This window comes from Streptomyces sp. NPDC057486 (assembly GCF_042802415.1).
GTDB lineage: Bacteria > Actinomycetota > Actinomycetes > Streptomycetales > Streptomycetaceae > Streptomyces > Streptomyces yanii.
Genome location: NZ_JBHVEE010000065.1, coordinates 1 through 51,125, shown reverse-complemented (window position 1 = coordinate 51,125; position 51,125 = coordinate 1). Strand labels below are relative to the sequence as shown.

Genomic DNA, 51,125 nt, shown 5'->3' with positions numbered 1-51,125 from the left:
AACCCACGGGCTGGGCGCGGCCGCCGGTCCCCCAGCGGGCCGGCCGGCCGCGGGTCCGCCCCTCACACCTCCGAGGGCAGGAACTCGGCGATCAGTTCCGCGAACTCGTCCGGCGCCGCGATCCGCACGCCGAGGTCCTCCGCCTTGGTGCGCTTCGACCCGGCCTTCTCGCCGGCGACGAGCAGCGTGGTGCGCTTGGAGACGCTGGACGAGGACTTCCCGCCGGCCCGCTCGATCAGCTCGTTCATCTGGTTCCGGGAGAGCTTCTCCAGCGCCCCGGTCATGGCCCCGGTGACGACCACGGTCATTCCGTCCAGCGGCCGTTCGGCAGCCGTCTCGCCGTCCGCGACGGCGGCAGCCGCGTCCGCGCCCTCCTCGCCCGGCTCCGGCGGCGGCGTCGCGCCGGGCTCCACCATGGTGACCCGGGCGGCGACCAGCTTCTCGATCAGCGGGGCGAGCTCGACCAGCTCCGCGACCACCCCGGCGGCCTTCTCCTTGCCGATGCCGTCGACCTGCTGGAGGGTGTCGACGTCGGCGGCGCGGATCCGGTCCATGCTGGCGAAGTAGCGGGCTATCCGCCGCGACATGGAACGCCCCGTGCCCCGTACGCCCAGGGCGCAGAAGACCCGGGAGAGCGGACGGGTACGCGCCGTCTCGATGGCGGCCAGGAGGTTGTCGGTGCTCGTCTCGCCCATCCGCTCCAGGCCGAGCAGCTGCTCGCGTTCGAGCGTGAAGAGATCGGCGAAGTCGGTGACCAGCCCGGCTTCGACGAGCTGGACGACGCGGGTCGCGCCGAGACCCTCGATGTCGAGCTGGTCGCGGCCCGCCGCATACGAGATGGAGGCGACGAGGCGGCAGTCGCGGCCCCGGACACAGCGCCAGCGCTGCTCGCTCGTGTCGATCTCGGAACCGCACTGCGGACATGTCTCGGGGAAGACGATGGGCTGCTCTTCGCCGGTCCGCAGATGGGCGACCGGGGCCTCGATGCGGGGGATGATGTCGCCGGCCTTGTAGACCATCACCCGGTCGCCCAGGCGCAGGTCGCGGCGGGTGATGTCGGCGGGGTTGTGCAGCGTGGCGTAACTGACAGTCGATCCGTCGATCTCGACGGGTTCCAGCACGGCGCGCGGGGCGATGATGCCGGTCCTGCCGACGTTCCACTCGACGCCGAGGAGCCGGGTGACCTTCTCGACGGCCGGGAGCTTGTACGCGATGGCCCAGCGCGGCGCCCGGGTGCCCGAACCGGCCTCGCGCTGGTCGGCCGCGTGATCGGCCTTGATCACGATGCCGTCGATACCGAACGGCAACGAGGCGCGCAGCGCGGCGATCTCCTCGACCCGGGACTGCACCTGCTCCACCGCGGTGACGGTGCGCGGCGCGACGTCCGTCTCGGCCGCGGTGTGCACGCCGAGCCCGGCGACGTACCTGAGGACTTCGCTGTGCGGGAGTTCGGCCAGCGTGCCGGTGAGCTCGCCGGACTCGGGCAGCGGCAGGGCGCCGTATGCGAAGAACGTCATCTCGACCGTGTAGGGGCGATCCTTGGCGCGGAGGGTGCCCGCCGCGCCGTTCCTCGGGTTGGCGAAGGGGTCGCCGCCGTGCTCGGTGCGGACCGTGTTGGCCTGTTCGAACTGCTCGTTCGTCATCAGGATCTCGCCGCGGATCTCGATCGTCACCGGCTCGCCGAGCTGCTCCGGGAGTCCGACGACGGTGCCGACCGCATGCGACACGTCCTCGCCCGCCGTGCCGTCGCCCCGGGTGATCAGGCGCTCCAGGCGGCCCGACCGGTAGCGGGCGGCGACCGCGAGCCCGTCGAGCTTGGGCTCCACGCTCCACGCGGCGACCGGTCTGCCGATCCGGCGCTCCAGGGAGGCCGTCCAGGTGACGAACTGCTCGGCGGAGAAGACGTTGTCCAGGGAGAGCATCGGCACCGTGTGCGGTACGTCCCCGCCCGCGGCGCCGCCGGCCACCTTGCCGGTCGGCGAGGCGGCCAGCACGTCCTCCGGGTGCTCCTCCTCATATGCGGCGATCCCGCGCACCAGCCGGTCGTACGCGTCGTCGTCGAGCGTGCTCTCGCCCGCGGCGTAGTACGCGGCGGCGGCCGCCGACGCTTCTTCGACCGCGGCGGCGTAGGAGGCGGCATCGGCGAGCACAACAGCAGAGTTCGTCATGGCCACCATCCTGCCGTCCACCACTGACAATGCCCCTCAGCCGGCTGCGGCCGCCGCCCCGTCCGCCCCGCCGGACTCATCGGCGTCGTCCGAAGTCAGCGGTACCTGCGGTCCGGAACACTCCCGCAGCCAGCGCCGCAGCACCTCGTGCACCTGCTCGGCCCCCACCAGCTCACCGTCCGCACCCGGCCCCGCCGACATGCGGGAGGCCATCGGCTCCGACATGGTGCGCGGGTGGAGCAGGAACGGCCGGGACTGCTCACCTCCCAGCCCGCCGTGGGAGCCGATCTGTTCCTCGAAGGCGTGCACACAGCCCGTGGCGGGGTCGTACATCGAGTTGACCATGACATCGGCGACATGCGGGAAGGTGTCGGTGCGCCGCACCGCGTCCGCCGCGCCCGGGCCGAACGGTTCCAGCAGGCCTTCCCCGTCCGCCAGTTCCGACACGGGTGTCTGTGCGCCGCCACGCCCCAGCACCACCGACCCGTGCAGCTCGCTGCGGACCAGCAGGAAGCCGATGCCGGGGTGATTGGCGAGGGTGCTCAGCAGCGCGGGATGGCGACGGTCGAGCTGTTCGCGTGTCGCGCGCCCGTCGATGTCGGGGAAGGAGATCAGGCCGAGATTGCCGGAGGCGAGGACGACCGGGTCGGACGGGGCCGCGGCGGTGTGCGTCCCGCCTTCCTCGACGGGCCGGTGCAGGGCGGTCCGCACCGCGTCTCGTGCCTCCGAGCCGCTCTTCGTACGCTGGGCCCGTCGGGGCACCGGCAGCCCGCAGCCCGCCCGCACCAGGTCCTTGAGCGTCAGGCCGTACGCCCCGGCGAAGGTCTCCCCGGGGCTCTGTCCGTGGTCGGAGAGCAGCACGATCCGGTAGCGGCGCGGTGTGTGTGCGGCGACCTTGACGATCAGGGCGAGCGAACGGTCCAGGCGTGCGAGGACCTTCTCCGCGTCGCGGCTGTGCGGCCCGGAGTGGTGCGCGACTTCGTCGTACGCGACGAGGTCGGCGTAGACGGCGGTGCGTCCGGCGAACATGTCCCCGATGACCGCCGCGACCACCACGTCACGCTCGACGACGGTCGCGAAGGCACGGATGAAGGGGTAGAGCCCGCCGCGCTTGATCCGGGGCGTGTCCTTCCGGATCCGCGCCCGGGTCGACTGGCTGATCTCCCGGCCGACCTCGGCGACGAACGACAGTGCGGTACGGACGGCGTTGGCCGGGTCGGAGAAGTACGCGAAGTAACCGGCCCGGGAGCGGCGCCCCTTGCCACGCCGGGCAGCCATCGACAGGACGAGGGCGAGCTGGTCGGCGCCGCCGCTGAACAGGTTTCCACGGCTGGCGCCGTCAAGGGTGAGCAGCCCGCCGTCGTGGGTGCGGACGATGGCGCGGCGCTGCATTTCGAGGGCGCTCGCGGGTCTGCTGGAGACCACGACGTCGCCGGTCTCCTTCTCGAACCAGCGGAAGGCGGGGATGTCGAAGTTGCTGCCGTGCAGGATGCCCAGCTGGCTGGCGCCGGTCTGGCTGGACCAGTCGGTGCGCCACGGAGTGAGCCGGTGGCCCGACCCATCGGCGAGCCAGTGCGCGACGGTGGGCATCAGACCGCCCTCGGCGGCCCGCGCGAGGACGTCGTGGCCGACGCCGTCGAGCTGGATGAAGACCGTGCCGGGCGGTCCGCTGCGGCCGCCGTCCGCGCCGCTGCGGCGGCGGCGCCGGTCGGCGAGGCGGGAGAGCCTGCGGCGGTAGGCGTTGTCGTCGCGGACGGCGAGCGCGGTGGAGGTCGCGGAGGCGACGGCGGACATCACGGCGGCGACGACGACCGCGGTCTCCGGGTTGGCGGCGCCGCGCCCGTCCGGTATGAGCCGCAGGGCGACGAGCAGGAGCGAGCCGTTGAGGAAGAAGACCAGCATCCCGAGGACGAGGGCGGGCACGATGAGCAGCGCCCGCACGAGGACCGGCCAGACCAGGGCGGAGAGCAGACCGAACGCGCCGGCGCCCCAGGCAGCGGTGAACGCGATCTTGGTGAAGCTGTCACCGTTGTCCGACTGGAGCTGGAAGTCGGGCAGAATCCCGGCGAGCACCAGCATGGTGAGGGTCGAGACGGCCCACACCACGATCACCCGCATCAGGGCGCTGCCGGCCGTACGCCATCGCCCGTCACCCACGCCGTTCCCACCTCACACGTCCGGGCCCCGCCGTTCCGGACCCGGCCCCAGCCTTTCACAGCAGCGTCGCACGGCACGGAGCCCGGGGAGTGCGACGGTCAGCAGCCGTCGTATCCGGCGGTCGGCATGGAGAGCCTGCGGTGCACGCTCGCCTTCGTACGGGAGCTGTACGACGGCTCGTCGAGACCGGCGAACTCCAGGCGTACGCCTCGCCGCTCGCACTCCGCGGCGAACTCCGGCACCGAGGTGAGTGCCCGCGCGAGCACCCGGTCGTTGGGCGCGACGAAGAGTTGGACGTCGCCGTCGTCGACATCCGCCCACAAGGCGTGGTGGTCGGGGCGCAGCCCGTAGAACCGCAGCTGCCGCGTGACCACGTAGCCCTTGTCGGCGGCCCAGCGGGCGCACATGGCGTGCTGGCTGCGCGTGTCCACGAGGAACGGGTCGCTGTCGAGCTCCTCCAACGGCGTGAGACTGGCGATGGCCGCCACCCGTACGTCCTCCATGGGCGTTCCCCCCGTGCTCGGCGTACGGGCGACCCTACCTCTCCGACTCCCGTACAAAAAGGCGTATGTCAGGACGGAAGAACTACGTGTCGGCACACACATGCGCCCCCGGCGCCGGGACGGGACCCGGGGCGGGGGCGCATGGAGGGGCAGGTGTCAGAGCGAGGTCATGACGTGCTTGATGCGCGTGTAGTCCTCGAAGCCGTACGCGGAGAGGTCCTTGCCGTAGCCGGACTTCTTGTAGCCGCCGTGCGGCATCTCGGCGACGAGCGCCATGTGCGTGTTGATCCAGACGCAGCCGAAGTCGAGGTTCTTGGACATCCGCATCGCCCGTGCGTGGTCCTTGGTCCATACGGAGGAGGCGAGGGCGTAGTCGACGCCGTTCGCGTACTCCACGGCCTGGGCCTCGTCCGTGAACAACTGGACGGTCATGACGGGTCCGAAGACCTCGTTCTGGACGATCTCGTCGTCCTGCCGCAGACCGGAGACGACGGTCGGGGCGTAGAAATAGCCCTTGTCGCCGACCCGGTGGCCGCCCGCCTCGACCCTGGCGTGGGCGGGAAGGCGGTCGATGAAGCCGCTGACCTGGGCGAGCTGACCCGCGTTGTTGAGCGGGCCGTAGAGCACGTCCTCGTCGTCCGGCTGCCCGGTCTTCGTGTCGGCCGCGGCCTTGGCGAGGGCGGCGACGAACGCGTCGTGGACCGACTCCTGGACCAGAACGCGGGTCGCGGCGGTGCAGTCCTGGCCGGCGTTGAAGTAGCCGCCGACGATCAGGTCCTCGACCGCCTTCTCCAGGTCGGCGTCCTCGAAGACGACGGCCGGGGCCTTGCCACCGAGCTCCAGGTGGACGCGCTTGACGTCCTTGGCGGCGCTCTGCGCGACCTGGATGCCGGCCCGGACCGAACCGGTGATGGACGCCATCGCCGGGGTGGGGTGCTCGACCATCATCCGGCCGGTCTCACGGTCGCCGCAGATCACGTTGAAGATGCCGCGGGGCAGCTCGAGCTCCTCCAGGACGCCGCCGATGATCTCGGCGATGAGCACGGTGGAGGCCGGGGTGGTGTCCGAGGGCTTGAGGACCACGGCGTTGCCCGCGGCGAGCGCGGGCGCGAACTTCCAGACCGCCATGAGGAGCGGGTAGTTCCAGGGTGCTACCTGGGCGCAGACGCCGACCGGCTCGCGGCGGATGATCGAGGTCATCCCCTCCATGTACTCGCCGGCCGAGCGGCCTTCGAGCATCCGCGCCGCACCCGCGAAGAAGCGGACCTGGTCGACGGCGGGGGCCAGTTCCTCGCTGCGGGTGAGGTGGAGCGGCTTGCCGGTGTCCCGGCTCTCCGCGGCGACGAGTTCGTCGGCGCGCGCCTCCATCGCGTCGGCGATCTTCAGCAGGGCCAGCTGGCGCACGGACGGGGTGGTGTCACGCCAGACGGGGAACGCGGCAGCAGCGGCCGCCATCGCCGCGTCGACGTCCGCGGCGCCGGAGAGCGGGGAGGTGGCGTAGACCTCGCCGGTACAGGGGTCCACGACATCGAGCGTGCGGCCGTCCGAGGCGTCCGCGAAGGCGCCGTCGATGTAGTTGCGGAACGTGGTGCTCATGGAACCGGTCTTTCTCATGGTCGGGCGGCGGTACGGGTGGTGCTCGTGGTCACCCGGTGGTGCGGGCGAACAGTGGGGCGCGGTGGTGCCGTCAGCCGGTGGTGCGGGCGGACAGGTGCTCGTGGACGGCGGGCCAGCTGCCGTCCTCGGCGCGGGCGAAGATGATCGTCTCCCGCTCGTGGACGGTCTCCTCGCCGGCCCGGGTGGCGATCCTGGTCTCGACGTCGTGGCTGAAGACGGCGGTGGCGCCGAGGTGCTGGATCAGCTGTCCGGTGGAGGTGCACGCCAGGATCCGGAAGTCGTCCTCGGCCACCCACTGCTGCCACAGCGCTCGGTACTCGGCCGTGGAGGCGAGCCGCTGCGGGGTGGAGTGGAAGACGAAGGTGGCGTCCGGAGCGAAGGCACCGAAGTAGTCGTCGAGGCGTCCCTCGGCGAAGGCGGCGACCAGCGCGTCGGCGGCGGCCCGGATCTCCTGGACGGGGGTGTTCTCGGTCGTGCTCATGGGTGGCTCCTGGTGACGGACGGGGCGAGCGCTCAGTGAGCGGCGGCGGGCTCGGCGGCGAGGGGCTCCTCCGTACCGCCGGTGATCGGCGGGACCTCGGCGTCCGACGCCCGGACGATTCGGGGGCCGTCCGGCCCGTACACCCCGCGCGGCTCCGGGAACACGGTCAGCAGGGTGAGGTAGAGCACGGCCGCCAGGGTGAGGCCGACCGGCAGGGAGATGTCCGCGCCGTTCGCGAGGTTGCCGAGCGGGCCGACGAACTGGCCGGGCAGGTTGGTGAAGAGGAGCGCCACGACGGCCGAGATGACCCAGGTGGACATGCCGCGCCAGTTCCAGCCGTGGTTGAACCAGTAGCGTCCACCGGTCTGGCGGCGGTTGAAGACCTGGAGGGCGTCCGCGTCGTACCAGCCGCGCCGGGTGAAGTAGCCGAGGGCCATGACGATCATCCACGGGGCCGTGCACGTGATGATCAGAGTGGCGAAGGTGGAGATGGACTGCGCGAGGTTGAGTGCGAACCGGCCGACGAAGATGAAGGCGATCGACAGGGCCCCGATGAAGAACGTCGACTGGACCCGGCTGAAGCGCGTGAACACGCTGGAGACGTCGAGCCCGGTGCCGTACAGCGCAGTCGTGCCGGTGGAGAGGCCACCGATCAGGGCGATCAGGCAGAGCGGCAGGAAGTACCAGCCGGGCGAGATGGCGAGCAGCCCGCCGACGTAGTTGGGGGCGGCCGGGTCGACGTACTTCGCGGCCTTGGCGGCGATGATCGAGGCGGTGGCCAGGCCGAAGAGGAACGGCAGCAGGGTGGCGACCTGGGCGAGGAACGCGGCGCCCATGACCCGGCGGCGCGGCGTCGCGGTCGGGATGTAGCGGGACCAGTCGCCGAGGAAGGCGCCGAACGAGACCGGGTTGGACAGGACGATCAGCGCGGAGCCGATGAAGGCCGGCCAGAAGAGCGGATCGGCGGTCGAGGCGAAGGCTCCCGCGTACCCCGGGTCGAAGTCTCCGGCGAAGGCGAAGGCGCCGAGGACGAAGAGCGCCGAGGCCGCGACGACCGCGACCTTGTTGACCAGCAGCATGAACCGGAAGCCATAGATACAGACGACGAGCACCAGTCCGGCGAAGATCGCGTAGGCGACGCCGTAGCTCACGTCGGACTCGGGGAGACCGGCGAGCCGGTGGGCTCCGCCGACGAGTGCGTCACCCGAGGACCACACGGAGATCGAGAAGAACGCGACCGCGGTGAGCAGCGAGAGGAACGAGCCGACGATCCTGCCGTGCACGCCCAGGTGGGCGGAGGAGGAGACGGCGTTGTTGGTGCCGTTGGTCGGGCCGAACAGCGCCATCGGGGCGAGCAGCAGAGCGCCGACGAGCAGCCCCAGCACGGTCGCCGCCAGTCCCTGCCAGAAGGAGAGCCCGAACAGGATCGGGAACGCACCGAGCACACAGGTGGCGAAGGTGTTGGCACCGCCGAAGGCGAGCCGGAAGAGGTCGAGGGGACGGGCGGTGCGGTCCGCTTCGGGTATCCGCTCGACCCCGTTGGTCTCGACTTCGGTGATCGAGGAAGTCACGGGCGCTCCACCTACTGTTCATGCGCGGGGACTGGCCCCTCAGTCTGTGGTCCCGAACCGTGCGCGGCAATTGTGAAAGTCACAAAGGGATACGCTGTTGTCTGTGGCCAGCGACAAACTCACCGTTGAGGATCTTCTCTCCTACCCCGCCCTCCAGCTCACGGTGAAGGCGGGCAGCAGCGGTCTGGGCCGCTCGGTCTCCTGGGCGCACGCGAGCGAACTCGCCGATCCGACACCCTGGTTGCTCGGCGCCGAGGTCATCATGACGACGGGCCTGGCGGTCCCCAGGACCGCCGCCGGGCAGCGCGCGTATCTGGAGCGGCTGGACGACGCCGGGGTCTCCGCGCTGGCCCTCTCGGCGCAGCTGCACATGCCCCCGCTGCACGACACGTTCTTCCGGGCGGCCGAGGAGCGGGGCTTCCCGGTCCTCGAGGTCCCGCTCGCCGTCCCCTTCATCGCGGTGGCCCAGGAGGTCGCCGCATCGGTCCAGGAGGATGCCCGGCACCGGCTCGGCGCCCAGCTGCAGGTCTTCGGTTCGCTGCGCTGGCTGGTCGCCGAGGACCTCGACACGCCCACACTGCTGCGCCGCCTCGAACGCCTCTCCGGATACGACGTGTACCTCTGCACGCCGCAGGGGCGCCCCCTCCTGCCGGGCGTACCGGCGCCTGATCCGGGCGTCCTGCCCGACTCGGTCGACGCCCCGCCGACCGTCCCCGGTGGATTCGTGCTGCCCGTTCCGGCGCCCGGCGGTCCGGCCGGGTTCCTTGTTGCGTACGAGCGGGAGGGTGCCCAGCCCGCCGGACTCGCCGTCGTCCAGCACATCGCCACGGTGGCGGCGCTGCGGGTCGCGATGGTGCGCAACGAGCGCGAGACGCTGCGCCGCGAGGGCGCGGAGACCCTCGCCGAGCTCCTGCAGGAGGTCCTCGACCCGGAAGCGGCACGGCGCAGGCTCGCCCGGCATGCGATCGAGGGCGACACCGTGCTGCTCGTGGTCCGGCAGACCACGGACGAGGCACTGCTGCGCTGCCTCCAGGACCATCCGCATCTGCTGCTCACCCGGGGCGAGGACCGCTATGTCCTCGGGGCGCCGCAGCTGGCCGCGGAGATCGGCGGGCTGCCGGGCGTGGCGGCCGGGATGAGTCGCCCGTTCCTGCCGGGCGCTGCGCTGCGGGTCGCGCAGCGCGAGGCGCTCTGGGCGGTCTCGAAGGCCGTCGAGTCGGGCCGTCCGGTGATCCGTTACGGGGACGATTCCATGGGCCGCTGGCTGCCCGACGACCCAGCGGTCCTGACCGCGCTGGTCGAGCACGTCCTCGGTGAGGTGCTGCGCTACGACGAGGCGCACGATTCGCAGCTGCTGGTCTCCGCCCGCACCTGGATGGAGCGCGACCGCCGCACGGATGCGGCGGCGGCCGCGCTCCACATCCATCCGAACACCCTCACGTACCGGTTGCGGCGATTCGGTGCGCTGGCCGACCGCGATCTGGCGTCGACGGGGGCGCTGGCGGAGGTCTGGCTGGCGATCCAGGCAGCGGGGGCGCTGGGACTGACGGACTGAGGCCTCCGCTTCGGGTCAGCGGCCGGACGCATCCGTCCGCACCCGCTGCGGCACTACGCTCAAGGGACCGGAACAGAGAGCCACGGCGGACGGGAGGCAGACGGTGCCGGTGGAAGTCACCTGGTGGGGTCATGCCACCTGCACCATCGAGGACTCCGGAGTCCGCGTCCTGACCGACCCGCTCTTCGTACGGCGCTTCGCGCATCTGCGTCGTCGCCGGGGTGCGCTTCCGGGCCCCGAGGCCACCGTCGCGGACGTCGTCCTTGTCTCCCATCTGCACTCCGACCACCTGCATCTGCCGTCGCTGGCCCGTCTCGCCCCCGGTACCCGGCTGATCGTGCCGGTGGGCGCCGTCCGTTCCGTACCTGGACTGCGGATGCTGCGCGGCGTGCGCGGGCTGCGGATCACCGAGGTGGCGCCGGGGGACGAGGTGCGCGTGGGTGAGGTTCTGGTACGGGCCGTCCCCGCGGAGCACGACGGCCGGAGGCTCCCGGTGGGCCCGCACCGTTCCCCCGCGCTGGGCTATGTCGTCGACGGCGAGGCCCGTACGTACTTCGCCGGGGACACCGGGCTGTTCGACGACATGGCGGAGGCGGTCGGCCCGGTGGATGTGGCGCTGCTGCCGGTCGGCGGCTGGGGCCCCTATCTCGGCCACAGTCATCTGGACGCGGGCAGGGCCGCGCAGGCGCTGGCCCGGCTGGCGCCGCGCTCGGCCGTGCCGGTGCACTACGGCACGTACTGGCCGATCGGGATGGACGGGGTCCGGCCGCACGAGTTCCACTCACCGGGTGACGAGTTCGTCCGGCAGGCGGCGCTGCTGGCGCCGGACGTGGCGGTGCACCGGCTGACCCACGGCGAGCATGTGCGGCCGGAGGCCGCCAGGTGATCCTGCAGGTCGTGGGGCAGCTGCCCCCTGAGTCGACGCAGCAGGCCGTCGGCTATCCATCCCTGTTCCTGCTGGTGGCGTTGGGTGCACTGGTGCCGGTGGTGCCGACGGGGGCGCTGGTGAGTTCGGCGGCCGTGGTGGCGTTCCACCAGACTGACCCGTTCGCGCTGCTCGTGGTGTTCGGGGTGGCGGCGTCGGCGGCGTTCCTCGGGGACATCTGTCTGTACTGGCTGGGGCAGCGCGGGGTGCGCTCGAAGAACGGCTCGAAGTGGCTGCGGGCGATCAGCGACCGGGCGGCGCCGGAGCGGCTTGCGCAGGCGCAGCAGAAGCTGGACGAGCACGGCGCGGTGGTGCTGGTGCTGTCGCGGCTGGTGCCGGCCGGGCGGATTCCCGTGATGCTGGCGTGTCTGCTGGGACGCATGCCGATGCGGAGGTTCGCGCGCGGTGACATACCGGCCTGCCTGGCGTGGGCGGCGACGTATCAGCTGATCGGCATTCTGGGGGGTTCGCTGTTCCCGGAGCCGTGGCAGGGTGTGGTCGCGGCGGTCGGTCTGACGCTGCTGATCAGCGGTGCTCCCGCGGTGTGGCGCAGGGTACGGGCCCGGTTCAGCCACTGATACCCCGGGGCGCCCGGGAAGTGTGCGGGGTGTCGAGTGCCTGTTGGGCATGAGTCCCGTCCAGCAGCCGGGAGCCGCCGATCGGCAGGTCCCACAGGCGTTCGCGCGGATGCCCGGCGCGCTGCCAGGCGGTACGGAGCCGGGTGAGCGGTTCGAGAACGGGCTCCGCGGAGAGCAGGAACGTCGCCCAGTGCATCGGCGCCATCGCGCGGGCGCCGAGATCCTCGTACGCCTGCACGGCCTCTTCCGGGTCGAGGTGCACGTCGCCGAGCCACCAGCGCGGTTCGTACGCCCCGATCGGCAGCAGCGCCAGATCGATCCCGGGGTGGCGGCGGCCGATCTGCGTGAACCAGTGCCCGTAGCCGCTGTCCCCTGCGAAGTAGACCCGCGGTCCGTCGCCGCCGCCGACGGCCTTGACGACCCATCCGCCCCACAGGGAGCGGCAGGTGTCGGTGAGGGTCCGCTTGGACCAGTGGTGGGAGGGAACGAAGTCGAAACGGACGCCGCGCAGTACTGCCGACTCCCACCAGTCGAGCTCGGTGACGCAGGAGAAGCCGCGGCGACGGCACCACTGGCCGAGCCCGGCGGGGACGAACAGCGGCGTGTCGCGCGGCAGCCTGCGCAGGGTGGGTGCGTCGAGATGGTCGTAGTGGTTGTGGCTGATGACGACCGCGTCGACGGGCGGCAGGTCCTCCCAGCGGACACCGACGGGCGTGATCCTGGCGGGTGTGCCGAGGATGCGGCGGGACCAGACGGGGTCGGTGAGGATGGTCAGCCCGCCGGTGCGGATGATCCAGCTGGCATGCCCGGCCCAGGTGACGGAGGTCGTGCCCGCGTCGGCGGCGGGCAGCGGTTCGGGGGCGAACGGCAGTCGGTGGATGCCGCGCAGCCCCTCCGCGTCGGGCCTCATGGCGCGCTCACGGGCCAGCCTGGACATGCCCCTGACACCCGGGAGCGGGGCGGTGAGCCGGTCGGCGAAGCCTCCGGGCCAGACCCGCACCTCACCGAGGGGGCGCGGCGGGACTATCTCGCCGAGGGGGGCCGAATGCGCGGCCCCCGCACCGGAGCGCTCGGTCTGTTCCGTCATCGAAGGACTCCCGTCCCGGAAAGCGTCGTCGGTACGTCAGTGCTCACGTATGCCGGCGCGTGGTCGGCACGTCGGCGCGTACGTCGTCGGAGTTCGGTTCCTCATCGGAGTTCGTCGAGGGCTGTTCCGAAAATGCTCAGCGCTCGGGCGACATGCGGCAATTTCAGGGGCTCCACCGCAGTGAGGGACTCCATCTGCTGCTCGGGGGTCGATCCGAGCAGCGGCCCGGTGCCCAGCCGCACCCGCAGCGCGCCCAGTTCGTCCCCGAAGCGGTGGCCGCCGGGAGTGGGCGCGCCGAGGCGTTCGGTGAGGTACTCCTCCAGTTCCAGGGAATCCGTGACGCCGCGGGTGGCCAGCCGGGCGCGGAGCGGCCCCAGGTCGGCGTAGAGATGGCGGCCGGCCTGCGGGGGCCGGGCCAGCGCGCCCGAGGCGAGCACCGCCCGGTGGGCCGCGGCGGCGACCTGCGCCTGCAGGGCGGCGGCCCGGCGGACCCGGGCCGTGACGGCCTCCGGTTCGGTCAGCGCGTGGGCGGCCGCCGCGGCGACCGGGCCCGCGACGAGGGCGCCCAGAGCGGTGAGGATGTCGAGGGTCCGGGCGTGCCGCACCGCCGCCCGTTCGGTGTCCGGGAATCTGGCGACCGCGACCGGCCAGGCGGACGGGGTCAGCGCCCCGGCCAGATCGCAGACGACCGTGACGTCGTCGGGGCACATCTCGGCGGGGCTGAGCAGGACCGTGTCGTGGGGGCGGTGAAGGGTGTCGCGCCAGGTCTCGTCGCTCACGACGTGCATCCCCTCGGCGACGGCTGCCTCGCACGCCTCGCGGACGAGTTCCGGTGGGGCGACGGTGGCGGTCGGGTCGTCGACCACGGAGATCAGCAGCAGCCGGGGCCGGCCGCCTTCGGCACGCACCCTTCGTACGGTCTCCAGCAATGCGTACGGGTCGGGCACGCCGCCGCACTCGGCCGGGGTCGGCACATGGTAGGCGGGCCTGCCGAGCAGTCGCGCCTGCGGGATCCAGGTGGCGGGACAGGGACGCGGCGTGAGGACATCACCTCCGTGCGCGGCGATCAGGGCGAGCAGCAGCGGCGAGGCGCCGGGGGCGGCTGCGATGTACTCAGGTCCGCCGCGCAGCCCGCGCCGGGTCCAGTAGGCGGCGGCCGCCTCGCGCAGGGGTCCGCCGCCACCGGTCGGTTCGGGCTCGCTGCGCCCGGCTGCCGCGGCGAGCACACCGGCCAGCTCGGGCAGCACGGGCAGGCCCGGATCGGGGGCGGGCGGCCCGTAGCGTACGGGCCCCCGATCCTCCCGAGGAGTCCATGGGGCACGCCCGGCATCCCCGCCCGGTCCGGCCCGCTCGGTCCGCTCCCGCGCCATCCCGGGTCTCCTTCGCTACCGCTCCGTCACCTGTACGGCTCCGGCTCGCCCTGCCTCGTACCGTCTCGCTCCCAGGGCCCTTTATACGGAGGTTTGAGCGAGACCGCCCGCCCGGCAGAGGCGGCCCGTACGTCGCCCCGGGGTCGCGGCCGGACCGTCCGAGCAGGAGTTCGGCTCCGGTGGGGAGCCGAACCCGGACCCTGCGGCCCCATTGACACTCGCCCCGCAGCGTCATTACGGTCACGCCAGGATTTCGAACGCATGACGAAATATCGAACAAGTCGAGGGGCAACTCCCGTGCGCATCACCGGAATCAGCACACATGTCGTCGGTACGCCCTGGCGCAATCTCACCTACGTCCAGGTCCATACCGACGAGGGTCTCACCGGCGTCGGCGAGACCAGGATGCTCGGCCGTACCGATGCTCTCGTCGGCTATCTGCGCGAGGCGGAGGCCAACCACATCGCCGGCTCCGACCCCTTCGCCGTGGAGGACCTCGTACGCCGGATGAAGTACGGCGACTACGGGCGGGCCGGGGAGATCGTGATGTCCGGCATCGCGGTCGTCGAGATGGCCTGCTGGGACATCAAGGGAAAGGCGCTCGGCGTCCCGGTCTGGCAGTTGCTCGGCGGAAAGGTCACCGACCGGGTCAAGGCGTACGCGAACGGCTGGTACACCACCGAGCGCACCCCGGAGGCGTACCACAAGGCGGCTCGGGCGGTCGTCGAGCGCGGCTACCGCGCCCTGAAGATCGACCCGTTCGGGACCGGTCATTTCGAACTGGGGCAGCAGGAGACCCGGTACGCGGTGTCGCTGATCGAGGCCGTACGGGATGCCATCGGCCCGGACGCCGAACTGATGCTGGAGATGCACGGGCGGTTCAGCCCGTCCACCGCCGTGCGGATCGCACACGAGATGGCGCCCTTCCGGCCGGCCTGGCTGGAGGAGCCGGTGCCGCCCGAGAACCTCAAGGCGCTCAGCAAGGTGGCCGACAAGGTCGACCTGCCGATCGCGACCGGTGAACGCATCCACGACCGGATCGAGTTCCGCGAGCTGTTCGAGTCGCAGGCGGCCGACATCATCCAGCCGGACCTCGGCCACATCGGCGGCATCCTGGAGACGCGCAAGCTCGCCGCGACCGCCGAGACCCACTACACGCTCATCGCACCGCACAATGTGGGTGGCTCGGTACTGACCGCGGCCAGCCTCCAACTGGCCGGCTGCACACCCAACTTCAAGATCCTCGAACACTTCAACGACTTCGCGGACGCCGACATCAAGAAGGTCGTGAAGGGCGCCCCGCAGGTCGACCCCGAAACCGGCTGCTTCGAGCTCTCCCACGCTCCAGGTCTCGGAGTCGAGCTCGATGTGGACGCCGCAGCCGAATTCCCCCAGCAGCAGGCCCGGTTCGACCTGTGGGCGGACGGCTGGGAGAAGAGGCAGCCCAAGTGAGCTCCACCCACTCGCGGGCGATCACGGTCGAGCGGCCCGGCGAGCACACCCTGACCACCGGTCCCCTTCCGGAGCCCGGCCCCGGCGAGGTCCGGGTACAGGTCGCCGCGGCCGGGATCTGCATGAGCGACCGCGAGGTGTACGACGGCCATCGCGCCCCGGGCTATGTCCGCTACCCGGTGGTGCCCGGCCATGAATGGTCGGGCGTGGTCGACGCCCTGGGCGCGGACGTCGATCCGGCGCTGCTCGGACGGCGGACGGTCGCCGAGGGCTTCCGGTCCTGCGGCAGTTGCGAGCGGTGCCGGAGCGGCGAGACCTCGCTCTGCACATCGGGGTACGACGAGACGGGCTTCACCCGACCCGGGGCGTTCGCCGACCATGTCGTCGTCCCCGCACGGCTGTTGCACCCCCTGTCCGACGACGCGGATCTGCGCGCCGCCGCCCTGCTGGAACCGGCCGCGGTGGTGGCGGCGGCGGTGCGGGCCGGGGCCCCCGAACCGGGCGAGCGGGTCGCCGTGGTGGGCGCCGGAACGCTCGGGCTGCTCGCCGTGCAGCTGCTGTCCGCACTGTCCCCCGGCGAGCTGACAGTGATCGACCCACGGAGCGAACGGGCAGGTCAGGCACTGTCGTTCGGGGCAAGCGAGGCCCGCACCCCCGAGGAGGCCACGGAGGCGAACGGCCGCTACGACCTGGTCGTGGAGACAGCCGGCGCGCCGCCCACCGCCGCCGACGCCTGCCTGCTGGCGCGGCGCGGCGGCCGGGTGGTGCTCACCGGCATGTTCGCGCCGGGAGCCGTCGGTATCGATCCGGTACATCTGTCGCTGAGTCAACTCACCGTGCGCAGCGTGTTCGGCGCGCCGTCGGCGGCCTGGTCGTACGCGGTACGGGCGTTCACCGCCGGACTGCTGGATCCGGCGGCGCTGATCACGCACGAGTTCCCCCTGGACCGGTTCGCGGAAGCCGTGGCTCTGGTCGGGGGCGGCGATCCCGGGACGGGCAAGGTGCTCCTTCGCCCGTAATTCCCCATTCACCGGCCGGCGGTTGGCGCGCACCCCGCCACTCGAACCGCGTCCGACATACCGAACATGAAGGGTCACTCATGACCTCGTCCGACTCGTCCGTCCGTCGCCCCGGCGAACCCGCGCTCACCGCGCTCGGGATGGATGCGCCCGCCGCCGACCCGGCCGACACCTCTTCGTACGCCTTCCCCGACGGGGGCACCTGGCGGACCGAGATCCCGTCCGTCGAGGGTCCCGAGGCGCTCGCCGTCGTCCTGAAGGAGTCCTCGCGGCTCGATGTGCCGGTCCACCGGATCAGCCAGGGCAGCGGCATCTGGATGCTGAGCGACGCCGAGATCACCGAGATGGTGGAGGGCTGCGCGGAACGCGACATCGAACTCTGTCTCTTCACCGGGCCACGCGGCAGCTGGGACACCGGCGCCTCCACGCGTACCGACTCGGGCGGAGCGGGGCTGCGCGCCCGCGGTCATGACGCACTGGCAGGATGCGTAGAAGATGCCCTGCGCGCATCGGAGTTGGGCGTCAAGTGCCTGCTCGTCGCGGACGAAGGGGTGCTCTGGACGCTGCACAGGCTACGGGTACGGGGCACGCTGCCCGCCGACACGACCTTCAAGGTGTCGGCGCTCATCGGCCCGGTGAACCCCGCCTCGTACGCGGTCCACGAACAGCTCGGCGCCGACTCGATCAATATCCCGTCCGATCTGACACTTGCTCATCTCACCGAGATCCGGCGGGTGTCGGGCGCTCCGATGGACCTGTACATCGAGGCGCCGGACGACCTGGGCGGCTATGTGCGGATGTACGAGGCGGCGGAGCTGATCCGCCGCGGCGCGCCGATCTATCTCAAGTTCGGCCTGTCCAGGGCGCCCGGCATCTATCCGTACGGTGCACAGCTGCGTGACGCCGCCCTGAACACGGCCCGCGAGCGGGTGCGCCGGGGGCGGCTGGCCCTCGATCTGCTGGCCCGGCACGGCGCCGGCGGGAACATGTCCCCGCTCGGCTCCCGGCTGCCGGGAGCACTGCGCCGTTTCGCGGGTTAGTGCGTGTGTCGGACGTCCCAGTGCCGCGACCGGCAAGGTTTGCCCCATGAGGAGCGTCGCCCGGTGCGGGCGACCGCAAGGCGGCCGGACGCCCTTGGACCGGATCACCCTGCTCGAACGAAGTCGAGAGCTCGGGCAAGGAGCCGGCCCGGGACGGGGCGATTCCTTGGGGGACCACCCCCTCCCCCTCAGCCTGCGAAGGCAGTCCCGGGCATTCCCTGTCCCGCATCCGGCAGCACCAGCAGCGAACCGGACAGCGGATGCGGGGAGTCGATCCCCGTCCTGGCCGTGGAGATGTACAGGTCGCGCAGGTCGGCACCGCCGAACGCGCAGGCGGTCGGGCGCCGTACCGGCAGTTCGACCGTCCGGTCCAGTGCGCCGTCCGCCGTGTAGCGGCGCAGCGCTGCGCCGTCCCAGAGGGCGACCCAGACACCTCCCTCGGCATCGACCGTCAGTCCGTCCGGGAAGCCCGATCCCTCCTCGACGGTGGCGAACGTCCGCCGGTTCACGGCGTGTTCACCGTCGAAGTCGAAGACGTCGATCCGGCCCGTCGGGGTGTCGATGTAGTACATGAGCCGCCCGTCGGGACTCCATCCGGTGCCGTTGCTGCACGCCACCACGGGCAGCACCGGAGTGACCGTGCCATCGGGCGAGACGCGCCTGAGGCTGCCGCCGGTCTCCGCCTCGTTGTAGCGCATGGTGCCCACCCACAGCGCGCCGTCGGGAGCGACAGCGGCGTCGTTGCCTCGCCGTCCGGGTTCGGGGTCGTGGACCAGCCAGCGGAAGGAACCGTCGGGGTCGTACAGGCCGATGCCGTCGCGCAGATTGACCACAAGACCGCCGCCGGCCCGCGGCTTCGCCGCTCCGACGTGCTGCTCGGTGGCCATGACCGTACGGCGGCCACTCACCGGGTCGTAGGTGTGGACGCGGGACGAGAGGATGTCGACCCAGATCAGCCGCCCGGTGGCCGGATCCCAGGTAGGGCCCTCACCGAGCTCGGCGTGCTCCCGCACCGCCACCTCGGGGCGCGGGCCGCGCATCACTTCCCCCTCGCGTGGTGCCCGAGCCGACCGGAGAGGGCATCGGCGCCGTCGGCCGCGAGGACCGCCAACTCCTCCTCGCGCTGCTCGGTCCAGCGGATCATCGGCACGGAGATGGAGAGCGCGGCGACGACCCGGCCCGACCGGTCCCGCACCGGAGCCGCCACACAGCTCACATCAGGGTTGGACTCACGGTGTTCCACCGCGATGCCCCGCTCCCGGACCGCTGCGAGGACGGTCCGCAGCTCGGCGGGGTCCGTGATGCTGTTGGGAGTCATTCCGGTCAGTTCGCGGCCGTCGAGCCGGGCGTCGAGCTCCCGGTCGGGCAGCGCGGCGAGCAGCATCTTGCCGACGGAGGTGCAGTGGGCGGGCAGCCTGCGTCCGGCCGCGGAGACCATCCGAACCGCATGGGTGGAGTCCACCTTGGCGATATAGATGACGTCGGCGTCCTCCAGGATCGCCACATGGACCGTCTCGCCGCACGTCTCGGCGACCTCCCGGGCCACCTGCTGCCCCTCGGCGGCCAGGTCGAGCTGCTCGGCGTACCGGCTGCCGAGCTGGTAGGTACGGACGCCGAGGCGGTAACGGCCGGGCTGCTCCGGGACCGCCACCAGGTAGGAGCGGGCGGCGAGGGTGGTGAGCAGTTCATGGACGGTGGTGCGCGGCAGCTGGAGCCTGCGGGTGACCTCGGGCGCGGAGAGTGTTCCGTCCCCGTGGAGGAAGAGTTCGAGTACGTCCAGGGCCCGCGTCACCGCAGGGACGAGTCGCCCCATGGTCGTGCACCCACCTCTCATGTTCGACACTCCGACCAGTGACCGGAATCGCGAACACAGGCTAATCGCAGCGCACTTGCCACGGCAATGCCGCCGACCCGGTCCGATGCCCCTCCGGTACGCCGATGTGACCCGTTCAAAGCCTTTTTTCACACGCGTCGTCCGAGGAGCGCGAGCAGCTGGGTCTGCGGGTCGGCGTCCTTCCCGGTCCTGACGGCCGGGGCGAACAGACCGGTCTGCGAAAGCCCCTTCGCATACGGTGCGACCTCGCGCCGCGTGAACGCGACCAGTTCCTCCGGCAGCCCCTCGTCCGCACCGATGGCCCGGGCCAGGTCCCAGGAGTGCACCACCGCGTCGCTCACCATCTGCGCACAGTACGCGTCGGCGCCGGTGTCCCCGTACGACAGGTTCACGGTCCGACCGAACGCCCCCGGTGCCGCGAAGGCCTCGCGCGCCCCTGCCGCCGCACGGTCCCAGACGGCAACGGGCTCGTCGCCCAGCACATCACCGTCGTAGGCGTCACCGACCTCGGCGACCGTGAGCCCTTCCGTGACCAGCGGCGGGACCCACAGCTGCTCGGAGGTGAGATGGGCGACCAGGTCACGGACGGACCACTCGGTGCACGGCGTCGGCGCGGACCACTGGTCGTCGCGCACGGCGTGCACCCGGTCGGTGAAGAGCTGGAGCGCCTCGGCGTGGCGATCCAGCAGGTCGCGAACAGAAGAGGAGTGAGATGCCATGGGACCACTGTCTCCGTCCGGAGAGCCGCACGCGAGCCCGCCTGCTGCTTCGACCCTGCCGAAAGGGGTATCCGCACTCCCATGTCGTCACCGAGCAGCGCATCCTCCGCCCCCTCCCCCACCGGACTCCGCACCTGGCTGCACCGGCGTGATCTCGCCGTCTTCCGGAGCGTGGCCGGCCGGCACTGGCCGGGCGCCGGCCCCGTCCTGCCACGGCTCAGCCGCAGCGCCGATCACGGGCTGCTGTGGTTCGGCGTCGCGGCGGGCATGGCGGCCCTCGGCAGCAGCGCCCGGGCCCGGCGCGCCGCGCTCCGCGGGGTAGCCTCGCTGACCGTGGCCTCGGCCGCGATCAACACCGTGGGGAAGGGGGTGGTACGCCGGGAGCGGCCGGTACTGGACGCCGTCCCGGTGATACGTCGGCTCACCCGCCAGCCGTTCACCTCCTCCTTCCCGTCGGGGCATGCCGCGTCGGCGGCGGCTTTCGCGACGGGCGTCGCCCTCGAATCGAAGGGCTGGGGCGCGGCGGTCGCCCCGCTCGCACTGGCTGTCGCCGCCTCCCGCGTCTATACGGGGGTCCACTATCCGAGTGATGTGCTGGCCGGTGCCGTGCTCGGCGCAGGAGCCGCGTTCGCGCTGCGCGGTGTCGTGCCGACGCGTGGACAGCTGCCCGCGCCGGGCAGACCGCCCGCCCACGCGCCGGCCCTGCCGGGCGGGCGGGGCCTGGTGGTCGTCGTCAATCAGGAGTCCGGCTCGGCGACGGCCACGGCCTCGCTGGTGCGGGACGCGCTGCCGCTCGCCGAAGTGGTGGAGTGCGCGCCCGGCGAGCTCTCCGAGGAGCTGGAGAAGGCAGCCGGCCAGGGCCGTGCGCTCGGGATCTGCGGGGGTGACGGCACGGTCAACAGCGCCGCTTCGGTCGCTGCCGCGCACGGTGTGCCGCTCGCGGTGTTCCCCGGCGGGACCCTCAACCACTTCGCCTACGACCTGGGCATCGAGACGGTGGACGACGTGTGCGCCGCACTGGTCGCGGGCGATGCGGTACGGGTGGACCTGGGCCGCTTCCGTCCGGGCCCGGACGGGCCGGGCGGCGCACCCGGCCATTTCCTCAACGCTTTCAGTCTGGGTGCCTATCCGGAGCTGGTACGGACCCGCGAGCACTGGGCGCCGCGCATCGGCGGCTGGCCCGCAGGCGTCGTGGCGGCGCTCCACGTGCTGCGCGGCGAACGCCCGCTGGAGGCCGAACTTCAGGGAGAGCGGCGCCCGTTGTGGCTGCTTTTCGTGGGAAACGGCCTGTTCCGGCGGATGGGCCCGGCGCCGGGCCGGCGTCACAACCTCGCGGACGGGCTGCTGGACGTCCGGGTGGTGCACGGCGGCCGCACGCCCGGCCTCCGTCTCCTCGCGGCTGCGGTCGCGGGCCCCTTGACCCGCTCCCCCGTCCATGCAGCGGTACGACTTCGAAGGGTCCGGATCGCCGGTCTGACCCCGGGAACGCCTTATGCGTACGACGGCGAAGTTGCCCACAGCCAAAGGGAGTTGGTGATCGACAAGCTGCCCGAGGCACTGACTGTCTACTGCCCGATGCCTGTGTGAGCCCTCGACGCCTAAGTCCACATATCAAGACAGCTGTCTCACCATCCGACATCTCGGCGTACCGTTGGCGCATCGCTCAGCGCTTCGCATCACGCTCCGAGAGAGGACGCACAGCCATGCCGAAGGAGACCGCCGTCTACACCCACGGCCACCACGAATCGGTGCTGCGCTCGCACCGCTGGCGCACTGCCGCCAACTCCGCGGCCTATCTGATCGGCGAACTCCGGCCCGGCATGGCGGTGCTGGACGTCGGCTGCGGTCCCGGCACCATCACCGCGGACCTGGCGGCACTGGTCGCCCCGGGCAGGGTGACCGCCGTCGACACCGCCGCCGAGATCCTGGGCCAGGCCGCCGAGGTCGCCGCCGAACGCGGCCTGGACAACGTCGAGTTCACCACCGCCGATGTGCACGCCCTGGACTTCCCCGACGACTCCTTCGATGTCGTGCACGCCCACCAGGTGCTGCAGCACGTGGGCGACCCGGTGCAGGCACTGCGCGAGATGCGGCGGGTCTGCCGTCCCGGCGGCATCGTCGCGGCCCGCGACAGCGACTACGCGGCGATGACCTGGTATCCCGAATCACCCGTCATGGACGCGTGGCAGGAGCTGTACGGGCGGGTGGCCCGCGCCAACGGCGGCGAGCCGGACGCGGGCCGGCGACTGCTCTCCTGGGCCCGGCAGGCCGGCTTCACCGACATCACCCCGTCCGCCGCCACCTGGTGCTACGCCACACCGGAGAACCGCGCCTGGTGGAGCGGCCTGTGGGCGGACCGCACGGTCGGCTCGGCGTACGCGAAAGTGGCCGTCGACGGCGGCCACGCGACCGCCGAGCAGCTGACCGACATCGCGGCAGCCTGGCGCGCCTGGGGCGAGCAGGACGATGCATGGTTCATGGTCCCGCACGGCGAGGTGCTCTGCCGCGCCTGACACCGCCGAGGACCGGCGGGTGGAATCGATCACATGGGTCCGACCCGCCAACTACCCTGTTCCGCATGGAAATTCTGGGAACCACGCTGCGTATATGCGTCGATGACCTGGAGGCCGCGGTGGCCTTCTACGAGGACCTCACGGCCAGTTCGGCGCTGCGCTTCGAGCGCGGCGGGGTCTCGGTCGCCGCGATCAGCTGCTTTCTGCTGATGAGCGGCCCCGAGGCGGAGCTTGAGATCCTGCGCAAGGTGACGGCGACGATCGCGGTGAAGAATGTCGACGAAGCCCACGAGTCCCTCGTCCGGGTCGGCGCCCGGATCGTCGCGGGCCCGGTGCCGACGCCGGTCGGCCGGAATCTGATCGTCGTCCATCCGGACGGCTCGGTCTTCGAGTACGTCGACCGGAACCTGCCCGTCTGACCCGACAGGTTCCGGTCACGGCACACACCCCCTACGGCGACTCCGTGCCCACGTGCCTCAGCACCTCGTCCGCCAGTTCGCGCGTGGGCCGCTCGCCGTCCAGAAGCACCGTCCCGGCCCGCAGCGCGTCGACCGCGGCCACACACTGCGCGATCTGCGCCTTGCCCCACCGTCGGGCGGCCTCGTCGCGTACGGGGTCGTCCGGGGCGACGACCCGGGCATCGAGCCGTTGCTCCAGGACATCGGCGGGCACCTCGAGGAAGAAGTGATGGACCGTCACTCCAGCTGCTTCCAGGGTTCCGAAGATCTCTTCCGCGTACTGCGGATGGACGACGGTCATCGGGGCCAGTACGGGCCGCCCGTACTCCTCGACCAGCCCGATGGCCATCGAGGCAACCTGCCTTCGCCACAGCGGCAGATGCTGGAAGTTGCCCTTCGGTACCTCAACGATGTCCCTCAGGACGTAACCGATCTGCTCGGGATCGTAGACGAGGGCCTCGGGCCACCGCCGGTGCAGCTCGGCCACCAGTGTGGTCTTGCCGCTGCCGAACGCCCCGTTCACCCAGACGATCACGTGCCGCTCCCCTCCTCGGCGCGCCGGGTCAACTCTTCGGGCGCATCCGGTAGTTGTACGCGTCGGGCAGTGGATCGTCGGTGAGCGCGGACCATACCTCGTCCAGGATCTCCGCCCCCTCCCGCAGGTCCGCGACCTCGAAGCCCTCGTCGAAGACGGCACGGGCGGCAGCGCTGTCTCCCTCGGCCAGCAGAAGTCGGGCCTCCAGCAGGCGGAACCGGCCGCGCTGCCGGATCGCCGGGCTCAGCCCGGTCCAGACCGTCCTGGCGTCCTCGGCCCGCCCGGCCGCCAGCAGGGCCTCGATCGTCTCGCGGCCGAGAGCGGTGGTGGCTGCCGTCCAGGCATCGCCGTCGTCCCGGCGCTCCGCGCACAGGTCATCGAACGCCTCGCTGTAGAGGTCGGCGACCCGGTCGCGCTGGCCGCCCTCCTGGGCGGCGACGGCCAGGCAGCGCAGCAGCGGCCAGCGGGACGGAGCGAGGGCGAGACCGCGTTCCCAGCTGCGGACCGCCTGGGCGCGGTCACCGGCGTGCCACTGGGCGATGCCGAGGTGGTACTCGGTGAGGGGTTCGGCATCCGCCGTCTCCAGCATGTCGCGCCAGTGCGCGGAGACCAGCGACGGTCCGGGCGGCGCCACGCGGCGCTGTTCGGGGAAGCCGCCCCGGTCGAGCAGGTGCAGCCAGGGCGCCTGCTGTTCGCCCAGGGTGGACTCGACGAACGGCGTACCGGGCAGCTTGTATCCGGCACGCCGGACCTCGAGGGCGCCCCAGCCGGAACCGGTGGCGAGGGACTCGCCCGGCTCTGTGTCGGCGTACGGGCGCCAGGCCGCGTACGCGGCATCGACGTCGGCCCGCGGCAGCGCCTCGGCCAGCCGTTGTTCGGTCTCGGCGCGGGCCGCGGTCCAGTCGTCGCCGTGCACGACCCCGGGGTCCGCGGACAGCAGACCGTAGGACTCCAGCCAGCTGAACTCGGCGCCGGGTTCGAGCGGGATGTGCTCCAGCTGGGTGCGGGCCAGTCCGGCCTGGATCTCCGCGTAGCCGACGGTGCCGGGCTCGGTGAGCCACTGCTGCCAGCGGCGTCCGCCGGGCCCGTTGCCCCAGACGAAGAGCTTGCGGCCCCGCAGCAGGTCGGTGGAGGTCTGCACGAGGCCCCGGCCCTCGGCGTCGAGGGAGGCGATCCAGCGGCGGGCGCCGTCGGGCACTTCGTAGAAGTAGTCGGCGGGGAAGTCGCTGAGCAGCGGGTACGTACGGTCGACGGAACCGGTCTCGGGGACGGGGACGCGCGTCAGTGTCCGTTCGTAACCGAAGTGCCAGGCCTCGTCCGCAGGGGCCAGGACCCGGGTGCGTTCGCCCTCCGGGACGGCGATGTTGGACCACCAGTAGACGGGCGCGGTGTGCTCGTGCGGGTTGCGTATCCGTACGCCGACATGGAGGAAGTCGGAGTCCGCCGGCAGCCACAGGTCCACCTGGAACGGGAGGTCGCGCAACCGCTCCCACTCCCAGAGCCGGACCATCTCACCGCCGTCGGGGGCAGGGACCCGGGCGGCATGCACCGGGGCGCAGTTCAGCGTGGTGTGACCCGTGGCGCCGATGTTCCACTCGATGCCGCCGGAGAACCAGGCGCCGTTGAGCGCGAAGTCGGCGGGCTGCAGGACAGGGTTGGTGTAGAGCAGTTCGCGGCCGGTCGGCTTGTGGTGGAGGGAGTGGATCCGGCCACCGAGCCCCGGCAGGACGGTGGCCCGCAGTCGGTCGTTCTCGATGATGATCGCGTCCAGGCCGGTGGGCGTCCGCTCGCGCCCGTACCCGTCGAGAATGCGCACCGGCAGGACGGTGCCCAGCGGCTCGTAGCCGATCTGCCGTGCCATGTCACGCGGCAGTCCTGCCCGGCCCCGGTCGTCGACGACATGCATCTCGTCGAGCGGCCGCAGCGCCGGCAGCGGGTTCTCCGGGCCCAGCGGTGCGGCGGGCAGAGTCAGTACGGCACGTCGTACGGTCGTGGCCAAGGCAACCTCGCTCCCTCGCGCGGGCCGCCGCAGGTCCGGGCGCCCCCCGATGACCATGGAACACGCTGGAAGCCGCCCCGACCAGGGGCGCAGCCGTCAGACTTCGGCAAAAGCCGCCACCAGCAGGTGGGCGAGCAGCACTCCGGCGGTGCCGTCGGGGTCGGGATCGGGGTCGGGGTCGTACACCGTGACGTCGAGGCCGACGCGGCGCGTCGAGCTCCTCGGGATGCAGTCCGCCGTTCTCCGGGCTGTCGACGGCGGGCATCACGACCGGGTCGAGCACATCGGCGTCGAGGTGCACCCGGAAGCCGTCCGACGCCTGGTGTTCCAGGCTCTGCACGGTGGCGGCAGCCGGGTCGGCCGCACCCCATGCAGCCCGAGTTCGGACGGGGCGTCGACGACGACAATATTCCGCATGCCGCTCGTCCTCGCCGTCGTAACCTTGATCCTCAACGACTTGTGCAATGAAGGCGACAGGACACGATGAGCACCCAGCACACCTACCGAGTGATCGTGCGCGGCACCTTTGACGGCCTCACCGACGAGGCGCGCGCCCGACTGCTTGCGGAGGTCGAGCAGCACGGCCTGGCGGCGATGCAGTTCACCGAGGAGGGTTCACTCACCTACGACGCGGTGATCAAGCACTTCAGCTTCCGGTACGTGGTCGTGTCGGACGCCGAGGACGGCGAGGAGATGGCGTCGGCGATCGCCGAGGACCGGGCGGAGACGGCGCTGAAGGAGTACGGCTACGGCTTTCGCGAACTGCGCTCCACCGCCACGGACATGGACACCATGAAAATCAATTACAAGGGGCGGCGCGCGGCGGGTCCGGCGTGACGCCGTGGCGAGAGCCACCGAACGGGCTCTGATCCGGAATCGAATTCCTGACGAGGGGCGCCGCCGTTCGGGCGGCGCCCCTCCGGGTCAGCCCACGGGCAGGGTCAGAGCAGCGGTGTGGAGCTTGCCGCCGGTCCGGAACTGCAGGAACAGCCGCCAGTTGCCCGAGGTGGGCAGTTCGGCGTGGAAAGCCAGGTCGGGGCCACCGTGCTCACCGTTCGCCTCGGTGGTCGGGTGAAGGTGGGCGAATGCGGCGTCACCTTCGTGGAAGGCGGTCAGGTGGGCGTAGGTGTCCAGGTAGGGCTGCAGATCGGTGACGGGCTCGCCGTCCTTGGACACGGTGACGGTCAGCGGGTGCGCCGTGCCGGCCATCGGCTCGCCCTTGACGGTGACGGTGTAGCCGTCGACCTCCGCGCTGCGGGCCCCTGCGGGCAGCGGGGTCTTCGTGGGTGTCCCGGGGACGGTGACGGTGCGGCTCAGGACGAAGTCCTTGCCCTTCCCCGTGCCGGTGTCCGGGGTGAAGGAGGCGAACATGCGCCAGGAGCCGGGGGCGAGGGAGGCGAGGCCGGCGGTCCAGGTGCCGTCGGCGGCCATGACCGGGTGGATGTGCTGGAAGCCGGTCAGGTCCGAGCGGATGGCGTAGAAGTGCATCCGCTCGGTCTGGTCGACGGCGAAGTCGGTGACCGGCTTGCCGTCCGGGCCGTCGACCGTGAACCGGTACGCGGCCTGCTTGCCGGAAGGCAGGGTCGTGTCGTGGGGGGTGAGGCGGTAGCCGTCCTTGTTGGCGGACAGGCCGTTGTCGGCGGCCATGTGGTCCATGCCGGGCATGTCACTCATCGAAGGCGACGCGCTGTGCGAAGGGGAGGCCGAGGCCTTCGCGCCGTGGCCCATGCCGGGCATGGACGAGGAGTCGTCGGAGGAGCCGCACGCGGCCAGGGTCAGCACGAGGGCCGCTGCGGTGCCGACCGCCGCGACGGCGCGGCGAGGCATGGCGGAACGGGAAGAGGCGAACATTGAGAGAGGGTCTTTCCGGGTGGGCGCACCACGCCGGTGGCGCGCGGGAAGGGCAGGACACGGGGCCGGTCCGGTCGGTGACCGGGTTCGGCGCAGCGCCTGTCACGTCCGCGCGACGCACACCTGGATGAGGAGATGTCGCCCGCCGGCCGGCGGTCCGCGCCGCCGTGTCCAGCCGGTGGCCGCCCGCAGACCCGCCGGGAACCATGCGACCGGCAGTGCCCCGGCGGCGTACAGGCCGGCCGTCGGCAGCGGATTCCGCTCGTGTGCGGGGGTGGAGACGCATTGCACCCCGTGCATCGCCGAACCGTCACCGGCCCGGGCGGCCTGAGCACTCTGTGCGGTGGCCGGCGGCGCCGTTGACGTCATCGTCGGAGCGGCGTGGCCGTCGTGCACGGGCACGGTGACAGAGGGCATCGCACCGTGGCAGCCCTCGGCGGCGGTGGCCGGCGCGCCGTGCATGAGGAACAGTCCGAGCAGGACGGCGCAGACCGCGACGAGGCGGGCGCTGCCCCGCTCGATCGGTTGTCCGATGCTCACTGTGCCGCTCCCTCCTCCGCGTTGCTGCGTGCCCGTGGCCGCCGACCCGTACGACAATACCCCGGCCGGGTACCTGGCACCTGTCGGCCCGTCGGATGCGGGCGCTGAATGCGCGCCGTTCGCCGCCGACCGGCCCGACCCACGTGATGACGAGGTCAGACGGCGGCGTGGTGGGCGAGGGCGGCGTGCGGGTCGCCGTGGTCGGCGGTGTGGTCGGTGTGCACAGTGGCGCCGGTCAGGCGGGGCACGGCATGGATGAGGGCGTGCTCGGCCGCGACGGCCAGGCCATGGGCCTGGACCACGGTGAGTCGCGGGTCGACGACGATGTCGGCCTCGGCGCGCAGCGCGTGGCCGATCCACCGCATGCGGACCTGCCCGATGTCGCGGACACCGTCGACGGCGCGCAGGGCGGTTTCGGCGAGGTCGACCAGGGCGGGGTCGACGGAGTCCATCAACCGCCGGTAGACCTCACGGGCTGCATCCTTGAGCACCATGAGGATCGCGACGGTGATGAGCAGCCCGACGATCGGGTCGGCTGCCCGCCATCCGAGTGCCGCGCCGCCGGCACCGAGGAGAACGGCGAGCGAGGTGAAGCCGTCGGCGCGGGCGTGCAGCCCGTCGGCGACGAGGGCGGCGGAGCCGATCGCGCGGCCGGTGCGTATGCGACAGCGGGCCACCCATTCGTTGCCGACGAAGCCGACCACCGCGGCGGCTGCGACCGCCCACAGATGGGTGATGTCGCGTGGGCTGAGGAGACGGTCGACCGTCTCGTACGCGGCAAGGCCGCAGGAGGCGGCGATGGTGAGCACGATGGCCACACCGGCCAGGTCCTCGGCGCGTCCGTAGCCGTAGGTGTAGCGGCGGTTCGCCGCACGGCGGCCCAGGACGAACGCGATGCCCAGAGGGATGGCGGTCAGTGCGTCGGCGGCGTTGTGGATGGTGTCGCCCAGCAGCGCGACCGACCCCGACAGCACGACGACGACCGCCTGGATCACCGTGGTCGCCCCCAGGACGCCCAGGGACAGCCACAGGGTGCGCATCCCCTCCCGGGAGGTCTCCATCGCCGAGTCGACCTTGTCCGAGGCTTCGTGACTGTGCGGCGTGACCACGTGGGAGACCCGGTGTCGCACCCGCGACCAGCGCGAGCCGTCGCGCTCGCGGCTCTGCGGGTACCCGTGGCCGTGCGCGTCCTCGTGACCGTGGTCATGCCTGTGCCGGGCACCCGGCTCGTCAGGACCATGGTGGTGGTGCTGGCTCACAGCGCGCTCGCTTTCGTCAGGCGGCGGGGTGGACGGAGATCCCACCTGTCTATTATGTGCATATGAATGCACGCATGCATCTATCACCTGCGCAGGGTTCGCAGCCGCGAGAGGTGGGCACTGAGCACTTCCTGGTCGCGGCCGAGGTCCTGGGCCTGCTGGCGGACCGCACCCGCCTGGCGCTGCTGCATGTCCTGGCAGCGAATGAGGCCGACGTCACCTCGCTGGCGGAGGCCGTGGGAGCGGCCCGGCCGGCGGTCAGCCAGCATCTCGCCCGACTGCGCATGTCCGGGCTGGTGACGACCCGTAAGGAGGGCCGCCGGGTGATCTACACGCTGCCCGACGGGCATCTGCGACGCGTGGTGGCCGAAGCCCTGGAACTGGCCGACCACCGGCTGACCGGGCGTGCGCCCCACGCGTGAGGTGCACGCCCGGCCATGGGCTCAGGCCACCGCCGGCGCCGGGACACCGGCCGCAGGGTCGAGGTGGCCCGTGCGGCGCAGTGCGGTCAGGGCCGTCGCGCAGCCGCCGCCCACGGCGGCCAGCACGGCCCAGGGCAGCCACGGTGCGCCCAGGCGGGCGGCGAGGTCGAAGAGGGCTCCCACACCCAGGTTCCCGGCGGCCACCGCGATCCCGGAGACGGTGCTGTACGCGCCGTAGTACGTGGCGACCAGCCGCTCGCCGGACAGCCGGACCAGGGTGTCCATCTCGAACGGGTACAGCAACGCCGAGCCGGCGGCCAGCAGTCCGGCGCACAGCACCAGGCCGGTCATCCCTCCCCCGGCCGACAGCCCGTCGGCCCGATGGTGGGGGCCGGGCAGCAGAGGCAGGAAGGCTGCGCCCATCAGGACGAGGCCGATCGCGATGGCCCGGGGGGCATCGAGGCGTTTTCCGGCCCAGGCGGTGAGGCGCAGTTGGCCGGCGACAGCGGTCAGGGCGGAGACCGCGAAGATCACCCCCATGGCGGTACCGCTGTCCTCACCGAGAAGGGTGCGGGCCTGCAGCGGCAGGGCCAGGTAGGTCTGGAAAGCCAGGAGGTACGAGCCGGCCATCGCGGCGGAGAACAGGACGAAGGGCCGGTTCGTAGCGATGGTCCGCCAGTCCGCGGCGATCCCCCGCAGCCCGCCCGCCCGCGCGGTGTCGGCGGCCGGGTGGCACGGCGGCAGGGCGCGGGCCTGCACGACGGCGAGGAGCGCGAAGACCGCGGCCGCGACCGTACACACGACGCTGAAGTCCCAGGCGAGCAAGGCAAGGCCCACCAGGGGGCCGAGCAGGATGCCGGCCTGGTAGAAGACGTTGAAGGCGGCGAACGCCTCCACTCGGCGCTCGCCCGCTCCGGCGGCGAGATAGGCGCGGACCGCAGGGTTGAACAGGGCCCCGGCGAGCCCGGTGGCGGCGGACGCGACGACGAGCGCCGGGAGGGTGTCGGCGAGGGCCAGCAGGGCGAACGCGCCGGTGCGCAGTCCGCAGCCGGTCAGGATGAGGGCTTTGTAGCCGATCCGGTCGGCGAGGGTGCCGCCGAGCCAGAACATCCCCTGCTGGGAGAGGTTGCGCACGCCGAGGACCAGGCCGACCGCCCAGGCCGCCAGGCCCAGGCCGTGGGCGAGATGGTCGGCGAGGTAGGGCATCAGCATGTAGAAGCCGAGATTGATGCCGAACTGGTTGAACATCAGCAGCCGGACACCGGGGTCGAAGGAGCGCACGCGCGCGCACAGTTGCTTCACCGCACACCCACCACGGTGCGAACGCCTGCGGGGGCGGGGCGATCCAGCGGGTCGGTCACGCGGGCGCAGCGCGTCCAGCGCCGCACGGTGCGTTCGGCCGGGTCGTCGATGGTGTCGGGTTCCTCGGGCGGAAGGTGACCGAGCAACTGGTGCTCCTGGCACCAGGCGTCGTTGTAGATGGTGTCCAGGTAGCGGTGGGGGCCGTCGGGGAAGATCGCAGCGATGCGGGTGCCGGAGGGACAGGTGCGGGCCGCCCATCCGGCGACCCGGGCGACCGCGCCGACACTCCAGCCGCCCATGGCGTAGTGGTGGCGGGCGAGTTGGCGGCAGGCCCAGACCGCTTCGGCGGGAGCGACCCAGTGGACTTCGGTGAAGGCGTGATAGTCGACGTTGCCCGGGTGGATGCTGGAGCCCAGGCCGCGCATCAGGCGCGGGGCGGCCGGCTGGCCGAAGATCGTCGAGCCGATCGCGTCGACACCGATCAGCACCAGATCGGGGAAGCTCTCGCGCAGCACGGCGGTGACGCCGGCCGAGTGCCCGCCCGTGCCGACCGAGGCGACGAGTACGTCGATACGGCCGAGCTGGGCGATGAGTTCGGCGGCCAGGGGCGCGTACGCGGCGACGTTGTCGGGATTGTGGTACTGGTCCGGGCACCACGCTCCCGGGTTCGCGTCCAGCAGTTCGGCGACCTGTTCGCGGCGGGCCTGCTGCCAGCCGCCGGCCGGATGCGGGGCGGCCACCTGCCGCACTTCGGCGCCCAGCATGGCGAGGAGGCGCAGCATCGCCGGTTCCATGCCGGGGTCGGTGACCACGGTGACCGGATGGTTGTGGGTCAGACCGGCCAGGGCCAGGCCGAGCGCGAGGGTGCCGCTGGAGGACTCGATGATCGGGTCTCCGGGCCGGAGATCGCCACGACGACGGGCTTCCCGGACCATGTGCAGACCGGGCCGGTCCTTGATGCCTCCGGGGTTGGCTCCCTCCAGTTTGGCGAAGAAGCCCCGTCGGGCAGGCGCGAGAGGCTCGCCCACCCACAGGACCGGGGTGTTGCCCACCAACTGGTGGGCGCCGCGGGCGACTGGCGGCACGGGGGCGAGTGAGTTCGCGCAGAAGTTTTCGAGCAGGGGAACATGCATGGTCGGCAACGCTCCTTGGTGCACACCGGATCGGGCCGGGTGTGCGAGGCAGACGGGTCACGGGCGCGCGAGCACACCTCCGGTCCCCCGCGCCCGAGCGGGCACGGGGGAAAAGAAGGCGTGCGGGCGCGGCCTACTGCCGCAGGACGCAGAGCCGGGTCAGAGTCGCCTGACCGCCGCCGGTACCGCCCCTCAAGGGTTCCGCGCCCACCGGACCGGACGGGCCTGGCACCGCGCGGGGCGTGTGGGTGAGAGGCGCCGTGTCACCGGGATCGGTGACGGCGTGGTCCGCCGGGGAGCGAAGACGGTCCACGGCGTGGTCGACCACCTCCGTGTGGCCGCCGCCGTGGTCGGGCGCTCGGTCCGCGCTGTGCTCCGCCGCGGCGTGCGAACAGCCGTCGACGGCCGCGTGCACGGGCAGAGTGGCGAACCCCGGCCCGTGCAGTGCGCCCACCAGATGACAGGCGACCAGCAGGAGCAGGGCGAACAGCAACGCTGCCCGCACCGGGCACCTCACCGCCCCGCTGCTCATCCCCTGGATCACACGCCCAAAGTAGTCGATCACTCACACATAGTCACTTCTCGGCTTCGGCAACACCCTGTTCCCCTCCTTCGGCGTTCGAAGGGAGGGCCTGGGTCGTGCGGCCACAGCACCACCCCTTCGGGCACGGGCGCCCGGCAACGGCCGCACGACCGGAGTCACCCGAGGTGACACAGCCTTCGATCGACGCACCAAACGTATGTGCACCACCCGCGAACGGCACCGAAGTGATCTTCTTCGGAAATCAGGGCACATCTTGCGTACAACCCTTGTGCCCCATGCGCTGTCAAACACGGCACCGGACAAGGAACGGGCCCTTTCCGGACGCCCCCCGTGCCCCCCGAGCAAGCCCGGCCCTTCGTGAGCCAAGGAGCCGCTCATGCGCAAGCACCGCTCGGCCGCCGTTGCCGCGGCATCGTTTCTCCTCGTGACGGGGGCGGCCATCGCCGCCGCCCCGTCCGCGTACGCCGGGACCCCCGGCGGCACCCACGCCAACGACCGCAACACCGACTTCAACGGCGACGGCTACGACGACGTGCTCGTCGGCGCTCCCGGTGCGGCCGTCGGCGGGCACAAGGGCGCGGGCATGGTCACCGTGCAGTACGGCGGCCCCAAGGGCATGGGTACCTCCCACGTCAGGGCCTTCAGCCAGAACACCTCGGGTGTGGCCGGCGCCGCCGAGGCCGGCGACGGCTTCGGCAAGACGCTGGCCACCGGCGACCTGGACGGCGACGGCTACGACGACGCGGTCGTCGGTATCCCCGGCGAGGACATCGGCACCGTCTCCAACGCGGGCGGCGTCGTCGTCCTGTGGGGCACGCCGAAGGGGCTCGTCGGGTCGGTGAGCAACTGGCTGCAGGCCGACGAGCCCACCGCGGGCGGCAAGTTCGGCGCCTCGCTCGCCGCAGCGCGGTTCTCCGACACCACCCCGGGCGACCTGCTGGCGGTCATGGACTCGGTCGGACTGACCACGTATCAGTTCGAGCCGGCCACCGAGCCCAGCGCGAAGCGTGCCGGCCCGCAGATGCGGCAGCCCGTACAGAAGTCGCGTACGACGCTCTCCGCGCCGTCGAAGAAGGTGCGCACCGGGTCGGCCGCCGCCGAGGCGCCGGGCATCCGGCCCACGTCGATGACGACCGGCGACTACGACGACAACGGCTACGCCGACCTGGTCGTCTCCGGAACCAGCGTCGGCGGCGAGCCGGGGCACGGCTGGTCGTACATCCTCCCCGGCACCGCCTCCAACGACGAGCCGCTGCCGGTCACCGCGGTACGCGGCGGCCCGGTCGTCGCCTCCGGCGACATCAACGGCGACGGATACGACGATCTGGCCACCGGTGAGCCGCACAGCCCGGACGACGGCGGCGAGAGCATGACCGGCGGTCTGGTCGGCGTCTACTACGGCAGTGCGGCCGGCCTCGCGGGTCAGGAGGGCCCGGGCACCCCGCCCGTCTGGTGGACCCAGAACTCGCCCGGTGTACCGGGATCGAACGAGCGGGGCGACGGCTTCGGCACCGACCTCTCCATCGGCGACACGAACAAGGACGGATTCGCGGACCTGGCGATCGGCATCTCCGGCGAGGACGTCGGCAAGGTCGCGGACGCGGGCGCCTTCACGGTGCTGCGCGGCTCCGCCCGGGGGCTGACCGCCACCGGCGCGCTGTCGGTGACACAGGGCACCGCGAAGGTCCCGGGCACCGTGGAGAAGGGCGACAAGTTCGGCGGCCAGGTCTCCTTCACCGACCCCAACGACGACGGCCGCTTCGGTCTGCTCGTCTCGGCGCCCGGCGAGAACACGAACGACGGCTACGTCTGGGTCTTCTCCGCGAGCACCGGCGGCGTGACGACGTCCGGTTCGTGGAACTACGGGGCGAGGGCCTTCGGAGGTCCGTCACTCGACGCGCTGTACGGGGCGGCGATCGACGACTGATACGACGCGGGCGGGCGCTCGTCCCGCCCGCGCCCGATTCACCGGTGTCCCGGCAGTCTTCGGGGCACCGGTGCTTTCACGGAAGTCCGGATAGCCTCGGACCCATGGACGTGTTCCTGCCGCTCCTCGCGGTCGTCGGCGGCCTCGCCGCGATCATGGGCTTCTTCACCTGGCTGGCATTCCACGTCCGTCGCCGCGGTACCGCAGGCGCTGCGATCACCGCGGCCCTGGCCTCCTACGACGAGGCGTTCCGGGTGACTGCTCACGAGGCGCACCACGAGATCCGGGCGCAGGCCGAACGCAAGGCGCCGATCCTGTCGCCCGGCGATCACTGGCGGCGGAGCACCGACGAGGGAGGACGGCCCGGCGCGGGGAACCGCCGGCCGCGTCGGGCGCGCCCGCGCCGAGGGCTGCGGGGTCTCGGCCGCCGGGTCGGCCGCCCGAATCCCCGCCGCTGATCGTCAGCGCGTCGGAACTCTATGAGCTGACGCGGCACACCTGGCAGGATCCGGTGCGTGACGAGCGGTGGGACGGCCGAGCTGTTGCTGAGCGGCATCGTGCTGATCGGCGCCTCGGTGCAATGGCTCACGGGGATGGGGTTCGCGCTCATAGCCGTGCCCGCCCTGGTGCTGGTGCTGGGCCCGGCCGAGGGCGTGGTGCTCGCGAACTGCGCGGCCGGTGCGATCAGCCTGGTCGGGCTCGCGGGCGGCTGGCGGCAGGTACGCCCGGCCGCGATGGTGCCCCTGGTCATGGCGGCGGCGTGCACGGTGCCGGCCGGGAGCTGGGTGGCGGCCCGGTTGCCGGAGCCGGTGTTGCTGGCCGGCATGGGGGCACTGGTGAGCGGGGCCGTGCTGCTGGTGATGCGGGGTGTCCGGGTGCCCGCCCTGCGCGGACCCGGAGGGGCGGTGGCCGCGGGTGCCGTGGGCGGGTTCATGAACTCATCGGCGGGCGTCGGCGGCCCGGCGGTCTCCCTGTATGCCGTGAACGCGGGTTGGACAGTGCGGGAATTCGTGCCGAACGCGCAGTTCTACGGGGTGGTGGTGAACGCGTTCTCCGTCGCCGCCAATGGCGTTCCGCAGCTCAGCGCTCCCCTCTGGCTCCTGATCACCGTCGGTCTGGCGGCAGGCGCCCTGATCGGGAAGGCACTCACCGAGCGGGTGCCGGAGAAGCGGGCCCGACTGCTCGTCCTGCTGCTCGCACTCGGCGGAGGGATCACCACCCTGGCCAAGGGGGTGTGGGCGCTCTGACGGTCGGGCCACTGCCCGGATCCGCCCGCGGATGATCTTCACGGACCGCCGCCCGGTCGGCAGGGCCCTGTCGAACAGGCGGCGGTCAAGGGATATCTTGATATCAAGCAATGTTGCAGACGTGGAGCGGAGCACCCGGTGACTGACTCGACCATCATCTATACGCACACCGACGAGGCCCCGGCCCTGGCGACGTATTCGTTCTTGCCTGTGATCGAGGCGTACGCCTCGACGGCCGGGGTCACCGTGGAGAACCGCGACATCTCCCTGGCGGGGCGGATCGTTGCCGGCTTCCCGGAGCACCTCGACGAGAACCAGCGCATCGATGACGCTCTCGCCGAGCTCGGTGAGCTGGCCAAGACGCCCGGCGCGAACATCATCAAGCTGCCGAACGTCTCGGCGTCGATCCCGCAGATGAAGGCGGCCATCGCCGAGCTGCAGCAGCAGGGCTACGCGCTGCCCGACTACCCGGACGACCCGCAGACGGACGAGGAGAAGGACGTCCGCGCGCGCTACGACAAGATCAAGGGCAGCGCGGTCAACCCGGTCCTGCGCGAGGGCAACTCCGACCGCCGTGCCCCCGCGTCGGTGAAGAACTACGCCAAGACGCACCCGCACCGCATGGGCGCCTGGACGGCCGACTCGAAGACGAACGTCGCGACGATGAACGCCGACGACTTCCGTTCCACCGAGAAGTCCGCCGTCATTGCCGAGCCCGGCTCCCTGCGGATCGAGCTCGCCGGTGACGACGGCACCACCACCGTCCTGCGCGAGTCCGTACCCGTGCTCGCGGGCGAGGTCGTCGACGCGTCCGTGATGCGGGCGGCGGCCCTGCGCGAGTTCCTCGAGGCGCAGATCGCCCGCGCCAAGGCCGAGGGTGTGCTCTTCTCCGTACACCTGAAGGCCACGATGATGAAGGTCTCCGACCCGATCGTCTTCGGCCACGTGGTGCGCGCCTTCTTCCCGAAGACGTTCGCGAAGTACGGCCAGGCGCTGATCGCCGCCGGTCTGTCGCCGAACGACGGCCTCGGCACGATCCTCAACGGCCTGGACGGCGTGCCGCACCTGGGCGCCGAGATCAAGGCGTCCTTCGAGGCCGAGCTCGCCGAGGGTCCCGCCCTGGCGATGGTCGACTCCGACCGCGGCATCACCAACCTGCACGTGCCGAGCGATGTCATCGTCGACGCGTCCATGCCCGCCATGATCCGCACCTCCGGCCACATGTGGGGCCCGGACGGCAAGGAGGCCGACACCCTGGCCGTCCTTCCGGACAGCAGCTATTCGGGCGTCTACCAGGCCGTCATCGACGACTGCCGGGCGCACGGCGCGTTCGACCCGTCGACGATGGGCTCGGTGCCGAACGTCGGTCTGATGGCGCAGAAGGCCGAGGAGTACGGCAGCCACGACAAGACCTTCGAGATCGCCGCCCCGGGCACGGTCCGCGTCGTCGACGGTTCGGGCAACGTGGTGCTGGAGCAGACGGTCGCCGCCGGTGACATCTTCCGCATGTGCCAGACCAAGGACCTGCCGATCCAGGACTGGGTCAAGCTCGCCGTCACCCGCGCCCGCGCGACCGGCACCCCGGCCGTGTTCTGGCTGGACGAGGGCCGCGCGCACGACGCGACGCTCATCGCCAAGGTCAGGACGTACCTCGCCGACCACGACACCGAGGGTCTGCAGATCAAGATCCTGTCGCCGGTCGAGGCGACCGCGTTCTCGCTGGAGCGCATCCGCCGGGGCGAGGACACGATCTCGGTCACCGGCAACGTGCTGCGTGACTACCTGACCGACCTGTTCCCGATCCTGGAGCTCGGCACGAGCGCCAAGATGCTCTCGGTCGTCCCGCTGATGAACGGCGGCGGCCTGTTCGAGACCGGCGCCGGTGGCTCCGCTCCCAAGCACGTCCAGCAGCTGGTCAAGGAGAACTACCTGCGCTGGGACAGCCTGGGCGAGTTCCTCGCGCTCGCGGTCAGCTTCGAGCACCTGGCGCAGAAGACGGGCAACGCGCGCGCCCAGGTGCTCGCCGACACTCTCGACCGCGCCACCGGCACCTTCCTCAACGAGGACAAGTCGCCGAGCCGCAAGCTGGGCGGTATCGACAACCGCGGCAGCCACTTCTACCTGGCCATGTACTGGGCCCAGGAGCTGGCGAAGCAGACCGCCGACGCGCAGCTCGCGGAGGCGTTCGCCGGTCTCGCCAAGACGCTGACCGAGCAGGAGCAGACGATCGTCGACGAGCTCATCGCGGTGCAGGGCTCTCCGGTCGACATCGGCGGCTACTACCGTCCGGACGCCGCCAAGGCGTCGGCCGTCATGCGCCCGTCGGCGACGTTCAACGAGGCCATCGCCTCCCTGGGCTAGTGCCTTGACCGGCAATGTTTGCCCGACGGGGCAAAGCTTGCCGGGAGGGGCACTGGCCCCCGGCAGTCGCCGGTCCCCGCGAAACCCGCGGTGACCGTTCCGCCCCGGCCGCACATGCGGCCGGGGCGGAACGAGGTGTCAACTCCTTCAGCAGCACCCGGTGTTCGAGGCCGGACGGCGCGCCCCCGCCCCCGCGGCGCGGCAGCTCGGCGGCATCACCGACCGAGAACGGGAGATCCTCACCCTCGTAGGGCGCGCCCTGTCCAACACCGAGATCGCCACCGGGCTGGTGCGGCGACCATCAAGACGTACGTGACGCGGCTGCTCTTTCAGCTCGACGCCCGCGACCGCGTGCAGCTGGTCATCCTCGCGTACGAGACGGGCCCGGTGACGCTGCCCCGCTGAGCAGTGCACCCATCGTCGTGCCCACCCAGAACGCCGCATCCTCCTGATGCGCCCAGCCCTGCCAGGCCGGCGCACAGTCCTCCTCGAAGGCGACCTCGCCAAGATCGGCGACCTTGACGGTGATCCCCGTGGTGGCCGTGCCGTCCTGTGCGGGGGCGTTCACCGCGCTCCTCGGAAGGCGTCGACCGCCCGGGTCCCGATGATCGGAATCGTCGGGATGTGAAGTCGCTCAGGGGTGCATTCGCGCGCCCTTGAGGACCTTGTCCACCGCGTTGCGCGGCCCGTAGACGGCCATCCCCACCAGATCGAGCTGGTCCCTTCCCACGGCGCGTACCGCTGCCCGGTTGTCCCGGTCGTTGCCCGTGCCGAACAGATCCGAGGTGAACACGGCTCTCGGCAGCGAGCGCGACAGCACACGGCCGTGCGCAGCGGTCAGCATCTCCTTCGTTCCTTCGAAGACCAGCACGGGCTGGCGGAACATCGGCAGGTACGCAGTGTCGTCGGCGTCCCTGTACGGCTCGCCGATCACCTCGGGTGACGCCGTGCCGAGCCCGCTGAGCAGGAAGGCGGTCACATTCAGCCGCTGCCAGGACTCAAGATCCTCCCGCAACAGGACAGCGATCTTGGTGTCGAAGCGGACAGGCACATTCTCATTGCCCCGACCGGTCTCAACCCCGGTTCCGGCCTCGGTCTTCTCGTCAGTTCTCATGCTTCGAGACTCCAGGGTCCGCGCCCTCTGCGTCTTGTACGTTCTTTGCGTGACGCCCCGGCAGGAGATCTCCGCTTGGCGCCCCTCAGTCGCGGGCGTCGTGGAGGTTTTCCACGCACACTTCACCGAGCACGCGTACCCCATGCACGTCCACGATGCCTGGACGTTGCTGATCGTCGATGACGGCGCGGTTCGCTACGATCTCGACCGCTACGAGCGCGGCACCCCGAGCGACACCGTGAGTCTGCTCCCGCCGCAGATCCCCCACAACGGCTCACCGGCCACCCCTCACGGCTTTCGCAAGCGCGTGGTCTACCTCGACACGACGCAACTGGACGAGAGCCTCATCGGGCCGGCAGTGGACGGCCCGGACCTCACCGATCCCCTGCTCCGCAGACGCGTCGGACAGCTTCATACCGCTCTCGCGAACCGGGGAGACGAGTTCGAGGCGGAGAGCCGTCTGGCCTTCATCGGCGAGCGACTGCGCACGCACCTGCGCCCCGGGCCGGCCCTCGGTACCGCGGGGCCCGACCGCGACATCGCCCGGAACCTGCGTGACCTTCTCGACGAGCGCCTGCTCGAAGGCATCACCCTGGAAGAGGCCGCGCGCCTGGTGCACGCCCACCCCACGCATCTCGTACGAGCCTTCAGCCGCGCCTTCGGCATCGCCCCCCACCAGTACGTGATGTCCCGTCGCGTCGACCTGGCCCGCCGTCGGCTGCTCGACGGACAGCCGGCGGGCGAGGTAGCGACCGCCGTCGGCTTCTACGACCAGTCCCACCTCACGCGGCACTTCAAGCGGGTGGTGGGCATCACCCCGGGCCGGTACGCCCGAACCGGGGCCATCCGCTGATGGCGGACCGTCCGCGCATGCCGCCACACCACCCATGCCCCCATGAAAACGGTCCCCTCGTTCGAGAGGACCGTCCGATCCGCCTTTCCCGAAGTTGGCTCAGTAGCCGCCGTAGCCGCCGTAGATGCCAGGTGCGGTCACCAGGACGATGGCTACGGGGCCGTAGCCGTAGCCGTTGTCATAGCTGTAGCCGTAGCCGTAGCCGTTGTCATAGCCGTAGCCGTTGTCGTAGCCGTACCCGTAGCAGTTGTTCCACCAACCGCACCAGTCGTTGGAATAGCTGGCCACGGAGGTCGCGTGGGCAGGAGCCGCCGTGGCCGTACCCGCCGCCCCGACAGCGGCGCCACCGGCCAGCATCACACCGGCGGCTACTACAGCGAGAGAACGCTTGATATGAGGTGCTCGCATGAGTCCTTACCTTTCCTTCCACCACTGAAGATCGAAGGTGGACGGGCACAGCGCACGCGGAACATGCGGCGCGGTTCGCAGAGGTCACAGCTCGAAACGGGAGCACGTCTCGCGGATGATCGGCTCCCACCCTTCGGGAACCTTGCCGCCCAGGGGCGCGCCCCGGTTGCAACTCTCACAACCATCACGTTAATAGCACCTGCCCCGTCCAGCATCTTGAACCGGAATCTCCTCGAACCCGCAGGTCAGCAGCCGACGGCCGAGCCCGAGCCCGTGACGTCCGACCTGCACCCTCCCTCTTCGCCGGTGACGCCCCAAAGGCCCACATCACCCGCATGGAGCAATGGCAGAGAAATAGAGAGGCAATCTCGTTGTGGGCGGCAGAAGAGCCGCGCAATCCGACGCAGCGGACTCACCGGGCCGCTACGAGCAACGCCCCCAGGACAAGGTCAGGGGCCGATAGATTCCAGAGCATGAACGTTGAGACCGAGGTCGTTCGCGAGGCGACCGACGAAGTGGTGGAGGCGTTTGCCCGTCTCCTTCCGCAGCTGTCGTCCCGGGCAAAGCCCCTGAGCCATGAAGCAGTGGAGAGATTGACGGCTGCCAGTACCAACACGTTGCTGGTGGCCCGTGTCGAGGGCGTGATCGTCGGGACGTTGACGCTGGTGATGTCCCCCTTGCCGTCCGGTCTGCGGGCTCACATCGAGGACGTGGTGGTCGATGCCGCCGCACGTGGCCACGGGGTCGGCAGAGTCCTGATCGACAAGGCCCTCGGCCTGGCCGCGGACGCGGGAGCTCGAACCGTCGACCTCACATCGCGGCCTTCGCGAGAGGCTGCGAACCTCTTGTACGAGCGGGCGGGTTTCCGACGGAGGGAGTCGACCGTCTATCGAGTCACCCTGGGCTGAAGCGCGGTGCGGGCTCACTCACGATCAACGTCCCTGACCCGTGTGTCACCTTTTTCGGATGCAGCGGCCCCGTCAGCGAGTCCGATCCACGCCCGAAGCACGCGTGCCGGCCCCGCCGCAGGCTGACGCTGTCGGTGGCGTCGGCCACCGACAGCGCTCCCTCGTCCGCGGCTTGGTCAGCTCGGCACTTCAGTGCTGTCCGGACGCCCTCGGTTCATCAAGGTCGACCGCCGAACTGCCAGTTGTGGACCTCGATGTCGGCATACCGATCCGGGGTCAGCACGGCACGTGCCGTGTCCGGGTCCGGCGCCCGGACCAGCGCCGCCGTACCGAGCCAGCTGGTGCCGTCGTCGGACAGCAGCGGCCCGTACGCAATCAACTCGTCCCGGTCCGGCGGCACGACGAGGTCGACGGCCTGCCCCATGCCGAGGCCGAGCACCAGGTACCGGTTGCCACCGGTGCGGCCACCGGGGAAGTCCCACATGGTGCGCCCCAGCATGTTGCGCCATCGGCGCAGCAGCACGTCCCGGTAGACGCCGGCCTGGTAGCCGGGCTCGTCGAAGGCGAACGCGCGGGCGGAGGCGGGATCCGGCAAGTCGAGGATGTGCACGCTGCCGGTGGGCGCGTCACCGTCGCCGGTGAGGGTCGGGCCGCGGGCGATCATCTCCTTGTCGTACTGGTCCATGTAGGACCAGTGCTGTTCCAGCAGCTCGTTGCGCAACGCCACGGAGTCGGGCCGGTCGCGGTGGTAGCAGAAGAACTCCATGCCCACAGTCTGGACGAGCACCCGTCCCGGCGAACATCGAATTGAGCAGCTCCACTTGGTACGCGGCGATCCGGCGTGAGTACCCCGCCCACCTCGGAGAGAGGTACGGGTCAGGAGTTGCGGGGCGTCGACGGGTGCTCAGAAGTGTTGACCACCCGAGCGGTTGCTCTTATCGTTCTTCGATAGCATCGATATTCGATATGGGGGCGGTTGCCGATGTCTGCTGAGGTACAGAAATCCAACGGAGCCGAGCTACCGGATGGGCCACCGTCACATGACGACCGCGCCGAGGCCAGGCTGCTGGAGCCGGTCGCCACTGTGGTCCGGGGCGTCTACCGACTGTTTCTCGTGGGCCTCGTCGTCGGCGCCGTGGGACCCCTGGTCGGCACCAAGCTGGGCCTGGGGTTGGGCGGTTCGTACGTGTGTGTCGATTCCCGCTCGCAATTCAGCGCGGACGGGTTCACCCGCCTGTTCCGACCCCATGCGGGGGTCGAGGTCATGGCCCGCCCGTCGTACTGCACTGATCACGCCGACGGTGCCCAGCGGCTGTTCGACTTCCTCGGCGGCTTCCCCTCGTGGCTGCTGGTCCTGGGTATCCTGTTCCTCCTCAACCGCTTGATACGCGGCGCGTCCCGCCAGGGCGTCTTCACCGTACGGACGGCGAAACACCTGCGGCTCGCAGGCTGGTGGCTGCTGGTCGGCTGCCTGGTTGCGGAGGTGGTGGAAGCCGGCGCGCACGCGGCACTGCTGGCGACCCTGGTCCAGGACTACACCTTCGACGCGGACAGCTGGGGGGAGAACTGGCAGGCGCCCTACGCACTCGTCTTCACAGCCCTGGGCATCCTCACGTTCGCCCGCATCATGCGCGCCGGGGCTGACATGCGGGAGGATCTGGAAGGAACGGTGTGATGGCGCCGGACGACCACGACAGCCACGCGATCGAGGTCCATCTCGACCGTGTGCTCAGCGAGCGCGGCATGACCCTTGCGGAACTCGCGTCCCGGGTCGGGGTGACCAACGTGAACCTGTCCATCCTGAAGAACGGCCGGGCCCGCGCGATCCGCTTCACCACGCTGACCCGCATCTGCGAGGTCCTCGACTGCCAGCCGGGCGACCTGCTCACGTACCGGAGCACCGAACACGGGCGCGGGCGCCCGCCGACAGCCCTGTGAGGCGGGCCGGGCCGACGCCGCGGTCTCGTGCAGGCCCAGCGGCAACCCCCGCCATGATCCGTCGGCCCGGGTGACGGGCGTACGCCGCGCCCCCGGAGCTCCGCGAACCGGACCGGCCACAGCGCTTCCCACTGCGTTCCGTGCCGAGCGGCGTCTCCCGGTCCTCGCGATACCGGCCCGTCCCGGCCCCGGGTACGGTGCGACCGCCGGTGAGCTGCGAGTATGTCGAGGGGCGGCCACCTCGGGACAGCTCCGCCGTCCGAGCAGCCGACCGATTCGGAGCAGCACATGCCCGCACCACTCACCGTCGCCGTCGCCCAGCCCGTCTGCGAGCATCTCGGCGTTGCCGCGAACGCCGCAGCCCATGCCGAGGCGATCAGGGACGCGAAGGCTCGGCTGATCGTCTTCCCGGAGCTGTCACTGACGGGCTACGACCTCGCTGCCCCGGCCGTCTCGCCCGACGACGCCCGCCTCCGGCCGATCGTCTCCGCGTGCCGCACCACCGGAGCGACGGCTCTGGTCGGGGCACCGGTGCGCGAGGCGGACGGGCGTGAGTACATCGCCGTGCTGGCCGTCACGGAAGAGGGCGCGCGGGTCGTCTACCGGAAGATGTGGCTGCACGGCGAGGAGTTCGATCGCTTCGCCCCGGGAGAGAAGCCGCAGGTCCTGGTGGTCGACGGCGTGCGGCTGGGCCTTGCGGTGTGTTACGACGCCGCCGTCCCGGAACACGCCGCCGAGACCGCCGCGCTGGGCATCGACGCGTATGTGGCCGGCACGCTCTACGGCGCGGGTCCCGAGTCGGCGGCCCGGCGCGACGGGCACATGAGGGAGCGGGCGCTCGCTCACGGGGTGTGGGTGGTGCTGGCCACCTCGGCGGGGGCCAGCGGTACGTATCCGGAGACGTCCGGCGGTTCCGGTGTCTGGGGGCCTGACGGAGCCGTGGTCGTGCAGGCCGGTCCGGAGCCCGGCGCCGTGGTGTCCGCGACGCTCGGGGGAGCCGTGCCTGCCTGAGGCGTGTCCGGCGGATCAGGACGGGGCCCCCTGGGGCCCTTCTGCCGGATCAAGGACCTGGGGCGAGCATCTCCGACGTGATCGCCCACCGTTCGTGGTCCCGCCACGCCCCGTCGATGAGGAGGAAGTCCGGGGAGAGGCCTTCGAGGCGGAAGCCGGCCCGGCGCACCAGGGCGATCGAGCCCTTGTTGCCGGGTTGGATGTTCGCTTCCAGGCGGTGCAGGGCGAGCGGGCCGAAGGCGTACCGCAGGACCAGGTCGAGGCCCTCGCTCATCAGGCCGCGCCCGGCCGCATGGACGAACGCTCCGTAGCCCAGTGCGCCGCAGCGGAAGGCGCCGCCGACGATGTTGTTGATGTTGATGAAGCCTGCGATGGGGCCGCTGCCGGCCACGGTCCCGTTCCCGTCGGCGACGGCTGTGCGTTCGCAGACGAGGAAGCCCGCCTTTGCCGGGTCCTCGATCAGCCGGCCCGCGTAAGCGGCGTACGCACGCGGGCCGTCCGGCGGGAACAGCCACGGGCGGTGCAGACCGCCGCTCTCCTTGGCCCGGCCGGTGAACTCCTCGGCGTCCGCGGCGGTGAAGGGGCGGATCCCCACGCGCGGGCCCTCCACCAGGTAGACGTTGTCAGACATCCGGCCAGCGTAGACAGCGCGCCGGGCTCACTTGGGACGGCGGCGGAACAGATAGCCGCCGCACACCATGCCGGCCACGAACATCGCGATCAGCACCACGTACAGGGGCAGCGTCACCAGCGGGATCAACAGACGGATGGTGACCTCGCCGGTGTTCTCGGCGATGAAGACGATCGACAGGACCGCGATGACGAGGACAACGATGCGGGACGGTGAGAACGGTCCGACGCCGCCCTTGCCGCCGCTCGATACGTCCTTCGGGCTCATGGCTGGGCCCCTTCCCTGGTCCTGGTGCGCCACCACCCCGCCGACTCCAGGATGCCCCCATCCCGCTCCCGGGGGCGGTGGCGTGCGGCCGTACAGGTGACGGTCCGCTCCGGATCGGTTCACCGGTCCTGCGACCACCGGAGGCTCCGGCACACCGGTGCCCTGCGGGCTGCCGACGACTCCGGAGTGCGTTCAGATCAGCGCGGGCACCTCGACGGTGAGCGTGCCGGGGCCGCCGCCCTCCGGCGCGTCCAGCACCGCGGGCACGCCGAGCGGAATCGTCAACGCCGTCGGGCCGTGGCCGAAGCCCAGCTCCTCGACAACGGGCACGCCAAGCCCGCCGAGCCGGTCGGCCAGGACCGCACGCACCTCCTCGTACGGTTCGCAGCCCTGCCAGGATCCGCAGGCGACCCCGGACACCCCGGACAGCGCACCGGCCCTCAGGAGTTGGGTGAAGATGCGGTCGAGGCGGTACGGATCCTCCGTCGTGTCCTCGATCATCAGCAGTCCGCCCCGGGCGGACGTCCGGGCGTACGGAGTGCCGATGTCGGCGGCGAGCAGGCTCACACAGCCGCCGTACGTGATGCCACGGGCCCGGCCGGGCGCCAGCACCCCGGCCGTACGAAGGCCGAGGGTCCGCACCGACTCAGGCTCGAACAGGGTGGCCCGCAGCGACTCCTGGGTGTCCGGGTCCTTGAGGAAGGTCTCCGCGGCGACCATCGGGCCGTGCAGCGTCGCGAGCCCCATGCGCCGGGCGAACGCCTCATGGAGCACGGTGATGTCGCTGTAGCCGACGAATACCTTGGGTCCGGCCGCGCGCATCGCCGCCCAGTCGACCAGGTCGACCATGCGGTGCGCCCCGTACCCGCCGCGGGCGCACAGCACCGCATCGAACGACGGGTCGCACCACGCCTGTTCGAGGTCGCGGGCGCGCGCCTCGTCCGTACCGGCGAGATAACCCAACTCCGGGTGCAGATCGCGGACATGGGGCATCTCGACAGGCTCCAGGCCCCAGCCGCGCAGCACGTCCAGGCCCGCCTCCAGGCGGTCGTCCGGCACCGGACCGCTGGGTGACACGACGGCGACCCTGGCACCCGGTCGTAGACGGGCGGCGCGGGTCAGAGGAGTCAGCGTCACTTCTTCAGCTCCAGTTGCGGTACGTCGGGGCGGTCGATGCCGAAGGTCTGGGCGTAGAGGGAGAGTTCGGCCTCCAATGCGGCGATCATGGTGTCGGTACGCCGGAATCCATGACTCTCCCCCTCGAACGTGAGATACGCGTGCGGGATGCCTCGCCCTTCGACGGCGGTCAGGAACCGCTCGCACTGGACCGGTGGGCAGATCACGTCGTCCAGCCCCTGGAGCAGCAGGAACGGGGTGGTCAGCCGGTCGGTGCGGTTGATCGGCGACCGCGCGCGGTACCGGTCCGGGACCTCGGCGAGCGGGCCGATCAGGGACTCCAGGTACTGCGACTCGAAGTCATGGGTCTCGTCGGTGCCCCAGCCGGTCAGGTCGAGGATGGGATAGATGACAGTGCCGCAGGCGTACACGTCGGTGCTGGTCAGCGAGGCGGCGGTGGTCCAGCCGCCGGCGCTGCCGCCGCGGATGGCGAGCCGGTCCGGGTCGGCCGTTCCCTCGGCTGCCAGCGCCCGGGCTACGGCGGCGCAGTCCTCCACGTCGACGATGCCCCACTGTTCGCGCAGCCGGTTGCGGTAGGCCCTGCCGTAACCGGTGGAGCCGCCGTAATTGACCTCGGCGACGCCGATGCCGCGCGAGGTGAAATAGGCGATCTCCAGGTCGAGGACGAGCGCGGCATGCCCGGTGGGGCCACCATGCGCCCACACCACATAGGGCGGCAACTCGCCTTCCGGGCCGCCCCGTTCGGGGTTGCGCGGCGGGTAGATATGGGCGTGGATGTCGCGGCCGTCGGGCCCGGTGAAGGTGCGCTGGTGAGGTTCGGGGTAATAGGCGGGGTCGGCATCGTCGCGGTGCTGCGCCCCGATGATCCGGGTGCGGCCCGTCGCGGTGTCCAACTCCACGACCTCGTATGCGCTCTGCGGGCCCGCGGCGACGCCGACGACCCGGCTGCCGTGAACGGCGAGTGTCTCGGCCCACTCGGTCCAGGGACCGGCGGTGTCGGCGAGTTCGCCGGTCTCGGGGTCGAGGATGCCGAGGGTGGTGGTGCCCTTGCCGTGGATGGTGGCGATCAGTCCGTTCTCCAGCGGACGGAACCAGCTGAGCCCGATCTTCCAGAGCGGCCCGGCGAACTCCTGCTCCCGTGTGCAGAGCGCCACCGCGCCTCGGTGCGGATCGGCGCGGTACAGGTTCCACCAGCCGCTGCGGTCACTTGCGAAGAGGAGCTGTCCGTCGGTGGTCCATTCGATCTGCGGCACCGATTCCCCGGGGCCGCCGCCGAAGCTCGAGGCGCTGCGGAACGTACCGTCGTCGGTGACGTCTGCGAGCATCACCTCGGTGCCGTCCCACGGCATCCGCGGATGGTCCCAGGCGATCCATGCCACACGCCGCCCGTCGGGCGACAGCTTCGGACCGGTCACGAAGCGGTGTCGGCCGTCGGAGAGTTCGCGTACCGCGCCGCGGTCGTCGGCCGCCGATCCGTCCAGCGGTACGGCGGCGATCACCCGGCGCACATCGGTGGGCGCCTCGCCGGTGAACTCCTCCAGGACGCACCACACTTCGCCCCGCTCTCCCCGGTCGAGGCGCAGCTGCGGGTCGACCCAGCGCAATCCGCCGCCGACGGCCGAGACCGGGGTGAGCGGCCATGGCTCGTCGGGCCCGTCGGGCGCGTACGCGTACAGCCGCTGGTCGGTGAAGTTCACGAAGACGATCAGCGGTCCGGCCTCGGCACGTCCGGCCCCGGCCCAGGGCAGTCCGCCGTACTCGATGACGCGGCTGCGGACGTTCCACGGAACGGGCAGCACGGATTCGGTGGTCCCGTCCGCCCGGCGGCGGACCAGGGCGCGGCGGCCCGCCTCGGCCGGGCGCGGCTCCGTCCACCACACCTCGTCGCCGACCGCGCCGACGTACTCCGGGCGCCCGTCGTGCGAGGCGGCCAGCCGTGCGTCGATCGGCGACGGCCATGTTCCGTAGGCCCCTGTGGACACTGTTCAATCCCCCCGTGCGGGTCAGGCCGTGCGCAGATAGTGGTCGAGTACGCGGACGCCGAAGTGCAGTGCCTCGACGGGCACGCGTTCGTCGACGCCGTGGAAGAGCGCCTGGTAGTCGAAGCCGACCGTGAGCTTCAGCGGTGAGAAGCCGTAGCCGGTGATGCCGAGCCGGGAGAACTGCTTGGCGTCCGTGCCGCCCGACATGCAGTACGGCACGACGTGGCCGTCCGGGTCGAAGCGTTCGACGGCGGCACGCAGTTTCGCGTACGTCGGTGAGTCGACCGGTGCCTGCAGAGCGACCTCGCGGTGGTGGAACTCCCAGTCGACGTCCGGTCCGGTCAGCCGGTCCAGGGTGGCGTGGAACTCGTCCTCGCCACCGGGCACCGTCCGGCCGTCGATGTATGCGAGGGCATGGCCGGGGATCACATTGACCTTGTACCCGGCTTCGAGCATCGTCGGGTTGGAACTGTTCCTGACGGTCGGCTCGACCAGGGCCGCGGCCGGTCCGAGCTTTCCGAGCAGTTCGTCCACGTCGAACCCGGGGGCGTCGACATCGGCTCGGATGCCGTGCAGGGCGGCGATCTCGGTGAGGGCGGCGCGTACGGTCGGGGTGAGCCGCACCGGCCATTCGTGCGTGCCGATCCGGGCGACGGCCGCGGCGAGCGCGGTGACCGCGTTCGCCCTGTTGACCTTGGAGCCGTGCCCGGCCTTTCCGTGGGCGGTGAGCTTCAGCCATCCGGTGCCGCGCTCGCCCGCGGCGATGGGGTAGAGCGGCATCCCCGGTCCGGCGTGGAAGGTGAAGGCGCCGGATTCGCTGATGCCCTCCGTGCACCCTTCGAAGAGTTCGGGGTGCCGGTCGGCCAGGAAGCCGGAGCCGTCCTCCGCGCTGGCCTCCTCGTCGGCGGTGTACGCGATCACGATGTCACGGCGGGGCCGGACACCGGCCCTGGCCCAGGCCCGGACGACGGCAAGGACCATCGCGTCCATGTTCTTCATGTCGATGGCGCCGCGGCCCCAGACGACACCGTCGCGGACCTCCCCGGAGAAGGGGTGCACGGTCCAGTCGTCGGCCTCGGCGGGCACGACGTCGAGATGCCCGTGGACGAGGAGCGCGTCGGCGGACGGGTCGGTGCCCTCGATCCTGGCGACCACGTTGGTGCGGCCCGGGGTGCGTTCGAGCAGCCGGGGCTCCAGTCCGGCCGCGGCCAGCCGTTCGGCGACGTACTCGGCGGCCGGGCGCTCGCGGCAGTCGCCGCCGCCCCGGTTGGTCGTGTCGATCCGGATCAGTTCGGACGTGAACGTCACGGATTCGTCGAGGGCCAGGTCGTCGACGGATTCCTGGGGGGTGGTCGCCTCAGCCATACTGTTCCTCCACGGCGGACGACACGATCGTCGTCACCGCCTTGAACGTGCGAATACCTTCGTACATCGTCGCGCCCGTGAAGGCGACGCGCCGCTCACCACTGGGCGCCACGCCGGGAACGACAGTGGCCGCCGCGGCCAGATGCTCGGCATCGAACTCCAGCTCCACCGCGAACGGTCCGCCCTGTACCGGCTCGAGGCGCCCGGCGAGCGAGGTGGCCTCCTTGGCGGCCGCGCGGATGTCGGCCGCGGTACGTGCGGGGGTCCGGCACACCGCGGCGTATCGCGACACATGGTCCTTCACCGCGACCTTGCGGGCGGCGGGGGCGTAACCTTCGGCGTCCACGCAGGTCAGGTCGTCGCCGGTGACGAGGACGACGGGCACGCCGTACTCCGCGGCCACATGCGCGTTGAGCAGCCCCTCGCTGGCGCGGACCCCGTTCAGCCAGACGCCGGTGATGGAGTTGGCCAGGTATGTGTGGGCGAGCACGCCCTCCGTACCGGCACCCGTGTGGTAGCCGACGAAGGCGATCGCGTCGACGTCACCGTGCTGGATGCCCTCCACCATGCTCAGGGGCTTGTGTCTCCCGGTGAGCATCTGGACCCGCTCGTCGAGCCGCTCCAGCAGCAGGTTGCGCATGGACCAGTGGGCCTCGTTGATCAGTACCTCGTCGGCGCCTCCGTCGTAGAAGCCGAGGGCCGCCGCGTTGACGTCGGAGGTGAACATCGATCGGCAGCGCTCCCACTGCGGCGTCCCGGGCAGCACATCGGCCGGCCAGGTCACGCCCGTGGCGCCTTCCATGTCCGCACTGATGAGGATCTTCACGGTGTATCGGTCCTCTCGCAGGTCAGCAGGCATGCGCTCCGGCCGTGACAACGGTTGCCGGCCTCCGCCCCGGAGGAACACCCGACAGGCTCCCGAAGCGGCCGTTCGCGAAGGGAGATCTTCATGCGGCAACACCGTACGCGGCGGCGGAGTCCCAGGCCAGAGGTGTCGTCAGCTCCAGAGGTCCAGTCCAATGCAGGGTCAGTCGGACGGCCGGTCGGAGAGGGGAACCCGGTGCCGTGCCTCCATCGGCCCGGATCCCGTGCCCGGGCCACAACCGGCATGCCGTGGCCCGTTCGCAGTGGTGTGACATCGTTCGGCCGTCCGGGTGATGACGGCTCACGACCGCATGCCGACCGGCGAATCGGGTCACCTGTCACGGCCTCGCCCCACGGCTCCGTCCCACGGGGAAGGGGGCGACCGCTCAAAGTCCTCGTCGTCCCCCACCGTGTGCTCCTGCACCGCTCGCCGGGGAAGGGCGTCAGTGGTCGGCCTCCGTCGTCGGCGCCCCGCACGAC

General features: G+C 71.3%; 49 protein-coding genes and 2 pseudogenes. 21 read left to right on the top strand and 30 right to left on the bottom strand.

The window, feature by feature from the left end; genetic code table 11:
* Positions 1-62: 62 nt before the first annotated feature.
* From ligA to ACFU6I_RS27315, 6 genes are all read right to left on the bottom strand, one after another.
* A complete protein-coding gene (gene ligA / locus ACFU6I_RS27340; RefSeq protein WP_384371481.1) occupies positions 63-2,177 on the bottom strand; it encodes an NAD-dependent DNA ligase LigA in 2,115 nt (704 codons plus the stop codon).
* Between the two features lie 27 nt (positions 2,178-2,204).
* Positions 2,205-4,325 (bottom strand): alkaline phosphatase family protein, encoded by a 2,121-nt coding sequence (locus ACFU6I_RS27335; protein ID WP_384371479.1) that lies wholly within the window; start codon positions 4,323-4,325, stop codon positions 2,205-2,207.
* A gap of 98 nt (positions 4,326-4,423) precedes the next feature.
* Positions 4,424-4,828: a hypothetical protein gene (locus ACFU6I_RS27330; protein ID WP_345511211.1), complete on the bottom strand. Its 405-nt coding sequence runs from the start codon at positions 4,826-4,828 to the stop codon at positions 4,424-4,426.
* Between the two features lie 156 nt (positions 4,829-4,984).
* On the bottom strand, positions 4,985-6,424 hold the full coding sequence (locus ACFU6I_RS27325) for a gamma-aminobutyraldehyde dehydrogenase (protein WP_384371477.1): 1,440 nt from the start codon (positions 6,422-6,424) through the stop codon (positions 4,985-4,987).
* Positions 6,425-6,515: 91 nt separating this feature from the next.
* Positions 6,516-6,926 (bottom strand): YybH family protein, encoded by a 411-nt coding sequence (locus tag ACFU6I_RS27320; RefSeq protein ID WP_384371476.1) that lies wholly within the window; start codon positions 6,924-6,926, stop codon positions 6,516-6,518.
* Between the two features lie 32 nt (positions 6,927-6,958).
* Entirely contained in the window at positions 6,959-8,497 is a 1,539-nt protein-coding gene (locus ACFU6I_RS27315; RefSeq protein ID WP_384371474.1) for a purine-cytosine permease family protein, read from the bottom strand.
* A 103-nt stretch (positions 8,498-8,600) separates the two neighbouring features.
* Between ACFU6I_RS27315 and ACFU6I_RS27310 the strand changes: the two genes are divergently transcribed.
* From ACFU6I_RS27310 to ACFU6I_RS27300, 3 genes are all read left to right on the top strand, one after another.
* Entirely contained in the window at positions 8,601-10,052 is a 1,452-nt protein-coding gene (locus tag ACFU6I_RS27310) for a PucR family transcriptional regulator (RefSeq protein ID WP_384371472.1), read from the top strand.
* A gap of 103 nt (positions 10,053-10,155) precedes the next feature.
* Positions 10,156-10,938: an MBL fold metallo-hydrolase gene (locus tag ACFU6I_RS27305; protein ID WP_384371470.1), complete on the top strand. Its 783-nt coding sequence runs from the start codon at positions 10,156-10,158 to the stop codon at positions 10,936-10,938.
* Positions 10,935-11,555 (top strand): DedA family protein, encoded by a 621-nt coding sequence (locus ACFU6I_RS27300; protein WP_384349489.1) that lies wholly within the window; start codon positions 10,935-10,937, stop codon positions 11,553-11,555. Before ACFU6I_RS27305 ends, ACFU6I_RS27300 begins: the two co-directional genes overlap by 4 nt.
* On the opposite strand, the gene ACFU6I_RS27295 is transcribed toward ACFU6I_RS27300, so the two are convergent.
* A complete protein-coding gene (locus tag ACFU6I_RS27295) occupies positions 11,545-12,642 on the bottom strand; it encodes an MBL fold metallo-hydrolase (protein ID WP_384371468.1) in 1,098 nt (365 codons plus the stop codon). The two genes, ACFU6I_RS27300 and ACFU6I_RS27295, sit on opposite strands and share 11 nt — an antisense overlap.
* Before the next feature lie 101 nt (positions 12,643-12,743).
* On the bottom strand, positions 12,744-14,012 hold the full coding sequence (locus ACFU6I_RS27290) for an aminotransferase class I/II-fold pyridoxal phosphate-dependent enzyme (protein WP_384371466.1): 1,269 nt from the start codon (positions 14,010-14,012) through the stop codon (positions 12,744-12,746).
* A gap of 297 nt (positions 14,013-14,309) precedes the next feature.
* Here ACFU6I_RS27290 and ACFU6I_RS27285 point away from each other — a divergent pair, with 297 nt between their 5' ends.
* The 3 genes from ACFU6I_RS27285 to ACFU6I_RS27275 all read left to right on the top strand — a co-directional run bounded on the left by ACFU6I_RS27285 (position 14,310) and on the right by ACFU6I_RS27275 (position 17,523).
* Positions 14,310-15,464: a mandelate racemase/muconate lactonizing enzyme family protein gene (locus ACFU6I_RS27285; protein WP_327243347.1), complete on the top strand. Its 1,155-nt coding sequence runs from the start codon at positions 14,310-14,312 to the stop codon at positions 15,462-15,464.
* The gene (locus ACFU6I_RS27280) at positions 15,461-16,483 is read left to right on the top strand and encodes a zinc-binding dehydrogenase (RefSeq protein WP_384371464.1); all 1,023 of its coding nucleotides are present in this window, start codon (positions 15,461-15,463) and stop codon (positions 16,481-16,483) included. Before ACFU6I_RS27285 ends, ACFU6I_RS27280 begins: the two co-directional genes overlap by 4 nt.
* Before the next feature lie 80 nt (positions 16,484-16,563).
* Entirely contained in the window at positions 16,564-17,523 is a 960-nt protein-coding gene (locus tag ACFU6I_RS27275; protein WP_384371462.1) for a hypothetical protein, read from the top strand.
* Positions 17,524-17,711: 188 nt separating this feature from the next.
* Here ACFU6I_RS27275 and ACFU6I_RS27270 read toward each other — a convergent pair whose 3' ends face one another.
* From ACFU6I_RS27270 to ACFU6I_RS27260, 3 genes are all read right to left on the bottom strand, one after another.
* Positions 17,712-18,563 (bottom strand): SMP-30/gluconolactonase/LRE family protein, encoded by an 852-nt coding sequence (locus tag ACFU6I_RS27270; protein ID WP_384371460.1) that lies wholly within the window; start codon positions 18,561-18,563, stop codon positions 17,712-17,714.
* The gene (locus ACFU6I_RS27265; RefSeq protein WP_266979499.1) at positions 18,563-19,336 is read right to left on the bottom strand and encodes an IclR family transcriptional regulator; all 774 of its coding nucleotides are present in this window, start codon (positions 19,334-19,336) and stop codon (positions 18,563-18,565) included. Before ACFU6I_RS27265 ends, ACFU6I_RS27270 begins: the two co-directional genes overlap by 1 nt.
* A gap of 149 nt (positions 19,337-19,485) precedes the next feature.
* Positions 19,486-20,076, bottom strand: a complete 591-nt coding sequence (locus tag ACFU6I_RS27260; protein ID WP_384371458.1) for a TIGR03086 family metal-binding protein — start codon at positions 20,074-20,076, stop codon at positions 19,486-19,488.
* 81 nt (positions 20,077-20,157) lie between these two features.
* On the opposite strand from ACFU6I_RS27260, the gene ACFU6I_RS27255 reads away from it, so the two are divergent.
* The 3 genes from ACFU6I_RS27255 (at position 20,158) to ACFU6I_RS27245 (ending at position 23,008) form a co-directional block, all read left to right on the top strand.
* On the top strand, positions 20,158-21,663 hold the full coding sequence (locus ACFU6I_RS27255; RefSeq protein WP_384371456.1) for a bifunctional phosphatase PAP2/diacylglycerol kinase family protein: 1,506 nt from the start codon (positions 20,158-20,160) through the stop codon (positions 21,661-21,663).
* Between the two features lie 116 nt (positions 21,664-21,779).
* Positions 21,780-22,589 carry a methyltransferase domain-containing protein gene (locus ACFU6I_RS27250; protein ID WP_384371454.1) on the top strand — a complete coding sequence of 270 codons (810 nt, stop codon included), beginning with the start codon at positions 21,780-21,782 and terminating at the stop codon, positions 22,587-22,589.
* A gap of 65 nt (positions 22,590-22,654) precedes the next feature.
* Entirely contained in the window at positions 22,655-23,008 is a 354-nt protein-coding gene (locus ACFU6I_RS27245) for a VOC family protein (protein WP_384371452.1), read from the top strand.
* A 31-nt stretch (positions 23,009-23,039) separates the two neighbouring features.
* On the opposite strand, the gene ACFU6I_RS27240 is transcribed toward ACFU6I_RS27245, so the two are convergent.
* From ACFU6I_RS27240 to ACFU6I_RS27230, 3 genes and pseudogenes are all read right to left on the bottom strand, one after another.
* Complete coding sequence (locus ACFU6I_RS27240) at positions 23,040-23,582, bottom strand: AAA family ATPase (protein WP_384371450.1); 543 nt, start codon at positions 23,580-23,582, stop codon at positions 23,040-23,042.
* A gap of 28 nt (positions 23,583-23,610) precedes the next feature.
* Entirely contained in the window at positions 23,611-25,581 is a 1,971-nt protein-coding gene (locus ACFU6I_RS27235; protein WP_384371448.1) for a DUF5107 domain-containing protein, read from the bottom strand.
* A 96-nt stretch (positions 25,582-25,677) separates the two neighbouring features.
* Positions 25,678-25,948, bottom strand: a pseudogene (locus tag ACFU6I_RS27230) (arginase family protein); the annotation flags it as partial.
* A gap of 116 nt (positions 25,949-26,064) precedes the next feature.
* On the opposite strand from ACFU6I_RS27230, the gene ACFU6I_RS27225 reads away from it, so the two are divergent.
* The gene (locus tag ACFU6I_RS27225; protein WP_384371446.1) at positions 26,065-26,418 is read left to right on the top strand and encodes a DUF6204 family protein; all 354 of its coding nucleotides are present in this window, start codon (positions 26,065-26,067) and stop codon (positions 26,416-26,418) included.
* A gap of 87 nt (positions 26,419-26,505) precedes the next feature.
* Here ACFU6I_RS27225 and ACFU6I_RS27220 read toward each other — a convergent pair whose 3' ends face one another.
* The 3 genes from ACFU6I_RS27220 to ACFU6I_RS27210 form a co-directional block, all read right to left on the bottom strand.
* Positions 26,506-27,432 carry a hypothetical protein gene (locus tag ACFU6I_RS27220; protein ID WP_384371444.1) on the bottom strand — a complete coding sequence of 309 codons (927 nt, stop codon included), beginning with the start codon at positions 27,430-27,432 and terminating at the stop codon, positions 26,506-26,508.
* 102 nt (positions 27,433-27,534) lie between these two features.
* Positions 27,535-27,972 carry a hypothetical protein gene (locus ACFU6I_RS27215; protein WP_384371442.1) on the bottom strand — a complete coding sequence of 146 codons (438 nt, stop codon included), beginning with the start codon at positions 27,970-27,972 and terminating at the stop codon, positions 27,535-27,537.
* Positions 27,973-28,127: 155 nt separating this feature from the next.
* Positions 28,128-29,231, bottom strand: coding sequence for a cation diffusion facilitator family transporter (locus ACFU6I_RS27210; RefSeq protein WP_384371440.1), 1,104 nt, complete (start codon positions 29,229-29,231; stop codon positions 28,128-28,130).
* Between the two features lie 74 nt (positions 29,232-29,305).
* Here ACFU6I_RS27210 and ACFU6I_RS27205 point away from each other — a divergent pair, with 74 nt between their 5' ends.
* Positions 29,306-29,653, top strand: coding sequence for an ArsR/SmtB family transcription factor (locus ACFU6I_RS27205; RefSeq protein WP_376335124.1), 348 nt, complete (start codon positions 29,306-29,308; stop codon positions 29,651-29,653).
* A gap of 21 nt (positions 29,654-29,674) precedes the next feature.
* On the opposite strand, the gene ACFU6I_RS27200 is transcribed toward ACFU6I_RS27205, so the two are convergent.
* From ACFU6I_RS27200 to ACFU6I_RS27190, 3 genes are all read right to left on the bottom strand, one after another.
* Positions 29,675-30,955, bottom strand: coding sequence for an MFS transporter (locus ACFU6I_RS27200; protein ID WP_384371437.1), 1,281 nt, complete (start codon positions 30,953-30,955; stop codon positions 29,675-29,677).
* On the bottom strand, positions 30,952-32,088 hold the full coding sequence (locus ACFU6I_RS27195; protein WP_384371435.1) for a PLP-dependent cysteine synthase family protein: 1,137 nt from the start codon (positions 32,086-32,088) through the stop codon (positions 30,952-30,954). The genes ACFU6I_RS27200 and ACFU6I_RS27195 overlap by 4 nt, the downstream gene beginning before the upstream one ends.
* A 133-nt stretch (positions 32,089-32,221) precedes the next feature.
* The gene (locus tag ACFU6I_RS27190) at positions 32,222-32,653 is read right to left on the bottom strand and encodes a hypothetical protein (protein ID WP_384371433.1); all 432 of its coding nucleotides are present in this window, start codon (positions 32,651-32,653) and stop codon (positions 32,222-32,224) included.
* 355 nt (positions 32,654-33,008) lie between these two features.
* Here ACFU6I_RS27190 and ACFU6I_RS27185 point away from each other — a divergent pair, with 355 nt between their 5' ends.
* The 5 genes and pseudogenes from ACFU6I_RS27185 to ACFU6I_RS27165 all read left to right on the top strand — a co-directional run.
* Positions 33,009-34,559 (top strand): esterase, encoded by a 1,551-nt coding sequence (locus tag ACFU6I_RS27185; RefSeq protein WP_384371431.1) that lies wholly within the window; start codon positions 33,009-33,011, stop codon positions 34,557-34,559.
* A 104-nt stretch (positions 34,560-34,663) separates the two neighbouring features.
* On the top strand, positions 34,664-35,017 hold the full coding sequence (locus ACFU6I_RS27180) for a hypothetical protein (protein WP_384371429.1): 354 nt from the start codon (positions 34,664-34,666) through the stop codon (positions 35,015-35,017).
* A gap of 57 nt (positions 35,018-35,074) precedes the next feature.
* On the top strand, positions 35,075-35,806 hold the full coding sequence (locus ACFU6I_RS27175) for a TSUP family transporter (protein ID WP_384371427.1): 732 nt from the start codon (positions 35,075-35,077) through the stop codon (positions 35,804-35,806).
* A 138-nt stretch (positions 35,807-35,944) separates the two neighbouring features.
* On the top strand, positions 35,945-38,167 hold the full coding sequence (locus ACFU6I_RS27170) for an NADP-dependent isocitrate dehydrogenase (RefSeq protein WP_384371425.1): 2,223 nt from the start codon (positions 35,945-35,947) through the stop codon (positions 38,165-38,167).
* Positions 38,168-38,336: 169 nt separating this feature from the next.
* A pseudogene (locus tag ACFU6I_RS27165) lies at positions 38,337-38,572 on the top strand (response regulator transcription factor); the annotation flags it as partial.
* Here ACFU6I_RS27165 and ACFU6I_RS27160 read toward each other — a convergent pair.
* The gene (locus ACFU6I_RS27160; protein ID WP_384371423.1) at positions 38,529-38,735 is read right to left on the bottom strand and encodes a hypothetical protein; all 207 of its coding nucleotides are present in this window, start codon (positions 38,733-38,735) and stop codon (positions 38,529-38,531) included. The pseudogene ACFU6I_RS27165 and the gene ACFU6I_RS27160 overlap by 44 nt on opposite strands.
* Positions 38,736-38,801: 66 nt before the next feature.
* Complete coding sequence (locus tag ACFU6I_RS27155) at positions 38,802-39,281, bottom strand: DUF2000 family protein (protein ID WP_384371421.1); 480 nt, start codon at positions 39,279-39,281, stop codon at positions 38,802-38,804.
* Here ACFU6I_RS27155 and ACFU6I_RS27150 point away from each other — a divergent pair.
* Positions 39,280-40,134 carry an AraC family transcriptional regulator gene (locus ACFU6I_RS27150; RefSeq protein ID WP_384371419.1) on the top strand — a complete coding sequence of 285 codons (855 nt, stop codon included), beginning with the start codon at positions 39,280-39,282 and terminating at the stop codon, positions 40,132-40,134. The two genes, ACFU6I_RS27155 and ACFU6I_RS27150, sit on opposite strands and share 2 nt — an antisense overlap.
* A 99-nt stretch (positions 40,135-40,233) precedes the next feature.
* Here ACFU6I_RS27150 and ACFU6I_RS27145 read toward each other — a convergent pair whose 3' ends face one another.
* Positions 40,234-40,542, bottom strand: coding sequence for a hypothetical protein (locus tag ACFU6I_RS27145; protein ID WP_384371417.1), 309 nt, complete (start codon positions 40,540-40,542; stop codon positions 40,234-40,236).
* Between the two features lie 371 nt (positions 40,543-40,913).
* Here ACFU6I_RS27145 and ACFU6I_RS27140 point away from each other — a divergent pair, with 371 nt between their 5' ends.
* Positions 40,914-41,450 carry a GNAT family N-acetyltransferase gene (locus ACFU6I_RS27140; RefSeq protein ID WP_384371485.1) on the top strand — a complete coding sequence of 179 codons (537 nt, stop codon included), beginning with the start codon at positions 40,914-40,916 and terminating at the stop codon, positions 41,448-41,450.
* Between the two features lie 217 nt (positions 41,451-41,667).
* Here ACFU6I_RS27140 and ACFU6I_RS27135 read toward each other — a convergent pair whose 3' ends face one another.
* A complete protein-coding gene (locus ACFU6I_RS27135; RefSeq protein ID WP_384371483.1) occupies positions 41,668-42,216 on the bottom strand; it encodes a YciI family protein in 549 nt (182 codons plus the stop codon).
* Positions 42,217-42,432: 216 nt separating this feature from the next.
* Here ACFU6I_RS27135 and ACFU6I_RS27130 point away from each other — a divergent pair, with 216 nt between their 5' ends.
* The 3 genes from ACFU6I_RS27130 to ACFU6I_RS27120 all read left to right on the top strand — a co-directional run bounded on the left by ACFU6I_RS27130 (position 42,433) and on the right by ACFU6I_RS27120 (position 44,399).
* Entirely contained in the window at positions 42,433-43,125 is a 693-nt protein-coding gene (locus ACFU6I_RS27130; RefSeq protein WP_384371415.1) for a DUF2975 domain-containing protein, read from the top strand.
* The gene (locus ACFU6I_RS27125) at positions 43,125-43,388 is read left to right on the top strand and encodes a helix-turn-helix domain-containing protein (RefSeq protein WP_384371413.1); all 264 of its coding nucleotides are present in this window, start codon (positions 43,125-43,127) and stop codon (positions 43,386-43,388) included. Before ACFU6I_RS27130 ends, ACFU6I_RS27125 begins: the two co-directional genes overlap by 1 nt.
* Positions 43,389-43,676: 288 nt before the next feature.
* Entirely contained in the window at positions 43,677-44,399 is a 723-nt protein-coding gene (locus tag ACFU6I_RS27120) for a carbon-nitrogen hydrolase family protein (RefSeq protein ID WP_384371411.1), read from the top strand.
* Between the two features lie 49 nt (positions 44,400-44,448).
* On the opposite strand, the gene ACFU6I_RS27115 is transcribed toward ACFU6I_RS27120, so the two are convergent.
* The 6 genes from ACFU6I_RS27115 to ACFU6I_RS27090 form a co-directional block, all read right to left on the bottom strand.
* Positions 44,449-45,030, bottom strand: a complete 582-nt coding sequence (locus tag ACFU6I_RS27115) for a GNAT family N-acetyltransferase (protein WP_384371409.1) — start codon at positions 45,028-45,030, stop codon at positions 44,449-44,451.
* A gap of 27 nt (positions 45,031-45,057) precedes the next feature.
* A complete protein-coding gene (locus tag ACFU6I_RS27110) occupies positions 45,058-45,297 on the bottom strand; it encodes a LapA family protein (protein ID WP_345511256.1) in 240 nt (79 codons plus the stop codon).
* Positions 45,298-45,489: 192 nt separating this feature from the next.
* On the bottom strand, positions 45,490-46,434 hold the full coding sequence (locus tag ACFU6I_RS27105; protein ID WP_384371407.1) for an LD-carboxypeptidase: 945 nt from the start codon (positions 46,432-46,434) through the stop codon (positions 45,490-45,492).
* On the bottom strand, positions 46,431-48,416 hold the full coding sequence (locus ACFU6I_RS27100; protein ID WP_384371405.1) for a prolyl oligopeptidase family serine peptidase: 1,986 nt from the start codon (positions 48,414-48,416) through the stop codon (positions 46,431-46,433). The genes ACFU6I_RS27105 and ACFU6I_RS27100 overlap by 4 nt, the downstream gene beginning before the upstream one ends.
* Before the next feature lie 21 nt (positions 48,417-48,437).
* A complete protein-coding gene (locus ACFU6I_RS27095) occupies positions 48,438-49,781 on the bottom strand; it encodes a M20/M25/M40 family metallo-hydrolase (RefSeq protein ID WP_384371403.1) in 1,344 nt (447 codons plus the stop codon).
* Positions 49,774-50,607, bottom strand: coding sequence for a M55 family metallopeptidase (locus tag ACFU6I_RS27090; RefSeq protein WP_384371401.1), 834 nt, complete (start codon positions 50,605-50,607; stop codon positions 49,774-49,776). Before ACFU6I_RS27090 ends, ACFU6I_RS27095 begins: the two co-directional genes overlap by 8 nt.
* Between the last annotated feature and the right edge of the window lie 518 nt (positions 50,608-51,125).

Bases quoted from the DNA above. Each gene is read 5' to 3' on its own strand.
- ligA (WP_384371481.1), bottom strand. From the start codon at position 2,177: ATGGTGGCCATGACGAACTCTGCTGTTGTGCTCGCCGATGCCGCCTCC.
- ACFU6I_RS27330 (WP_345511211.1), bottom strand. From the start codon at position 4,828: ATGGAGGACGTACGGGTGGCGGCCATCGCCAGTCTCACGCCGTTGGAG.
- ACFU6I_RS27325 (WP_384371477.1), bottom strand. From the start codon at position 6,424: ATGAGCACCACGTTCCGCAACTACATCGACGGCGCCTTCGCGGACGCC.
- ACFU6I_RS27320 (WP_384371476.1), bottom strand. From the start codon at position 6,926: ATGAGCACGACCGAGAACACCCCCGTCCAGGAGATCCGGGCCGCCGCC.
- ACFU6I_RS27295 (WP_384371468.1), bottom strand. From the start codon at position 12,642: ATGACGGAACAGACCGAGCGCTCCGGTGCGGGGGCCGCGCATTCGGCC.
- ACFU6I_RS27290 (WP_384371466.1), bottom strand. From the start codon at position 14,012: ATGGCGCGGGAGCGGACCGAGCGGGCCGGACCGGGCGGGGATGCCGGG.
- ACFU6I_RS27275 (WP_384371462.1), top strand. From the start codon at position 16,564: ATGACCTCGTCCGACTCGTCCGTCCGTCGCCCCGGCGAACCCGCGCTC.
- ACFU6I_RS27270 (WP_384371460.1), bottom strand. From the start codon at position 18,563: ATGCGCGGCCCGCGCCCCGAGGTGGCGGTGCGGGAGCACGCCGAGCTC.
- ACFU6I_RS27265 (WP_266979499.1), bottom strand. From the start codon at position 19,336: ATGGGGCGACTCGTCCCTGCGGTGACGCGGGCCCTGGACGTACTCGAA.
- ACFU6I_RS27260 (WP_384371458.1), bottom strand. From the start codon at position 20,076: ATGGCATCTCACTCCTCTTCTGTTCGCGACCTGCTGGATCGCCACGCC.
- ACFU6I_RS27255 (WP_384371456.1), top strand. From the start codon at position 20,158: ATGTCGTCACCGAGCAGCGCATCCTCCGCCCCCTCCCCCACCGGACTC.
- ACFU6I_RS27250 (WP_384371454.1), top strand. From the start codon at position 21,780: ATGCCGAAGGAGACCGCCGTCTACACCCACGGCCACCACGAATCGGTG.
- ACFU6I_RS27245 (WP_384371452.1), top strand. From the start codon at position 22,655: ATGGAAATTCTGGGAACCACGCTGCGTATATGCGTCGATGACCTGGAG.
- ACFU6I_RS27225 (WP_384371446.1), top strand. From the start codon at position 26,065: ATGAGCACCCAGCACACCTACCGAGTGATCGTGCGCGGCACCTTTGAC.
- ACFU6I_RS27220 (WP_384371444.1), bottom strand. From the start codon at position 27,432: ATGTTCGCCTCTTCCCGTTCCGCCATGCCTCGCCGCGCCGTCGCGGCG.
- ACFU6I_RS27205 (WP_376335124.1), top strand. From the start codon at position 29,306: ATGCATCTATCACCTGCGCAGGGTTCGCAGCCGCGAGAGGTGGGCACT.
- ACFU6I_RS27195 (WP_384371435.1), bottom strand. From the start codon at position 32,088: ATGCATGTTCCCCTGCTCGAAAACTTCTGCGCGAACTCACTCGCCCCC.
- ACFU6I_RS27185 (WP_384371431.1), top strand. From the start codon at position 33,009: ATGCGCAAGCACCGCTCGGCCGCCGTTGCCGCGGCATCGTTTCTCCTC.
- ACFU6I_RS27180 (WP_384371429.1), top strand. From the start codon at position 34,664: ATGGACGTGTTCCTGCCGCTCCTCGCGGTCGTCGGCGGCCTCGCCGCG.
- ACFU6I_RS27150 (WP_384371419.1), top strand. From the start codon at position 39,280: ATGCTTCGAGACTCCAGGGTCCGCGCCCTCTGCGTCTTGTACGTTCTT.
- ACFU6I_RS27155 (WP_384371421.1), bottom strand. From the start codon at position 39,281: ATGAGAACTGACGAGAAGACCGAGGCCGGAACCGGGGTTGAGACCGGT.
- ACFU6I_RS27145 (WP_384371417.1), bottom strand. From the start codon at position 40,542: ATGCGAGCACCTCATATCAAGCGTTCTCTCGCTGTAGTAGCCGCCGGT.
- ACFU6I_RS27135 (WP_384371483.1), bottom strand. From the start codon at position 42,216: ATGGAGTTCTTCTGCTACCACCGCGACCGGCCCGACTCCGTGGCGTTG.
- ACFU6I_RS27130 (WP_384371415.1), top strand. From the start codon at position 42,433: ATGTCTGCTGAGGTACAGAAATCCAACGGAGCCGAGCTACCGGATGGG.
- ACFU6I_RS27125 (WP_384371413.1), top strand. From the start codon at position 43,125: ATGGCGCCGGACGACCACGACAGCCACGCGATCGAGGTCCATCTCGAC.
- ACFU6I_RS27120 (WP_384371411.1), top strand. From the start codon at position 43,677: ATGCCCGCACCACTCACCGTCGCCGTCGCCCAGCCCGTCTGCGAGCAT.
- ACFU6I_RS27115 (WP_384371409.1), bottom strand. From the start codon at position 45,030: ATGTCTGACAACGTCTACCTGGTGGAGGGCCCGCGCGTGGGGATCCGC.
- ACFU6I_RS27110 (WP_345511256.1), bottom strand. From the start codon at position 45,297: ATGAGCCCGAAGGACGTATCGAGCGGCGGCAAGGGCGGCGTCGGACCG.
- ACFU6I_RS27095 (WP_384371403.1), bottom strand. From the start codon at position 49,781: ATGGCTGAGGCGACCACCCCCCAGGAATCCGTCGACGACCTGGCCCTC.